The sequence below is a fragment of the Paracoccus sp. SM22M-07 genome, assembly GCF_001887735.1.
GTDB lineage: Bacteria > Pseudomonadota > Alphaproteobacteria > Rhodobacterales > Rhodobacteraceae > Paracoccus.
Genome location: NZ_JPKW01000010.1, coordinates 57672 through 113024, shown reverse-complemented (window position 1 = coordinate 113024; position 55353 = coordinate 57672). Strand labels below are relative to the sequence as shown.

Annotated in this window: 59 protein-coding genes (2 of these 59 running past the window's edge); 48 read left to right on the top strand and 11 right to left on the bottom strand. The window is 64.6% G+C overall.

Annotation, left to right across the window (positions count from 1 at the left end):
• From IE00_RS14380 to cysE, 29 genes are all read left to right on the top strand, one after another.
• Positions 1-262, top strand: the final stretch of a protein-coding gene (locus IE00_RS14380) for an NADH-quinone oxidoreductase subunit NuoF (protein ID WP_072297892.1). 1247 nt of this gene lie to the left of the window's left edge; only the last 262 of its 1509 coding nucleotides appear in the window; its start codon lies off the left edge, out of view; its stop codon occupies positions 260-262.
• Positions 259-3201 carry a formate dehydrogenase subunit alpha gene (gene fdhF / locus IE00_RS14375; protein ID WP_072297891.1) on the top strand — a complete coding sequence of 981 codons (2943 nt, stop codon included), beginning with the start codon at positions 259-261 and terminating at the stop codon, positions 3199-3201. Before IE00_RS14380 ends, fdhF begins: the two co-directional genes overlap by 4 nt.
• A 3-nt stretch (positions 3202-3204) precedes the next feature.
• Positions 3205-4029 carry a formate dehydrogenase accessory sulfurtransferase FdhD gene (fdhD, locus tag IE00_RS14370; RefSeq protein ID WP_072297890.1) on the top strand — a complete coding sequence of 275 codons (825 nt, stop codon included), beginning with the start codon at positions 3205-3207 and terminating at the stop codon, positions 4027-4029.
• Complete coding sequence (locus IE00_RS14365) at positions 4019-4219, top strand: formate dehydrogenase subunit delta (protein WP_072297889.1); 201 nt, start codon at positions 4019-4021, stop codon at positions 4217-4219. Before fdhD ends, IE00_RS14365 begins: the two co-directional genes overlap by 11 nt.
• Before the next feature lie 79 nt (positions 4220-4298).
• On the top strand, positions 4299-5261 hold the full coding sequence (locus IE00_RS14360) for a diacylglycerol kinase family protein (RefSeq protein ID WP_072297888.1): 963 nt from the start codon (positions 4299-4301) through the stop codon (positions 5259-5261).
• The gene (locus IE00_RS14355) at positions 5258-6049 is read left to right on the top strand and encodes a metallophosphoesterase (protein ID WP_072297887.1); all 792 of its coding nucleotides are present in this window, start codon (positions 5258-5260) and stop codon (positions 6047-6049) included. Before IE00_RS14360 ends, IE00_RS14355 begins: the two co-directional genes overlap by 4 nt.
• Before the next feature lie 189 nt (positions 6050-6238).
• Positions 6239-7918, top strand: coding sequence for a 30S ribosomal protein S1 (gene rpsA, locus IE00_RS14350; RefSeq protein ID WP_072297886.1), 1680 nt, complete (start codon positions 6239-6241; stop codon positions 7916-7918).
• Between the two features lie 231 nt (positions 7919-8149).
• Entirely contained in the window at positions 8150-8434 is a 285-nt protein-coding gene (gene ihfB, locus IE00_RS14345; RefSeq protein ID WP_072297885.1) for an integration host factor subunit beta, read from the top strand.
• A 61-nt stretch (positions 8435-8495) separates the two neighbouring features.
• Positions 8496-8894 (top strand): LapA family protein, encoded by a 399-nt coding sequence (locus tag IE00_RS14340; protein ID WP_072297884.1) that lies wholly within the window; start codon positions 8496-8498, stop codon positions 8892-8894.
• Between the two features lie 3 nt (positions 8895-8897).
• Positions 8898-9545: a phosphoribosylanthranilate isomerase gene (locus tag IE00_RS14335; protein WP_072297883.1), complete on the top strand. Its 648-nt coding sequence runs from the start codon at positions 8898-8900 to the stop codon at positions 9543-9545.
• Between the two features lie 135 nt (positions 9546-9680).
• Positions 9681-10184, top strand: coding sequence for a permease (locus IE00_RS14330; protein ID WP_240493912.1), 504 nt, complete (start codon positions 9681-9683; stop codon positions 10182-10184).
• Entirely contained in the window at positions 10135-11481 is a 1347-nt protein-coding gene (locus IE00_RS14325; protein ID WP_072297882.1) for a DNA-packaging protein, read from the top strand. The genes IE00_RS14330 and IE00_RS14325 overlap by 50 nt, the downstream gene beginning before the upstream one ends.
• Positions 11482-11579: 98 nt before the next feature.
• Positions 11580-12764 carry a phage portal protein gene (locus IE00_RS14320; RefSeq protein ID WP_072297953.1) on the top strand — a complete coding sequence of 395 codons (1185 nt, stop codon included), beginning with the start codon at positions 11580-11582 and terminating at the stop codon, positions 12762-12764.
• A 4-nt stretch (positions 12765-12768) separates the two neighbouring features.
• Positions 12769-12999 (top strand): hypothetical protein, encoded by a 231-nt coding sequence (locus tag IE00_RS14315; RefSeq protein WP_072297881.1) that lies wholly within the window; start codon positions 12769-12771, stop codon positions 12997-12999.
• Positions 13000-13002: 3 nt separating this feature from the next.
• Positions 13003-13530, top strand: a complete 528-nt coding sequence (locus tag IE00_RS14310) for an HK97 family phage prohead protease (RefSeq protein ID WP_072297880.1) — start codon at positions 13003-13005, stop codon at positions 13528-13530.
• Between the two features lie 117 nt (positions 13531-13647).
• Positions 13648-14811 (top strand): phage major capsid protein, encoded by a 1164-nt coding sequence (locus IE00_RS14305; RefSeq protein ID WP_072297879.1) that lies wholly within the window; start codon positions 13648-13650, stop codon positions 14809-14811.
• A 199-nt stretch (positions 14812-15010) separates the two neighbouring features.
• Positions 15011-15625 carry a hypothetical protein gene (locus tag IE00_RS14300; RefSeq protein WP_072297878.1) on the top strand — a complete coding sequence of 205 codons (615 nt, stop codon included), beginning with the start codon at positions 15011-15013 and terminating at the stop codon, positions 15623-15625.
• A complete protein-coding gene (locus tag IE00_RS14295) occupies positions 15625-15951 on the top strand; it encodes a head-tail adaptor protein (RefSeq protein ID WP_072297877.1) in 327 nt (108 codons plus the stop codon). The genes IE00_RS14300 and IE00_RS14295 overlap by 1 nt, the downstream gene beginning before the upstream one ends.
• Positions 15948-16364: a DUF3168 domain-containing protein gene (locus IE00_RS14290; RefSeq protein ID WP_072297876.1), complete on the top strand. Its 417-nt coding sequence runs from the start codon at positions 15948-15950 to the stop codon at positions 16362-16364. The genes IE00_RS14295 and IE00_RS14290 overlap by 4 nt, the downstream gene beginning before the upstream one ends.
• A gap of 12 nt (positions 16365-16376) precedes the next feature.
• On the top strand, positions 16377-16790 hold the full coding sequence (locus tag IE00_RS14285) for a phage major tail protein, TP901-1 family (RefSeq protein WP_072297875.1): 414 nt from the start codon (positions 16377-16379) through the stop codon (positions 16788-16790).
• On the top strand, positions 16790-17104 hold the full coding sequence (locus IE00_RS14280; RefSeq protein ID WP_072297874.1) for a gene transfer agent family protein: 315 nt from the start codon (positions 16790-16792) through the stop codon (positions 17102-17104). Before IE00_RS14285 ends, IE00_RS14280 begins: the two co-directional genes overlap by 1 nt.
• Positions 17101-17346 carry a rcc01693 family protein gene (locus tag IE00_RS14275; RefSeq protein WP_331498074.1) on the top strand — a complete coding sequence of 82 codons (246 nt, stop codon included), beginning with the start codon at positions 17101-17103 and terminating at the stop codon, positions 17344-17346. Before IE00_RS14280 ends, IE00_RS14275 begins: the two co-directional genes overlap by 4 nt.
• Positions 17333-17998: a phage tail tape measure protein gene (locus IE00_RS14270; protein ID WP_072297951.1), complete on the top strand. Its 666-nt coding sequence runs from the start codon at positions 17333-17335 to the stop codon at positions 17996-17998. The genes IE00_RS14275 and IE00_RS14270 overlap by 14 nt, the downstream gene beginning before the upstream one ends.
• A 14-nt stretch (positions 17999-18012) precedes the next feature.
• Positions 18013-18645: a DUF2460 domain-containing protein gene (locus tag IE00_RS14265; protein ID WP_072297873.1), complete on the top strand. Its 633-nt coding sequence runs from the start codon at positions 18013-18015 to the stop codon at positions 18643-18645.
• On the top strand, positions 18642-19475 hold the full coding sequence (locus IE00_RS14260) for a DUF2163 domain-containing protein (RefSeq protein ID WP_072297872.1): 834 nt from the start codon (positions 18642-18644) through the stop codon (positions 19473-19475). The genes IE00_RS14265 and IE00_RS14260 overlap by 4 nt, the downstream gene beginning before the upstream one ends.
• Positions 19468-19896, top strand: a complete 429-nt coding sequence (locus IE00_RS14255; RefSeq protein WP_072297871.1) for an NlpC/P60 family protein — start codon at positions 19468-19470, stop codon at positions 19894-19896. The genes IE00_RS14260 and IE00_RS14255 overlap by 8 nt, the downstream gene beginning before the upstream one ends.
• Positions 19897-19920: 24 nt before the next feature.
• The gene (locus tag IE00_RS14250; protein WP_072297870.1) at positions 19921-23799 is read left to right on the top strand and encodes a glycoside hydrolase/phage tail family protein; all 3879 of its coding nucleotides are present in this window, start codon (positions 19921-19923) and stop codon (positions 23797-23799) included.
• A complete protein-coding gene (locus IE00_RS14245) occupies positions 23789-24499 on the top strand; it encodes a DUF2793 domain-containing protein (RefSeq protein WP_072297869.1) in 711 nt (236 codons plus the stop codon). The genes IE00_RS14250 and IE00_RS14245 overlap by 11 nt, the downstream gene beginning before the upstream one ends.
• Before the next feature lie 114 nt (positions 24500-24613).
• Complete coding sequence (gene cysE, locus IE00_RS14240; RefSeq protein WP_205949683.1) at positions 24614-25405, top strand: serine O-acetyltransferase; 792 nt, start codon at positions 24614-24616, stop codon at positions 25403-25405.
• On the opposite strand, the gene IE00_RS14235 is transcribed toward cysE, so the two are convergent.
• Both IE00_RS14235 and IE00_RS14230 read right to left on the bottom strand, forming a co-directional pair.
• A complete protein-coding gene (locus tag IE00_RS14235) occupies positions 25406-26464 on the bottom strand; it encodes a quinone-dependent dihydroorotate dehydrogenase (protein WP_072297867.1) in 1059 nt (352 codons plus the stop codon).
• A complete protein-coding gene (locus IE00_RS14230; RefSeq protein WP_072297866.1) occupies positions 26461-26784 on the bottom strand; it encodes a DUF952 domain-containing protein in 324 nt (107 codons plus the stop codon). The genes IE00_RS14235 and IE00_RS14230 overlap by 4 nt, the downstream gene beginning before the upstream one ends.
• 138 nt (positions 26785-26922) lie before the next feature.
• Here IE00_RS14230 and IE00_RS14225 point away from each other — a divergent pair, with 138 nt between their 5' ends.
• The 3 genes from IE00_RS14225 to dacB all read left to right on the top strand — a co-directional run bounded on the left by IE00_RS14225 (position 26923) and on the right by dacB (position 30618).
• Entirely contained in the window at positions 26923-28524 is a 1602-nt protein-coding gene (locus IE00_RS14225) for a bifunctional UDP-sugar hydrolase/5'-nucleotidase (protein WP_072297865.1), read from the top strand.
• Positions 28525-28612: 88 nt separating this feature from the next.
• On the top strand, positions 28613-29209 hold the full coding sequence (locus tag IE00_RS14220; protein WP_072297864.1) for a nicotinate-nucleotide adenylyltransferase: 597 nt from the start codon (positions 28613-28615) through the stop codon (positions 29207-29209).
• Complete coding sequence (dacB, locus tag IE00_RS14215) at positions 29206-30618, top strand: D-alanyl-D-alanine carboxypeptidase/D-alanyl-D-alanine-endopeptidase (protein WP_072297863.1); 1413 nt, start codon at positions 29206-29208, stop codon at positions 30616-30618. The genes IE00_RS14220 and dacB overlap by 4 nt, the downstream gene beginning before the upstream one ends.
• On the opposite strand, the gene IE00_RS14210 is transcribed toward dacB, so the two are convergent.
• A complete protein-coding gene (locus tag IE00_RS14210) occupies positions 30603-31025 on the bottom strand; it encodes a tellurite resistance TerB family protein (protein WP_072297950.1) in 423 nt (140 codons plus the stop codon). The genes dacB and IE00_RS14210 overlap by 16 nt on opposite strands.
• Before the next feature lie 88 nt (positions 31026-31113).
• Here IE00_RS14210 and IE00_RS14205 point away from each other — a divergent pair, with 88 nt between their 5' ends.
• From IE00_RS14205 to IE00_RS14165, 9 genes are all read left to right on the top strand, one after another.
• Complete coding sequence (locus IE00_RS14205; RefSeq protein WP_072297862.1) at positions 31114-32700, top strand: lysine--tRNA ligase; 1587 nt, start codon at positions 31114-31116, stop codon at positions 32698-32700.
• A 164-nt stretch (positions 32701-32864) separates the two neighbouring features.
• The gene (locus IE00_RS14200) at positions 32865-35159 is read left to right on the top strand and encodes a glycosyl hydrolase family 28-related protein (protein WP_072297861.1); all 2295 of its coding nucleotides are present in this window, start codon (positions 32865-32867) and stop codon (positions 35157-35159) included.
• Between the two features lie 229 nt (positions 35160-35388).
• Entirely contained in the window at positions 35389-37344 is a 1956-nt protein-coding gene (acs, locus tag IE00_RS14195) for an acetate--CoA ligase (protein ID WP_072297860.1), read from the top strand.
• Between the two features lie 123 nt (positions 37345-37467).
• The gene (locus tag IE00_RS14190; protein ID WP_072297859.1) at positions 37468-37725 is read left to right on the top strand and encodes a DUF4212 domain-containing protein; all 258 of its coding nucleotides are present in this window, start codon (positions 37468-37470) and stop codon (positions 37723-37725) included.
• 10 nt (positions 37726-37735) lie between these two features.
• The gene (locus IE00_RS14185) at positions 37736-39544 is read left to right on the top strand and encodes a sodium:solute symporter family protein (protein ID WP_072297858.1); all 1809 of its coding nucleotides are present in this window, start codon (positions 37736-37738) and stop codon (positions 39542-39544) included.
• A 60-nt stretch (positions 39545-39604) separates the two neighbouring features.
• Positions 39605-41407: a DUF294 nucleotidyltransferase-like domain-containing protein gene (locus IE00_RS14180; RefSeq protein ID WP_072297857.1), complete on the top strand. Its 1803-nt coding sequence runs from the start codon at positions 39605-39607 to the stop codon at positions 41405-41407.
• The gene (locus IE00_RS14175; RefSeq protein ID WP_072297856.1) at positions 41404-41913 is read left to right on the top strand and encodes a hypothetical protein; all 510 of its coding nucleotides are present in this window, start codon (positions 41404-41406) and stop codon (positions 41911-41913) included. Before IE00_RS14180 ends, IE00_RS14175 begins: the two co-directional genes overlap by 4 nt.
• Positions 41906-42271, top strand: a complete 366-nt coding sequence (locus IE00_RS14170; RefSeq protein WP_072297855.1) for a response regulator transcription factor — start codon at positions 41906-41908, stop codon at positions 42269-42271. Before IE00_RS14175 ends, IE00_RS14170 begins: the two co-directional genes overlap by 8 nt.
• A complete protein-coding gene (locus tag IE00_RS14165; RefSeq protein ID WP_072297854.1) occupies positions 42268-44175 on the top strand; it encodes a 3'-5' exonuclease in 1908 nt (635 codons plus the stop codon). Before IE00_RS14170 ends, IE00_RS14165 begins: the two co-directional genes overlap by 4 nt.
• Here IE00_RS14165 and IE00_RS14160 read toward each other — a convergent pair.
• Genes IE00_RS14160 through trpA form a run of 4 tightly spaced genes read right to left on the bottom strand, consistent with a single transcriptional unit; the run spans position 44172 to position 46711 of the window.
• Positions 44172-44555 carry a hypothetical protein gene (locus IE00_RS14160; protein ID WP_205949682.1) on the bottom strand — a complete coding sequence of 128 codons (384 nt, stop codon included), beginning with the start codon at positions 44553-44555 and terminating at the stop codon, positions 44172-44174. The genes IE00_RS14165 and IE00_RS14160 overlap by 4 nt on opposite strands.
• A 44-nt stretch (positions 44556-44599) precedes the next feature.
• Positions 44600-45343, bottom strand: a complete 744-nt coding sequence (locus IE00_RS14155; protein ID WP_072297852.1) for a molecular chaperone DjiA — start codon at positions 45341-45343, stop codon at positions 44600-44602.
• Between the two features lie 46 nt (positions 45344-45389).
• Positions 45390-45917, bottom strand: a complete 528-nt coding sequence (locus IE00_RS14150; RefSeq protein WP_072297851.1) for a GNAT family N-acetyltransferase — start codon at positions 45915-45917, stop codon at positions 45390-45392.
• On the bottom strand, positions 45914-46711 hold the full coding sequence (gene trpA, locus IE00_RS14145; protein WP_072297850.1) for a tryptophan synthase subunit alpha: 798 nt from the start codon (positions 46709-46711) through the stop codon (positions 45914-45916). Before trpA ends, IE00_RS14150 begins: the two co-directional genes overlap by 4 nt.
• Before the next feature lie 128 nt (positions 46712-46839).
• On the opposite strand from trpA, the gene ychF reads away from it, so the two are divergent.
• Complete coding sequence (gene ychF, locus IE00_RS14140) at positions 46840-47937, top strand: redox-regulated ATPase YchF (protein WP_072297849.1); 1098 nt, start codon at positions 46840-46842, stop codon at positions 47935-47937.
• Positions 47938-48035: 98 nt separating this feature from the next.
• On the opposite strand, the gene IE00_RS14135 is transcribed toward ychF, so the two are convergent.
• Positions 48036-49697, bottom strand: coding sequence for a serine hydrolase (locus IE00_RS14135; RefSeq protein WP_072297848.1), 1662 nt, complete (start codon positions 49695-49697; stop codon positions 48036-48038).
• A 266-nt stretch (positions 49698-49963) separates the two neighbouring features.
• Here IE00_RS14135 and clpS point away from each other — a divergent pair, with 266 nt between their 5' ends.
• Genes clpS through IE00_RS14120 form a run of 3 tightly spaced genes read left to right on the top strand, consistent with a single transcriptional unit; the run spans position 49964 to position 52111 of the window.
• The gene (gene clpS, locus IE00_RS14130; protein WP_072297949.1) at positions 49964-50281 is read left to right on the top strand and encodes an ATP-dependent Clp protease adapter ClpS; all 318 of its coding nucleotides are present in this window, start codon (positions 49964-49966) and stop codon (positions 50279-50281) included.
• Positions 50282-50285: 4 nt separating this feature from the next.
• Positions 50286-51308, top strand: coding sequence for a class I SAM-dependent methyltransferase (locus tag IE00_RS14125; RefSeq protein WP_072297847.1), 1023 nt, complete (start codon positions 50286-50288; stop codon positions 51306-51308).
• Complete coding sequence (locus IE00_RS14120; RefSeq protein WP_072297846.1) at positions 51305-52111, top strand: SDR family NAD(P)-dependent oxidoreductase; 807 nt, start codon at positions 51305-51307, stop codon at positions 52109-52111. The genes IE00_RS14125 and IE00_RS14120 overlap by 4 nt, the downstream gene beginning before the upstream one ends.
• On the opposite strand, the gene IE00_RS14115 is transcribed toward IE00_RS14120, so the two are convergent.
• Entirely contained in the window at positions 52108-52524 is a 417-nt protein-coding gene (locus tag IE00_RS14115; protein ID WP_083554399.1) for a hypothetical protein, read from the bottom strand. The two genes, IE00_RS14120 and IE00_RS14115, sit on opposite strands and share 4 nt — an antisense overlap.
• 64 nt (positions 52525-52588) lie before the next feature.
• On the opposite strand from IE00_RS14115, the gene hemF reads away from it, so the two are divergent.
• The 3 genes from hemF to IE00_RS14100 all read left to right on the top strand — a co-directional run bounded on the left by hemF (position 52589) and on the right by IE00_RS14100 (position 54618).
• Positions 52589-53455 (top strand): oxygen-dependent coproporphyrinogen oxidase, encoded by an 867-nt coding sequence (hemF, locus tag IE00_RS14110; protein ID WP_072297844.1) that lies wholly within the window; start codon positions 52589-52591, stop codon positions 53453-53455.
• A gap of 75 nt (positions 53456-53530) precedes the next feature.
• Entirely contained in the window at positions 53531-53920 is a 390-nt protein-coding gene (locus IE00_RS14105; RefSeq protein ID WP_072297843.1) for an antitoxin Xre-like helix-turn-helix domain-containing protein, read from the top strand.
• On the top strand, positions 53917-54618 hold the full coding sequence (locus IE00_RS14100) for an RES family NAD+ phosphorylase (RefSeq protein ID WP_072297842.1): 702 nt from the start codon (positions 53917-53919) through the stop codon (positions 54616-54618). The genes IE00_RS14105 and IE00_RS14100 overlap by 4 nt, the downstream gene beginning before the upstream one ends.
• 73 nt (positions 54619-54691) lie before the next feature.
• Here IE00_RS14100 and IE00_RS14095 read toward each other — a convergent pair whose 3' ends face one another.
• Together IE00_RS14095 and IE00_RS14090 are read right to left on the bottom strand one after the other, a co-directional pair.
• A complete protein-coding gene (locus tag IE00_RS14095; protein ID WP_072297841.1) occupies positions 54692-55138 on the bottom strand; it encodes a DUF2383 domain-containing protein in 447 nt (148 codons plus the stop codon).
• Positions 55139-55181: 43 nt separating this feature from the next.
• Positions 55182-55353, bottom strand: the 3' portion of a protein-coding gene (locus tag IE00_RS14090; RefSeq protein WP_072297840.1) for a hypothetical protein. 14 nt of this gene lie beyond the right edge of the window; the window shows 172 of its 186 coding nt (coding positions 15-186); the start codon falls outside the window, past its right edge — the gene reads right to left on this strand; the stop codon is at positions 55182-55184.

Sequence of the window (55353 nt, the reverse complement as noted above, 5' to 3'; positions counted from 1 at the left end):
GGCGCGTTTCGCCATGGAGTTCTGCGCCGTCGAATCCTGCGGGAAATGCACGCCCTGTCGGATCGGCGCGGTGCGGGGCGTGGAAACCATCGACCGCATCGCCGCGGGTGACGCAGGCGCCGCCGACCTGTTGACCGATCTGTGCGAGACGATGAAGGACGGGTCGCTGTGCGCCTTGGGCGGCTTTACGCCCTATCCGGTCATGTCCGCGCTGACGCAATTTCCAGACGATTTCGCCACCCGGAGGGAGGCCGCCGAATGAAAGACTTCATCATCCCCCAATTCGCCCCCGGCGACGAACGCGACATGGGCACGCCCGCGCGCCACGGCCCGCCGGTCACCCTGACCATCGACGGGGCGCAGGTGACGGTCCCCGAGGGCACGTCGGTGATGCGCGCGGCCATGATGGTCGAGGTGCAGATCCCCAAGCTGTGCGCCAGCGACAACATGGAAGCCTTCGGGTCCTGCCGCCTGTGCGTGGTCGAGATCGAGGGTCGGCGCGGCACGCCCGCCAGCTGCACCACGCCGGTGACCGAAGGAATGGTCGTCCACACCCAGTCCGAAAAGGTTCGTCGCATCCGGCGCGGGGTGATGGAGCTGTATGTCAGCGACCACCCGCTGGATTGTCTGACCTGCGCGGCCAATGGCGACTGCGAATTGCAGGACGCGGCGGGGCAGGTGGGGCTGCGCGACGTGCGCTATACCCCCGGCCAGAACCATTTCGACGCCTCGGGCACGGGGGCGCGCAGCCAGGCCGAGGCGCGGGCGCGCGGCGGGCAGGACAACCCGCTGTTCATCCCCAAGGACGACAGCAACCCCTATTTCACCTATGATCCCAGCAAATGCATCGTCTGTTCGCGCTGCGTGCGGGCCTGCGACGAGGTGCAGGGGACCTTCGCGCTGACCATCGAAGGGCGGGGTTTCGACAGCCGCGTCAGCGCCGGGACCGCGGCGGACAGTTTCCTGACCAGCGATTGCGTCAGCTGTGGCGCCTGCGTGCAGGCCTGCCCGACGGCGACGTTGCAGGAAAAATCGGTGGCGGCGCTGGGAACGCCCACGCGCTCGGTCATCACCACCTGCGCCTATTGCGGCGTCGGTTGCAGCTTCAAGGCCGAGATGAACGGCGACACGCTGGTCCGCATGACGCCGTGGAAGAACGGCAAGGCGAACCGCGGCCACAGCTGCGTCAAGGGGCGCTTTGCCTATGGCTATGCCGCCCATAAGGACCGCATCCTGTCGCCGATGATCCGCGACAGCATCGACGAACCCTGGCGCGAGGTCGCCTGGGACGAGGCGCTGGCCTTTGCCGCGGGTCGCATGCGCGGCATCCAGCAACGCCACGGACGGCGGTCGGTCGGGGTCATCACCTCGAGCCGCTGCACGAACGAGGAGACCTATCTGGTCCAGAAGCTGACCCGCGCGGTCTTTGGCAACAACAATACCGATACCTGCGCGCGGGTGTGTCATTCCCCCACGGGATACGGGCTGGGCAAGACCTTCGGCACGTCGGCCGGGACGCAGGATTTCGATTCTGTCGAACACACGGACGTGGTGCTGATCATCGGCGCGAACCCCACCGACGGGCATCCGGTCTTTGCCAGCCGCCTGAAGAAGCGCCTGCGCCAGGGGGCCAAGCTGATCGTCGTCGATCCGCGCCGCACCGACATCGTGCGCAGCCCCCATGTCGAGGCCGCCTATCACCTGCCGCTGCGTCCCGGCACCAATGTCGCCGTGATCAGCGCCATGGCCCATGTGATCGTGACCGAAGGGCTGATGGACGAGGCCTATATCCGCGACCGCTGCGACTGGGACGAGTTCCAGCATTATGCCGAATTCATCACCGACCCCCGCCACGCCCCCGAGGCGACCGAGGCGCTGACCGGCGTTCCGGCCGCAGACCTTCGCGCCGCCGCACGGCTCTTTGCGACGGGCGGCAATGGCGCGATCTATTACGGGCTGGGCGTGACGGAACACAGCCAGGGGTCGACCACGGTCATGTCCATCGCCAACCTGGCGATGCTGACCGGCAATATCGGTCGGCCCGGCGTGGGCGTGAACCCGCTGCGCGGTCAGAACAATGTGCAGGGCGCCTGCGACATGGGGTCCTTCCCGCACGAGCTGCCGGGATATCGCCACGTCAAGCTGCCCGATGTGCGCGCGATCTTCGAGCAGGCCTGGGGGGTCGCGATCGACCCCGAGCCCGGCCTGCGCATCCCCAACATGCTGGATGCCGCGGTCGAGGGGACGTTCAAGGGGCTTTACTGTCAGGGTGAGGACATCCTGCAGTCGGACCCGGACACCCATCACGTCGCGGCAGGTCTCAAAGCGATGGAATGCGTGATCGTCCACGACCTGTTCCTGAACGAGACGGCAAATTATGCCCATGTCTTCCTGCCGGGATCGTCGTTTCTGGAAAAGGATGGCACCTTCACCAATGCCGAACGCCGCATCAACCGCGTGCGCCGCGTCATGGCCCCCCGCAACGGGTATGAGGATTGGCAGATCACCCAGATGCTGGCCAATGCCCTGACCGAGGGAACGGAGGGCGCCAAATGGCATTACACCCATCCCAGCCAGATCATGGACGAGATCGCCGCGACCACGCCCAGCTTTGCCGGCGTCAGCTATGAGCGGCTGGAGGAGCTGGGGTCGGTGCAATGGCCCTGCAACGAGGCGCATCCCGAAGGGACGCCCCTGATGCATGTCGACGGCTTCATGTCGGGCAAGGGGCATTTCATCATCACCGAATACGTGGCCACCGACGAACGCACCGGGCCGCGTTTCCCGCTGCTGCTGACCACCGGGCGCATCCTGTCGCAATACAATGTCGGCGCCCAGACCCGGCGGACCGAGAACAGCATCTGGCACGATCAGGACGTCCTGGAGATCCATCCCCATGACGCCGAACTTCGCGGCATCAATGACGGCGACTGGGTGCGGCTGGCCAGCCGGGCGGGGGAGACCACGCTGATGGTCACGCTGACCGACCGGGTGGCGCCGGGGGTGGTCTACACCACCTTCCATCATCCGGCGACGCAGGCTAACGTGGTGACCACCGATTTTTCGGACTGGGCGACCAATTGCCCGGAATACAAGGTCACCGCCGTGCAGGTCAGCGCCTCGAACGGTCCGTCGGACTGGCAGGAGCGTTATGCCGAACAGTCCGAACGGTCACGGCGGATCCTGTCAGCCGCGGAGTAAGCCATGCCCCTGCCATCCCCCGTCCATCCCGTGAACGCCACGCATCACCGTTCCGGCAGCGCCACGCCGGTGCGGCGGATGCTGGCCGAGGAGACGCCGGTGGCGATGGTCTATGGCGGCACGACCCAGGCCGTGATGATGGCATCGCCCGCCGACCTGGAGGATTTCGCGGTCGGGTTTTCCCTGACCGAGGGGATCGTGACGGAGGCCGCGCAGATCGCGTCGATCGAGGTCATGGATCATCCGCGCGGGGTCGAGGCGCAGATGTGGCTGAGCGAGGACCGGGCCGAGGCGCTGGCCGCGCGGCGGCGCTTCATGGCGGGGCCGGTCGGGTGCGGGCTGTGCGGGATCGACAGCCTGGATCAGGCCACGCGGGGCTTGCCCGACCTGTCGGGCGTCGGGCCGGTGCTGGATGCGGCCCAGGTGGCGCAGGCGACCGATCTGTTGCGCGACTGGCAGCCCCTGCATGACCAGACCCGCGCCGTTCACGCGGCGGGGTTCCTGGTGCCGGGGCAGGGCATCGTCCTGGCACGCGAGGATGTGGGCCGCCACAACGCGCTGGACAAGCTGATCGGTGCGATGGCGCGGCAGGGCATCGATGCGGGGCAGGGTGCCTTTGTCCTGACCAGTCGCGTCAGCGTCGAGATGGTGCAGAAATGCGCCATCGCGGGGGCGGGCCTGCTGATTGCCGTGTCGGCGCCCACGGCCCATGCGCTGCGACTGGCCCAAGACGCCGGCATCACCGTCGCCGCCTTTGCGCGCGGCGAGGGCTTTGACCTGTTTTCCCACCCCGAACGGCTGAATGCCAAGGTATCCGATGTCGCCTGAAAAGATGGTCATGATGGCCAACCAGATCGCAACCTTCTTTGACAGCCAGCCCGGGGATTCCGCCGACAGGATCGCCGCGCATCTGAAGGATTACTGGGAACCGCGGATGCGGGCGCAGCTGCTGACCTATCTGGAAACAGGCGGTGGCGGGTTGAAGCCGTCGGTGCTGGCGGCGGCCGAACGACTTTAGCGGCAGGATGCAACCCTTGCCCGCCATCCGGTGTTGCGCTGGAGAATGGTGAACCAACGGGCCCGGGGACAGGCATTACATGCAGCAGAATTCGGACGTTTTCGACCTTGCCTCGGCAAAGGTCTGCGTGGTCATGAACCGCAGTTCGGGCAAGAAGAAGCATCAGGCCCTGACCGACAAGCTGCAGTCGCAGCTGGCCCCGGCCTGCGGCAGTTTCCAGCTGCGCCAAAGCCGCAAGGGATCGCAATTGCCGGCGCTGGCGCGCCAGGTCGCGACCGAAGGGTTCGATCTGGTGATCGCGGCGGGCGGTGACGGCACGCAATCGGCGGTGGCAGGCGCATTGGCGGGAACCGACACGGTGATGGGCGTGCTGCCCGGCGGGACCTTCAACTATTTCGCCCGCGATCTGGGCGTGGGCGAGGAGATCGACGCTGCGCTTGAGACCTTGCTGGACGGGCGGGTCGATGCCACCGACGTGGGCGACATCAACGACCTGATCTTTCTGAACAATGTCAGTCTTGGCGCCTATCCGCAGATCCTGAAGACCCGCGAAGGGATCTACAAGCGCTGGGGGCGGTCGCGGATCGCGGCCTATTGGTCGGTGCTGGTGGCGCTGCGTCGTCTGCGCCGCCCGATGCAGCTGATCGCCGAGGTCGACGGGCAGGAGCGTGAATATACCAGCGCCTTGGTCTTTGTCGCCCGCAGCGCCTATCAACTGGACAGTTTCGGGCTGGAGGGGGCCGATGGCATCCGCGAGGGCAAGTTCGCCGTGCTGATCGCCAAGGCCCGCCAGCCCCTGCCGCTGATGCGGTCCGCCTTGCGTCTGGCCATGGGGCACAGCGCCAAGGACAGCGATTTCGACCTGATCGTGACGGACCGGTTGCAGATGCGCACCCCCAAGAAACGTCAGTTGGTGGCGCATGACGGGGAAAAGACCGTGTTGCACAGCCCCTTCGACATGAAGGTGCGACATGGCGCACTGAAGGTGCTGTTGCCTGCGGACGGAAGCAACAAGACCGACGATGCGCGGGGGCGTTCGTGACCCGCATCCTGCATCTGACCGACCTGCATTTCGGATTTCACCGCAGCGAACTGATCGGCCCCCTGCTGAGCCGGATCGAGGCGTTGCGGCCCGATCTGGTGGTGGTGTCGGGCGACATCACCCATCGCGGCCTGCCAGCGCAGATGCAGCTGGCGCAGGATTTCCTGGGGCGGATCACCGCGCCGGTGATGCTGATGCCGGGCAATCACGACGTTCCACTGCTGAACCCCATCGCGCGGCTGTTCTGGCCGTTTTCGGGGTTCCGCGACCATTTCGGGCCCGATCTGACGCCGACGGCGCGGGTGGGGCAGGCGCAGGTCTTTGCACTGAACAGTGCCGATCCCTATTCCTGGCAGCGGGGCAAGATCCGGCGCGGAGAGATCGGGCGGGTGATCGGCGGGCTGGACCCGTCGGCCACCAATATCGTGGCGCTGCACCATCCCATGGAGCAGCTGCCCGGCATCGACAAGCAGCCCGCGCGCCGTGCCGACGAGGCGATGGGTCGCCTGCAGGCGGCGGGCGTCCATGTCGTCCTCAGCGGGCATCTGCATCGCTGGGCGGTGGACAAGGTGCTGGCGACCGGTCGCTGGCCGCAGATCCTGCAGGTGCAGGGCGGCACCGCGCTTTGCGCGCGGCTGAGCGACATGAAGAACGAGTTCGCGTTGCTGACCGTCGACGGGACCGAACTGCATGTCGAACATCACGTCGCGCCGATGGGTGTGAATGCCTTCGAGGAGCCGGTGATCAGCACCTATAGCCGGGCAAACGGCTCCTGGCGGCGCGTTTAAGCGTTGAGTTTCCCGGCAAACGCGCTTATAGCGGGCGCAGTCAAACGGGCGACATGGTCAGAACAGGCCGCTTACAGACGGGTCGGGTGTCAAGCCTCGACCCTTTGTCGTTGTCCGGACCGACATCATAAAGACCGGCGGAGCCAACCGTCAGGCCAGTAAAACACACATAAAGGATACTGAACACGCATGTGCGCTAAAGCGACTATGGAGGAGTTCGAGGCCCTTCTGAACGAAAGCCTCGAGATCGACACCCCGGACGAAGGTTCGGTTGTCAAAGGCCGTGTGATCGCCATCGAGGCAGGTCAGGCCATCATCGACGTCGGCTACAAGATGGAAGGCCGCGTCGATCTGAAAGAATTCGCGAACCCCGGTGAAGACGCCAACCTGAGCGTCGGCGACGAAGTCGAGGTCTATCTGGACCGCGTCGAGAACGCCCGTGGCGAAGCCAGCATCAGCCGTGAGAAGGCCCGCCGCGAGGAAGCCTGGGATCGTCTGGAAAAAGCCTATGGCGACGAAGAGCGTGTCGAAGGCGCCATCTTCGGCCGCGTCAAGGGCGGCTTCACGGTCGATCTGGGCGGCGCCGTCGCCTTCCTTCCCGGTTCGCAGGTCGATGTCCGCCCCGTGCGCGACGCCGGTCCGCTGATGGGTCTGAAGCAGCCCTTCCAGATCCTGAAGATGGATCGCCGCCGCGGCAACATCGTCGTGTCGCGTCGTGCCATCCTGGAAGAATCGCGTGCCGAACAGCGCGCCGAAGTCATCGCCAACCTGACCGAAGGTCAGACGGTCGACGGCGTGGTCAAGAACATCACCGAATACGGCGCCTTCGTCGATCTGGGCGGTGTTGACGGCCTGCTGCACGTCACCGACATGGCATGGCGTCGCGTCAACCACCCGTCCGAGATCCTGGCGATCGGCGAGACCGTCAAGGTCCAGGTCATCAAGATCAACAAGGACAGCCACCGCATCAGCCTGGGCATGAAGCAGCTGCAGGCCGATCCGTGGGATACGGTTGCCGACAAGTTCCCGATCGAGTCGGTCCACCAGGGCCGCGTGACCAACATCACCGATTACGGCGCCTTCGTGGAGCTGGAAGCCGGTGTCGAAGGCCTGGTCCACGTTTCGGAAATGAGCTGGACCAAGAAGAACGTCCATCCGGGCAAGATCGTCTCGACCAGCCAAGAAGTCGAAGTGATGGTGCTGGAGATCGACGAAGCCAAGCGTCGCGTTTCGCTGGGTCTGAAGCAGACCATGCGCAACCCGTGGGAAGTCTTTGCCGAAACCCACCCGACCGGCACCGTCATCGAAGGCGAAGTCAAGAACATCACCGAATTCGGTCTGTTCGTGGGTCTGGACGGCGACATCGACGGCATGGTTCACCTGTCGGACATCAGCTGGGATGCACGCGGCGAGGACGCGATCCAGGACTTCCGCAAGGGCGACGTCGTCAAGGCCGTCGTTCAGGACGTGGACGTCGAGAAGGAGCGTATCTCGCTGTCGATCAAGTCGCTTGAGAACGAAGGCATGGCGGAAGCCGTGGACGGCGTGAAGCGCGGCTCGATCATCACCGCCGAGATCACCGCGATCGAAGAGGGTGGCATCGAGGTCGAGTATAACGGCGTCAAGTCGTTCATCCGCCGCAGCGATCTGGCCCGTGACCGCCAGGACCAGCGCCCCGAGCGCTTCCAGGTCGGTGACAAGGTCGACGCGCGCGTGACCAATGTCGACACCAAGACCCGCCGTCTGGGCCTGTCGATCAAGGCACGCGAGATCGCCGAAGAAAAAGAAGCGATCGACCAGTATGGCAGCTCGGATTCGGGCGCGTCGCTGGGCGACATTCTTGGCGCGGCGCTGGGCAGCAAGAACTGATCCAGCCCAAAGGCCAAGCCACTGCCCGTCCCGGTTCTGCCGGGGCGGGCTTTTTTTTGCCCGATACGCATGCGCCCCGTCCAAGCGCCTTGCGCGAAACGGATAAAGCTGACAACGCTATGAAACCAGTGACTTCTGTGTCGCGTTGAGCGGGCTGACGGGGGCGATTACCCCCATTGAGCTGTTCCCGTCGCCAAGCGGCGTGAAGAACGCATCTATTTGGGGGAAGGCATGATCCGTTCCGAGCTGATCCAGATGATCTCTGACGAGAATCCGCATTTGTTCCGTCGCGATGTCGAGCGCATCGTCAACACCGTGTTCGAGGAAGTCATCGACGCCATGGCGCGTGGCGACCGGGTGGAACTGCGCGGTTTCGGCGCGTTTTCGGTCAAGCAGCGCGACAGCCGCGTCGGGCGCAATCCCCGGACCGGCGAGGCCGTGGAGGTCGAGGAAAAGCACGTCCCCTTCTTCAAGACCGGCAAGCTGTTGCGTGACAGGTTGAACGGCGACGCGTGAGCGTCGTAAAAGGGATCAAGCCTGGTGAGACCGGGCGGGACATATTCAAGGGACACCGCCCATGCGCTTCATCCGTCTGATCTTCGTGGCCTTCCTGGCATTGGTTCTGGTGGCCGTTGCCTTGGCGAACAGGCAGGTCGTCACGCTGTCGCTGTTCCCTGCCAATCTGGGGCAGTTTCTTGGGGGGACATGGTCGGTGGCGGTGCCGCTGTTCCTGGTCATCTTTGTCGCCTTCGCGCTTGGCATGCTGGCCGGCCTGATCTGGGAATGGATGCGTGAAGCCAAGATCCGCAAGACCGCCCGTCAGCGGAGCCGGAAGGTCGAGCAGCTGGAGAACGAGGTCGGGCAGCTGCGCGAAAACCATGCCGCGCCGCGCGACGACGTGCTGGCGATCCTTGAGCAGCCTTCGGTCAAGAGCCGCCCTGCAACCGGGCATGCCCAATTGCCCGCGGCGCGCTGAGCGGTGGCCGATGTCAAGATCTGCGGGCTGAGCAAGCCCGCGCATGTCCATGCAGCCGCCGAGGCCGGGGCGCGTTTTGTGGGGTTCGTATTTTTTGCCAGATCGCCGCGCGCCGTGACGGCGGATGAAGCGGCGCAACTGTCGCAGCTGGTCCCGATGGGCGTCGCGCAGGTCGGGTTGTTCGTGAACCCGGACGATGCGCTGCTGCAGCAGGTTCTGGCAAAGGTGCCGTTGGACATCATTCAGCTGCACGGGTCCGAGACGCCGGATCGGGTCACCGAGGTCAAGGAGCTGACGGGTTTGCCGGTGATGAAGGCGGTCGGCATCAGTGGGCCGGAGGATCTTCAGGCGCTGACGGATTACGGGCTGGTGGCCGATATGCTGCTGGTCGATGCCAAGCCGCCGAAAGGGGCCGATCTGCCCGGTGGCAATGGTCTGGCCTTTGACTGGCGGTTGCTGGTCGGGCGGCATTGGCTGCGCCCCTGGATGCTGGCGGGTGGTCTGACGCCCGAGAATGTGGCCGAGGCGGTACGGCTGACCGGGGCGCCGGTGGTCGATGTCAGCTCGGGCGTTGAATCGTCGCCGGGCGCGAAGGAATCGGGATTGATTTCCGCGTTTGTTGCGGCCGCGGCGGGTGATGTTGCGGGTTGACATGCGTGATGTTGCGTGGCGTTCGCCGGGGGTGTTGCGTGGTCAGGGCGTTGGAAAGACAAGGAAATCCTTCGGCGTGATGTAACCCGTGGTTTAGCGATTGACTTTGCGAACGGCCCAGGGTAGAACATTTACATGCTGGGAGAGATGGGCAAGCGGCCAAGGGAAACCTTGGGCCGCTTTTTTCGTCTTTCGGCTCGTGCGGACAGGACACGAGGCGGGACAGTTTGCATGAACGATATGGAATGGCGCGGGGGCACGACCTCCGAAGGACCTTTCGTGGCCGGATCTGTGCCTGAGAAGGCGGAGCTGCGGTTTCCCGAAATTGCCCCCGACGAGGACGAGATCACCGTCCTGAGGTGGCTGTTCTGGGATTACGTCAAGGACCTTCGGGGGCATCAGGCCGAGCTTGTGTCGGCCAAGGCCGGGGATCTTGACCCGGCCAGGCTGAAGAAGGCCATGGACACCGCAAAGACCGCCCGTGAGGCGGTCCAGCTGCTGATGGCGGAAAGGAACAAGGTTGACAAACTTCGCAGAGAGATCGCGGGCGGGGTCGCCGAAGGCTGCCTTGACCTTGACGCGGCACGAGATGAGATCGGGCGCCGCCTGGCTTGCCTCCGCCGGGCCGGAGGAGGTTGAGGCCTTCCTGGGCGGGCTGTCGGAAAACGCCTTGGGCAGCCTGCCGTGGCTGTTCGAATTCTGGGCCCTGCCGCACCAGTTGCCCCCCGAGGGCGACTGGAAAAGCTGGGTCATCATGGGGGGACGCGGCGCGGGCAAGACCCGCGCCGGGTCGGAATGGGTGCGCCAGATGGTCGAGGGACCGACCGTCGATGCGCCGGGGCAATGTCATCGGGCGGCGCTGGTCGGGGAAACCTTCGACCAGGTCCGCGAGGTGATGGTCTTTGGCGAAAGCGGCATCCTGGCCTGTTCGCCCCCCGATCGCCGTCCGGTCTGGGAGGCCGGGCGGCGCAGGTTGGTCTGGGCCAACGGGGCGACGGCGACGGTCTATTCGGCGCATGAACCCGAAGCGTTGCGCGGCCCCCAGTTCGACGCGGCCTGGGTCGATGAGCTGGCCAAGTGGAAGAAGGCCGAGGATGTCTGGGACATGCTGCAATTCGCGCTGCGGCTTGGGGCGCATCCGCAGCAGGTGATCACGACGACGCCGCGCAATGTCGGGGTGTTGAAGCGGATCCTGGGCAATGCCTCGACGGTGGTGACCCATGCGCCGACAGATGCGAACCGCGCCTATCTGGCCGAGAGCTTCCTGGCCGAGGTTCAGAGCCGTTATGGCGGGACGCGGTTGGGGCGGCAGGAGCTGGACGGGGTGCTGCTGGACGATATCGAAGGCGCGCTGTGGACGACGGCGGTGCTGGAAAGCGCGCGGGTGGATCAGCTGCCCAAGCTGGACCGCGTTGTCGTGGCGGTCGATCCGTCCGTGACGAATGGCCGGGCCAGCGACGAATGCGGGATCGTCGTCGCCGGCGTTGTCATGGAGGGCGAGCCGCGCGACTGGCGGGCCTATGTGCTGGAGGATGCCAGCGTGCGGGGCGGGCCGTCGGACTGGGCGCGGGCCGCGATTGCTGCGATGGACCGGCACGGGGCCGAGCGTCTGGTCGCCGAAGTCAACCAGGGTGGCGACATGGTCGAGAGCGTGATCCGGCAGATCGATCCGCTGGTGCCCTTCAAGGCGTTGCGGGCGTCACGCGGGAAGGGTTTGCGGGCCGAGCCTGTCGCCGCGCTTTATGAGCAGGGGCGGATCAGGCATGCGCGGCAGGGCGGTCTGGGACGGCTGGAGGACCAGATGTGCCAGATGACCGTGCGCGGCTTTGAGGGGCGTGGCAGCCCCGACAGGCTGGATGCCATGGTCTGGGCCATGCACGAGCTGATGATCGAGCCGGCCGCGAATTGGCGACGTCCGCAGATGCGGCGGCTTTAGCGGGCAGGGCGGGGGCATGGCCCCCAGGGAAATTGGACAACGAAGAAGGGGCTGACCTGCGGGTCGGCCCTTTTTCATGTCAGATGACGGAGGCGAAGATGGCGTTTCGGATGTTTTCACGGGAGGGCAAGCCCCAATCCGTGCCTGAGAGGAAGGCGAGTGCCACGGGCCGGGTCGTGGCCTTTGCCAGCGGCGGCGGGCGGACGGTCTGGTCGGCGCGCGACACGGGCAGCCTGACACGCGGCGGCTTTGTCGGAAATCCGGTGGGGTTCCGTTCGGTCAAGCTGATTGCCGAAGCGGCGGCGGCGGTGCCGTTGATCTGCGCCAACCGAGATCAGCGTTTCGAGATGCATCCGGTGATCGATCTGCTGCGCCGTCCCAATCCGGGGCAGGGTCGGGCCGAGCTGTTGGAGGCCTTGTTCGGGCAGATGCTGTTGTCGGGCAACGGATATCTGGAGGCGGTGGGTCTGACCGAGGCGGGCCTGCCCGAGGAGCTGCACGTGCTGCGCGCGGACCGGATGACCATCGTGCCGGGGGCGGATGGCTGGCCCGTCGCCTATGAATATGCGGTGGGGGGGCGCAAGCACCGGTTCGACATGACGGGCAGCCCCGATCCGATCTGCCACATCAAGAGCTTCCATCCCGTCGACGACCATTACGGATTGTCGCCCATGCAAGCGGCGGCGGTGGCCTTTGACGTGCATAACAGCGCCTCGGCCTGGTCGAAGGCATTGCTGGACAATGCGGCGCGGCCAAGCGGGGCGATCATCTACAAGGGGATGGACGGGCAGGGCACGCTGAGCGCCGATCAATATGATCGCCTGGTGGGCGAGATCGAGATGAACCACCAGGGCGCACGCAATGCGGGCCGGCCCATGTTGCTGGAGGGGGGCTTGGATTGGCGCCCGATGGGTTTCAGCCCCAGTGACATGGAGTTCCACGAGACGAAGCTGTCGGCGGCGCGGGAAATCGCCCTGGCCTTCGGCGTGCCGCCGATGCTGTTGGGGATTCCGGGCGATGCGACCTATGCCAATTATGCCGAGGCGCATCGGGCGTTCTATCGCCTGACGGTGCTGCCGCTGGCGACGCGGGTGACCGCCTCGGTCGCGTGGTGGCTGTCCGAGCATCTGGGCGAGGAGATCGAGCTGCGACCCGACCCCGACCAGATCCCGGCCCTGGCCGAGGATCGCAACCAGCAATGGGCGCGGATCGCGGCGGCGGATTTCCTGACGGATGCGGAAAAGCGCGCGCTGTTGGGCCTGCCCCCGATGGATGGGGGCTGAGAGGATGGAGGGCTCGCGTTTCGTCAAGGACGGTCTGTGGCAGGACCAGCGGATCGACGCGCAGGAACGGATCATGGCGCTGCAATTCGGGCAGGTCGAACGTCGGCTGGAGCGGATCGAGGCCATGATCGAAGGGCTGGAACGGCGCCTGTGGATGACCGTCTATGGCGTCGTTGCCGTGATCCTGACGCAGGCCGTCCAGGGGATACTGGATTATGCACCAAGAGGAGGCTGAAGGATGGTTCCGGGACTGGAAGTGAAATTCGCGGGCGGCGCGCCCGTGCTGTCCGACGGACAGGTGATCGAAGGCTATGCCAGCCTGTTCGGCCTGACCGACCAGGGCGGCGACGCGGTCGCGAAGGGGGCTTTCACGGCGTCCCTGGCGCGGCTGGCGGGCAAGGGGGACAAGGTGCGGATGCTGTGGCAGCACGATCCGACCCGCCCCATCGGTGTCTGGGACGAGATCCGCGAGGATGACGCGGGCCTGTGGGTCAAGGGCCGGCTGCTGCCCGAGGTGGCGCAGGCCCGCGAGGCGGCGGCGCTGATCCAGGCGGGGGCGATCGACGGGCTGTCGATCGGCTATCGCACCATCCGCGCCGAGCGCAGCCAGAAGGGCGCGCGCATCCTGACCGAGGTCGAGCTGTGGGAGGTGTCGCTGGTGACTTTCCCGATGCTGCCCGAGGCCAAGGTGGGGCGCAAGGACGCCGACGATCTGCGCGAGGTCGCAGCATTGTTCACGGCCGCGACGCAGGCGCTGCGCGGCTGACAGGTTTCAGGGATGCGCCCATGTCGCGCGTCCCGTTCAGGTTCGGACCAAGACCCCGATGCGGGTGGGTCCAGCAACAGGGGCGGTCGCCCCGATCATCGTGACGAGGAGAAGACCATGACCGAGGTGAAAGCCGCGGGCGGCGGCGACATGCCTGCCGATCTGCGCGGGGCCATGATGGGGTTCGTCAACGAACTCAAGGGCTTTCGCGAAGACATTCAGACCAAACTCAATGCACAGGAACACCGTATGACCATGATCGATCGCAAGACTGCACTGCGTGGCCGCGCCCCCCTTTCCGCAACCGCCGAGGTCGAAGTGCCGCATCAGAAGGCGTTCAACGCCTATCTGCGCAGCGGTGACGATGACGGCCTGCGCGGCCTGGTCATCGAGGAGAAGGGCCTGACCGTCGCCAGCGATGGCGGGTTCCTGGCGGCGCCGACCGTTGCCGCGTCTGTTCAGCAGGTGCTGCAGGGCGGTGCATCGCTGCGTCGTCTGGCCAATGTCGTGACCATCGAGAGCGCGGCCTATGAGGTGCTGGTCGACAAGGGCGACATGGGTGCGGGCTGGGCCACGGAAGCGGCGGCGGTCGAAGGCGCCGCGGGCGGGATCGAGCGGATCTCGATCCCGGTCCACGAGCTGTCCGCCATGCCCAAGGCCAGCCAGCGTCTGCTGGATGACGCGGCGTTCGATGTCGAGGGTTGGCTGGCGGAACGTATTGCCGACAAGTTTGCCCGTTCGGAAGCCGCGGCCTTTGTCGCCGGCGATGGCGTCGACAAGCCGCGCGGCTTTCTGGCCTATCCCACGGCGCTGAATGCGGCCGCGACGGACGGCCAGATCGGGACGGTGCTGACCGGAAAGTCGGCCGATTTCGCGCTGACCAACCAGGCCGATTGCCTGATCGACCTGATCTATGCGCTTGGTGCGAAATACCGTGCGAATGCGTCCTTCGTGATGAATTCGAAGACGGCCGCGCGCATCCGCAAGATGAAGGATGCCGATGGCCGCTTCCTGTGGAGCGATGCGCTGAGCGTCGGCCAGGTGCCGCAGCTGCTGGGCTATCCGGTGCTGATCAGCGAGGACATGCCCGACATCGCCGCCAACTCGAAGTCGGTGGCCTTCGGTGATTTCCACGCTGCCTATACCATCGTGGAGCGTCCCGACCTGCGCGTCCTGCGCGACCCCTTCAGCGCCAAGCCGCATGTCCTGTTCTATGCCACCAAGCGCGTCGGCGGCGGCGTGACCGATTTCCGCGCCGTCAAGCTGCTGCAGTTCACCTGATCCCCTTGCGGGACAGGTGAGGGGAAGGGGGCGCGCGCGTCGCCGGTCATACCGGTGAAGCAACTGTCCGCGCGTGCTGATGGCTGGCGTGCGGGCGCGTCCCCTTTCTTTCGTGAACCTGGACAAGACGGATCATCCCCCGGCCTGGGGGATGTGTCCTGGTGGATATGTGCGGACGGCAGGACGGGAGGTTCGCAAGATGATGCTGATAGAGGAAACGGCGCCAGCGGCGGAGGCGCTGCCGGTGGCGGCGCTGCGCGGGCATTTGAGGCTTGCCTCGGGCTTTGACGGGCCGGACGATGCCGCCGAGACGGCGGCGCTGACCGGATTTCTGCGCGCCGCGATCGCCACGATCGAGGCGCGGACGGGCAAGGTGCTGCTGAAGCGGCGCTTTCGGATGCAGCTGGACGATTGGCGCGACAGGCTGGGCCAGTCTCTGCCCTTGGCGCCGGTGCATTCGGTCGACAAGATCGAGATCGACGATGGGAACGGCACGATCACCGCGCTGTCTCCGGAAGGGTGGCGGCTGGTGCCGGACGGGCAGAGGCCGGTCATCCTGCCCACGGGGGTCGTGCTGCCGCATGTGCCGCGCCGGGGCAGCGTCACCGTCAGCTTCATCGCGGGCTTTGGCGATGCCTGGTCGCAGGTGCCTGCCGATCTGGCACAGGCGGTGATCCTGCTGGCGGCGCGGTATTATGACGACCGCAGTCAGGACGGCCTTCGCCAGGCACTGCCGTTCGGGGTCAGCGCGCTGATCGAGAAATGGCGGGCGGTGCGCACATTGGCCGGGCGCGGCCATCAGGGGTGGCGCTGATGGCGGTGCCGGATCTGAGAACGCAACTGACGCTTGAGCAGCCCGACCGGGTTGCGGACGGTCTTGGCGGGCATGTTGCGACGTGGCGGCAGCTTGGGGTGATTTGGGCGCAGATGGATGCCGGTTCCGGCCGCGAGGACGGCGCCATCAGCGCGGTGCGCTGGCGCATCACGGTGCGGGCGGCCCCCGTCGGCAACCCTCGGCGGCCCAAGGCGGGGCAGCGGTTTCGCCAAGGCGAACGGTTGTTCCTGATCGAAGCAGTCGCCGAGCGCGATCCGCAAGGCGCCTTCCTGACCTGCCACGCTCGAGAGGAGAATCCAACATGAGTTATGGTGCGGGCGTCGCCCTTCAGGCGGCGGTCTATCAGCAGCTTCGCAGCCACCCGGCCCTGGCCGACCTGATCGGCGATGCGATCTTCGATGCAATGCCCGTCGAGGCGCCGAGCGGCGTCCATGTGTCGCTGGGGACCGAGGATGCGCGCGACGCCAGCGATACCTCGGCGCGCGGATCGCGGCATGATTTCGTCATCTCGGTGATGTCGGGCAGCGATGGTGCGGGCTTTGGTGCCGTCAAGGCGGCGGCGGTGGCCGTGGCCGATGCGCTTGAGGATGTTCCCCTGCAGCTGTCGCGGGGGCGGCTTGCAGGTTTGTGGTTTTTGCGCGCTTCGGCGCGTCGAGTGAAAAATGGTGCCGCCCGGCGGGTCGATCTGACCTTTCGCGCGCGCATCGATCTGATCTGAGGAGACAGGATCATGGCAGTACAGAATGGACGCGATCTTCTGATCAAGATGGACATGTTGGGTGACGGATCGTTCGAGACTGTGGCGGGCCTGCGTGCCACGCGCCTGTCCTTCAACGCCGAAACCATCGACGTGACCAGCATGGAGAGCGAGGGAGGCTGGCGCGAGTTGCTGGGGGGTGCGGGCGTGCGCAGCGCCTCGGTTTCCGGTTCGGGCGTGTTTCGCGACGAGGCCAGCGACGGTCGGGCGCGGCAGGTCTTCTTCGACGGCGAACTGCCGCAGTTCCAGATCATCATTCCGGATTTCGGCCAGGTGTCCGGCCCGTTCCAGATCACATCGCTGGAATATGCAGGAACCCATGACGGCGAGGCCACCTATGAGATCTCGATGGCGTCGGCGGGCGTGTTGCAGTTCGAGGCGATGTGATGGCCAATCCGATGCGAGGCGAGGTGGAGATCGTGCTGGATGGCCAGCCCCACATCGCACGTCTGACCCTTGGCGCGCTGGCCCAGCTTGAAGCCAGGCTGGCGGAGGGCAGCCTGGCCGACCTGGTCAGACGTCTTGAGGAAGGGCGCTTTTCAAGTGGTGACATCGTGGCGGTGCTGGTGGCAGGGCTGCGCGGCGGCGGATGGGGCGGCAGTGCCGAGGATCTGCTGGAACAGCAGATCGAGGGCGGACCGCTGGCCGGAGCCCGCGCCGCCGCCCAATTGATCGCCCTAGCGTTTCGGGACGTCACATGATGGCCGGTTCGACGCTGGATTGGCCGGGGCTGATGCGCGCCGGAATGCGCGATCTGAGGCTGATGCCGGACCAGTTCTGGCAGCTGACGCCGGCCGAGTTGGCCCTGATGCTGGGCGTCGAACCCGCTCCTGCCCGCATGACGCGCGATCGCCTGGCGGATCTGCTGATGAAATTTCCCGACACGCCCGGCAAGGCGGGCGTGTCGGCGCAACCGGATGGGGTGGCTGATGGCGCTGAATGACGATGTCGGGTCTTCGTTGGACCTGCTGGAGGAGGATCTGGGCCGCAACGCCCAGATGACCAGCGAATTTGAAAAGGAACTGGGCCGCCTGCGCCAGTCGATGCTGTTCACCTCGCGCGAGGTGACGACATTGTCTTCGGGACTTGAACGCGGGCTGGGACGGGCCATCGATGGATTGGTGCTGGACGGTGGCAAGCTGTCGGACGCGCTGAAAACGGTGGGCCAGTCTTTGGCAGACACCGTCTATTCCATTGCGATGAAACCGGTCGAAACCGCGCTGGCGGGTTCGCTGGCTGGTGGCGTGGCGTCGATCATGGGGAATGGCAGCTTTGGCCAGGCCATCACGCCCTTTGCCAAGGGGGGAGCCTTTTCCCAAGGCCGAGCCACGGCGGTCGGTGGGATAGCCAGCGCGCCCACCGCGTTTCCCATGCGGGGCGGCACCGGCCTGATGGGCGAGGCTGGTCCCGAGGCGATCATGCCCCTGCAGCGCGGCGCCGATGGCAAACTGGGGGTCGCCGCAGCGGGCAGAGGAGGTGGAGTCAACGTGACGTTCAACATCCAGACGCCCGACGTCGCGGGCTTCAAGCGGAGCCAGTCGCAGATCGCCGCCCAGATGTCGCGCGTCCTTGCACGCGGCGACCGCAACAGCTGAAACGAGGTAGCATCATGGCATTTCATGAGGTGAGATTTCCTGCGGGCCTGTCCTTCGGCGCCATCGGCGGCCCGGAAAGGCGGACCGAGATCGTGTCCATGGCCAATGGTTTCGAGCAGCGCAATACGCCCTGGGTCCATGCCCGCCGTCGCTTCGACGCGGGCATGGGCCTGCGGTCCCTGGACGATCTGAGTGCCGTCATCGCGTTCTTTGAAGCGCGCGCAGGTCAGTTGCACGGGTTTCGCTGGAAGGATTGGACGGATCACAAAAGCTGCCTTCCCTCGGTTGCGCCCGTGTTCAGTGATCAGGTCATTGCCACGGGTGATGGGCAGACCCGCAGGTTCCAGCTGACGAAAGAGTATCGATCGGGCGACACGGTCTATCGAAGGCTGATCACCAAGCCGGTGCTGAACACGGTCCGTGCAGGCATCGGTGGCGTCGAGGTCTTCATCGGGACCAATTATGAGGTTGATCATGCCTCTGGCATCATCACCTTCGGTGCGGCACCCGAGACCGGAGCGGAAATTACGGCTGGGTATGAATTTGACCTGCCGGTGCGGTTCGATACGGACCGGATCGCGGTTTCGGTCGCGTCGTTCCAGGCGGGACAGGTCCCCGACATTCCGGTGATCGAGGTGCGGCTATGACCACGACGACAATCGCGCGGGCCTGGTCCGTCCGACGCAGCGACGGCATGACCCTTGGGTTTACGGACCATGACGCGCCATTGGCCTTTGGCGGCATAACCTATCGCCCGGATATGGGGTTGACCGCGCAGGCCATCGCGCAGGCCACCGGACTTGGGGTGGACAACACCGAGGTTTCGGGCGCGCTGGACGATGATGCGATCACCGAACGTGATCTGATGGCGGGTCGTTGGGACGACGCGCAATTGCAGATGTGGAATGTGGACTGGTCCGATCTGACGCAACGGACCTTGGTCTTCAAGGGGACCCTGGGCGAAGTGACGCGCGTCAACGGTGCATTCCGGGCCGAACTGCGCGGCTTGGCCGACCGGTTGAACGCTCCTCAGGGCCGGGTCTTCCACCCCCGCTGCGCGGCGCGTCTTGGCGACGGTGCCTGCAAGGTAGATCTGAACAGCGAGGTGATGGCTGTGCAGTTGACGGTGGCCGAGGTCAAGGATGCGCGGATCTTCACGTTCAAGGATTTCCCGCGCTTTGCCGGAGACTGGTTCGAACATGGCCGGCTGTTGATCCTGGACGGATCAGCCGAGGGACTGCACGGCATCGTCAAAAACGATACCGCGCATGAGGACGGCAGCCGGACGATCGAATTGTGGTCGGCTCTTTCTGTTCCTCCCGGGCCGGGTGATGGGCTTAGGCTGATTGCGGGATGCAACAAGGCCGCTGCGACCTGCAGGCTGAAGTTCAACAATTTCCTGAACTTTCGCGGATTTCCGCATCTGCCTCCCGAGGATTGGCTGATGGCGCCGCAGGCGGGTGCGCGCCATGGATGAGGCGATCGTCGCGGCGGCGCGCGAATGGCTGGGCACGCCCTATGTCCATCAGGCCAGCGTCAAGGGATGCGGCGCGGACTGCCTGGGCTTGATCCGGGGTGTGTGGCGTCAGCTTCATGGGACCGAGCCCGAAGCGACCCCAGCCTACACCGCAGATTGGGCCGAATGCGGACAGACCGAGGTATTGCACGACGCGGCGATGCGTCATCTGGTGCCAGTCGCACCCCGGGATGACTGGCGGATCGGTCAGGTCCTGCTTTTTCGCATGCGTCAGGGTGCCATCGCGAAGCATCTGGGCATCCTGTCCGTCGCAGGAGCCGAGGCGCGCTTTCTGCACGCCTATACTTATCACGGGGTGATCGAAAGCCCGCTGACACGGCCCTGGCAGTCTAGGGTCGCCGCGCGCTTCCGCTTTCCCTGAGCATTTCCATCAAAGGAGGCCCTTATGGCCACGATTGTCCTGTCAGCGGTCGGTGCATCGCTTGGCGCGGGTTTTGGCGGTGCCGTTCTTGGGCTGTCGGGTGCAGTTCTGGGCCGCGCGGCCGGTGCCTTGGCCGGTCGCGTCATCGATCAACGTTTGTTGGGCGGAGGGTCCAAGGCCGTCGAGACCGGGCGCATCGACCGTCTGCGCATACAGACCGCAGGAGAGGGCATTGCGATCCCGCGGGTCTGGGGCCAGATGCGTCTTCCCGGTCATGTCATCTGGGCCTCGCCGTTGGAGGAGGTCACGCGTTCGGAGGGCGGTGGCGGCAAGGGCGCACCCAAGCCGCAGGTCACGCAGATCAGCTATCGACTATCGCTGGCATTGGCGTTGTGCGAGGGACCCATCCTCAGCGTCGGGCGGGTCTGGGCCGATGGCGAAGAGATTGCCGCCGACGATCTGAACATGCGTGTCTATGGCGGTGACGAAGGCCAGATGCCCGACCCGGTCATCGCCGCCCATGAAGGCGATGAGGCACCTGCCTATCGCGGCGTCGCCTATGTGGTGCTGGAGAACCTGTCCCTGGAACGCTGGGGCAACCGCATGCCACAGCTGAGCTTTGAGGTGACATGTCCGGCGCGTGACGGATCGGGCCTGTGCCGGGACGTGCGGGCTGTCGCGCTGATTCCCGGGACGGGGGAATACTCGCTGGCGACGACGCCTGTTTCAACCGGCGAAGATCTGGGAGAGAGCCGCAGCTTCAACGTGAATACGCCGATGGGGGGGACCGATTTCTCGGCTTCACTGGATGTCTTGGGTCGTGAACTTCCGAATGTGGGTTCGGTGTCCATGGTCGTATCCTGGTTTGGCAGCGATCTGCGGATCGGACATTGCACGGTCCAGCCAAAGGTCGAGTTCAGGGAAGTCGATGGCGACGAGATGCCGTGGCACGCAGGCGGCATTGGTCGCGCGGCCGCGCAGGAGGTCGCGCGCAAGGAAGGACGCCCCATCTATGGCGGGACGCCCGCCGACCGGGCCGTGATCGAAGGACTGCGGGCGCTGTCTGCGACGGGACGAAAGGCGATCTTTTATCCTTTCATTCTGATGGAGCAACTTGCCGGCAACAACTTGCCGGATCCCTATGGCGATGGCGAACAGCCGGTCATGCCATGGCGTGGCCGCGTGACCACCAGCGTTGCCCCGGGCCTGCCGGGTACTTCGGACATGACCCAGGCTGCTGTCGACGAAGTGGCGCAATTCTTTGGCCAGGCAAAGAGCGACGATTTTCACCGCCTTGGTGACAGCGTCATCTATGTCGGCCCCGAGGAATGGTCCTATCGCCGTTTCATCCTGCATTATGCGCATCTGTGCGCGGTTGCCGGAACTACCGACGCCTTCCTGATCGGGTCCGAGATGGTTGCCATGACCCGCATCCGGGGACCCCAGAACAGCTACCCAGCCGTCGAGGCGCTGCGTCGGTTGGCGGCCGATGTTCGGGTAGTCCTGGGCCCGGGTGTCAAGATTGGCTATGCGTCGGACTGGTCCGAATATTTCGGACATCATCCGGGCGATGGCGAGCTGTTCTTTCATCTGGACCCGCTTTGGGCCGACCCGAATATCGACTTCATCGGCATCGACAATTACATGCCGTTGTCGGATTGGCGCGATGGCGACGATCACCTGGATGCGCATTGGGGGCGGATCGACAATATCGACTATCTCAAGGCGAATGTCGCGGGTGGCGAGGGCTATGATTGGTTCTATGCGAGCGATGCAGACCGTGATGCGCAGATCAGGACGCCGATCACCGATGGCACTTATGACGAGCCTTGGGTTTGGCGTTACAAGGATCTGGCGGGATGGTGGCAGAACCTGCACTATGACCGTCCGCAGGGTGTGCGACAGCGGCAGGCCACGGCATGGGTGCCGGGGTCCAAACCGATCTGGTTCACCGAACTGGGCTGCGCAGCGCTGAACAAGGCGACAAATCAGCCCAACAAGTTCCTAGATGCCATGAGCTCGGAGAGCATGCTGCCGCATTATTCGAACGGGGTGCGCGACGATGCGATACAGGCGGCCTATGTCGAAGCATCGATGGGGTTCTGGAATGATCCAGCCAACAATCCGCGCAATTCCGACGGCATGGCGATGCTGGATACCAACAGGGCGCATGTCTGGTGCTGGGATGCGCGACCTTATCCGGCATTCCCGGGGCGGGACGATCTGTGGTCCGACGGCCCGGCCTGGGATCGGGGGCACTGGCTGAATGGTCGTGCAGGCGCTGTCACCCTGCGGGCGGTGGTTCGCGACCTGTGTCGCCTTGCTGGTGTTCAGGATGTCGACGTCAGCGAGATTTCGGGCGTGGTCCGGGGTTATGTCCTGCAAGGCAGCGAATCCGCCCGCGCCGCGCTGCAGCCCCTGATGCTGGCCCATGGCTTCGATGTGATCGAGCGGGATGGCAAACTGAAATTCATCGCGCGCGACGGACTTGCGAAGGCACGGGTCGGTGCCGATGAACTTGCCATTGCGGATGACATTTCGGGATTTGAGACGACGCGCCTGGCCGATAGCGCCATGACGGGCCGGATCAGGCTGAGCCACGTTGCGGCTGGCGGAGACTATTCGGTGGCGACTGCGGAATCCACCTTGGCGGATGATGCCCGGCAAGCTGTTTCCGATAGCGAATTCGCCATGTCCCTGACCCGACCCGAAGGTCAGGCCATAGCAGATCGCTGGATCGCCGAGGCCGAGGTGGCGCGGGATACCGCGCGCTTTGCCCTGCCGCCGTCAATGGCGGATTTGGGTCCGGGCGACGTGATCCTGTCCAGCATACCCGGCCAAGAGGTCCTGCGCTGGCGCATCGACCGCGTTGAACGGGCAGGGGCGATGACTGTCGATGCGGTGCGGGTCGACCTTGGGATCTACTCCCCGCGTCTGCGCTATCAGGAGCAGGGGGGGATTGGTCGCTACTCGCCACCGACACCGGTGCATCCCATCTTTCTGGATCTGCCGCTGTTGCGCGGAGACGAGGTCCCGCATGCACCCCATCTGGCGGTTGCGGCTTATCCTTGGCCCGGGACGGTCGCAGCCTATGCCTCGGTCGATGACGAAGGCGGGTTCGATACCAACCTGCTGCTTGATCGCCGTTCGCTGATCGGGCGGACATTGACACCCTTGGCGCGGGCGCGTCCGGGCGTCATCGACAGGGGGGCGCCGCTGCAGCTTCGGTTGACCAACGATCCGCTTTGGTCCGTGACCGAACGCGCGCTGCTGTCGGGGGCGAATGCGCTGGCGATCGGTGACGGCACGATCGACGGATGGGAGGTCATGCAATTCGCCAAGGCAGAGCTGATTGCCCCCAATATCTGGCAGATCAGCAAGCGGCTCCGGGGGCAGGCGGGTACCGACGCGATCATGCCCGATATCTGGCCCGCGGGAAGCCTGGTGGTTCTTTTGGACGGTTCGCCCAAACAGGTCGATCTGCCCCCTTCTACGCGTGGACAAGAGCGTTTCTGGCGGATCGGGCCGGCGCTTCGCAGTCCGGATGATGCCAGCTATCGCAGTCTTGCAACGGTCGCGCCGGGTGTCGGCCTGCGCCCCTATTCGCCATGCCATCTTCGGATGGAGGGGCGGCACCTGTCATGGATCAGGCGTGGCCGGGTTGAGAGTGATGGATGGGATGGTTCGGACATCCCTCTGGGCGAGGAAACCGAGAGCTATCTTCTGCAACTTGAGCAGGAGGGGCGTCTTTTCTTCGAGACGCAGACATCCAGCCCGCATCTGACATTGCCGGATCTGGCATGGGTCCAGATCAAGCCTGGACGGCTCACCGTCCGGGTCTGCCAGTTGTCGCGCACCTTCGGTCGCGGCCCTTTTGCAAGGAGAGATTTCGATGTCCAATGAAACCGCGCGTCTTCAGATGCCGCTGCTGCAACCGGCCCAGGCCCAGAAACACGTGACCGTCAACGAGGCGCTGATGCGGCTCGACGGTCTGGTGAACATGGTTCTGCAAAGCACGTCGGTCGCCATCCCGCCCGAGGTCTCGGTGGACGGCCAGTGCTGGGGCGTGCCGCAGAGCCCATTGGGGGACTGGGCGGGGCATGCGGGGCAGGTGGCGGTCGCGACGAACGGGGGATGGGTCTTCGTGCCTGCCGCGCGGGGTATGCAGGCCTTCGTCGCCGATCGGGGCGTGACGGCCATCTGCGATGGCAGCCATTGGGTCGCGGGCGCGCAAAGCCTTGGCACGTTCGGGTCTGGATTGGTGTCCGGCATGGCCGAGGCCGAGTTTGACGTGACAACTGGGGCGTCGATGATCACCGATGTGTTCATCCCGGCGGGTGCCATGGTCATTGGTGCCGTCGCGCGTGTCGTGGAGCCGATCACGGGGACCTTGACCAGCTGGCGGATCGGGACGAATGGCGCAGCCAATCGATTTGGCCAGAACCTTGGCAAGGATGCAGGGTCTTGGGCAAGGGGGATGCTGGGAAGCCCCATGACATATTACCAACCCGAGCCTTTGACGATCTCGGCCGAGGGCGGCAACTTTGCCGGCGGGCGCATCAGGCTGGCCGTGCATTGGTGGGAGCTGCGTCTGCCTCTCTGACGAGCTTGGGTCCGCCCGGCTTTTCCCTGTCGCAAATCTGGTTTATGACGTGAAGACGAGCGACCTGGCGGACCCGATATGAATATGCTGCATGCAGAAAAAATTCCCGTGTCGATGGACCGCGATGCCATCTGGGCGCAGTTGCGCGATGAGGCGCGCGAAGCCGTGGCGAACGAACCTTTGCTGGGGTCGCTGATCCATGCCGGACTGCTGCACCATGCCAATCTGGAAGCCGCGCTTGCATTTCGGTTTTCGCTGAAGCTGGCATCGGGTGAAATGAGCGAGCAGATCCTTCGTGAAATAGCCGATCAGGCTTATTCCGAGGCCCCTGAACTGGGGGATGCGGCCCGCGCGGATCTGATGGCAGTCTATGACCGGGACCCCGCAACCCATCGCCTGCTGCAGCCTGTGCTGTTTTTCAAGGGCTTCCAAGCATTGCAGGCCTATCGAATGGCCCATTGGCTTTATACCAATGGCCGTGCCGACATGGCCTATTTCGTGCAGATGCGCTGTTCGGAATGCTTCGGTGTGGATATTCATCCGGCCGCGACGATCGGAACTGGGGTGATGATCGACCACGCCCATTCCATCGTTATCGGCGAAACGGCAACCGTGGGCAACGATGTGTCGATGCTGCATTCCGTTACGCTTGGAGGAACCGGCAAGGAGGATGGCGATCGCCATCCCAAGATCGGCGACGGGGTGCTGATCGGTGCCGGAGCCAAGGTGCTCGGTAATATTCGTATCGGCCACCATTCGCGGATCGCGGCGGGGTCGGTTGTCCTGCACGAGGTTCCTCCGTGCAAGACAGTGGCCGGTGTGCCGGCGCGGGTCATCGGCGATGCCGGCTGTCCCGAACCCTCGCACAGCATGAACCAGTTATTGGGCCTTCAGGAGTTCGGCTGATCAGAGCCAATCCTTCGTGCCGCTGCCGCAAAGTTCGGGCAAAGTGATCGCCCGCTGACCCAACCGGTCGTCGAGACCCTGAATCAGGCGCGGTGCAATCGACAATCCCTGGTAAATCATCGCGGAATAGATCTGCACCGCCGACGCCCCCACGCGCAGCTTTTCCCACAGGTCGTCGAGGCTGGAGATGCCCCCGACCCCGATGAGCGGGATCTGGCCGTCTGTCGCCTTGTGCAGCAATGCCAGGACGCGCGTTGATTTTTCAAAGAGCGGGCGACCCGACAAGCCACCCGCCTGGCCAGCATGGGGGCCGTGGATTCCATCACGTCCAAGCGTGGTGTTCGTGGCGATAATGCCATCCAAGCCTGCATTTCTTGCGACCGAGGCCACCTGCGATATTTCCGCATCCGACAGGTCGGGCGCAATCTTGACGAAGACCGGCGGCTGAGAGTTCAGGGCGTCGCGTGCTGTCAGAACGCGGTCCAGAAGCGCCGCCAAAGCATCGGCACCTTGAAGGTCGCGAAGCCGTTCCGTGTTCGGGGACGAGACGTTTACCGTCACGAAGTCGGCTTTGGCACCAGCGATCGAGACGACCTTGGCGAAATCCTCGGCTCGGTCGTCGCTATCCTTGTTCGCACCCAAATTGAGCCCAACGGGAATGCCTGTGGAACGCGCGGCAAGGCGCTGGCCGATCACCTCGGCGCCTTCGTTGTTGAACCCGAAGCGGTTGATGATGGCCTGTTGATCCGTCAGACGGAAAAGGCGGGGTTTGGGGTTGCCGGGCTGGGGCCGCGGAGTGGCTGCGCCGATTTCAATGAAGCCGAAGCCGGACTTCATCAAAGCGTTGATGGCCCGTCCATTCTTGTCATATCCCGCCGCCAGACCGACAGGGTTCGCAAGATCCATGCCCGCCAGATTGATGCGCAGTCGGTCCGAGGTGACAGGCTTGCCGTGCAACGGTGCCACACCCGCGGCAAGGGCGCGGATCGACAGGTCATGCGCCCTTTCGGGGTCCAGACGGTGCAGAGCTGTCAGACCAAGCTTTTCGATGAGGTTCATTCCAGATCCCCAGCCTCGTGGCCATCGATGTCGCGGGACCACAGGACATCCGATTGGCGCAAGACGCGATAGAGATGCGGGAACAGATCACCCCCCCGCGAAGGCTCCCATCGCAGATCATCCTTCATCGCCTGCAGATCGCAGGCCAGAAGAACCAGTTCGCTTTCCCCTGCAAAATGCTTTGACAACGTCACGGGCAGCTGCGCCGCCGTGGAGAAATGAATATAACCGTCGGATAGATCGACAGGTGCGCCTGCCGTTTGGCCGTCGCGTTGCATCTGGGCCCATTCAGGGGCGCGGAGAACCTTGTATATCAACATGCGCGTATTTGCCGTTCAGACGGGCACCGGGTCAAGATCTGATCTTGGCGTGCCATATGGCATGGGAATGTTTGACCTGCATGATCCACCGCGCCAATCTGGCGGGGCCGCCATTTCGGGCCACAAAGGGAATCATGCATGACACGTCGCCTTCTTGCCGCTGCATCGGCGCTTGCGCTGTTCGCTGGAACTGCCAATGCCGAGATGGTGCTGGACATCCTTCATACCAATGACGTCCACAGCCGGATCGAACCGGTCAACGAATATGACAGCACCTGCGATGCTGAGACCTTGGAAGCGGGCGAATGCTTTGGCGGCGTGGCCCGTATCGCAAGCAAGATCAGCGAGTTGCGTGATCAGATCGCGGCCCAGGGCGGCAACGTGATCGTCCTGGATGCCGGTGACCAGTATCAGGGTTCGCTGTTCTATTCGACCTACAAGGGCGAAGACGTCGTCGAGTTCATGACGGCAATCGGTTACGATGCGATGGCCGTGGGCAACCATGAGTTCGACGATGGGCCCGAAGGACTGGCCTTGCTGACCAATGGTGTGGAATTCCCTGTCATCTCCAGCAATCTGGATGTTTCTCGGTCCAAGATTCTTTCGGATCAGGTCGGTAAGCACACCATCCTTGAGGTCGGTGACCAGAAGGTCGGCATCATCTCGGCATTGGCAACCGATACGGTCGAAACATCGTCGCCCGGCGCGGATGTCATCTTTCAGGATGAGGTCGAGGGGCTTAAGGCGGCCGTGCAGGATTTGAACGACCAGGGTGTCGACAAGATCATCGCGCTGACCCATGTCGGATATCTGCGCGACAAGGAGATTGCCGCCGCCGTTCCGGGGATTGATGCGATTGTTGGCGGCCATTCCCACACCCTGCTGGGCGATATGGAAGGTGCCGCCGGCGCCTATCCGACGATGATCGATGGCGCCGAAGGTGTCCAGGTGCCGGTGGTGCAGGCCTATGCATACAGCAAATACCTGGGGCATCTGAAGCTGACCTTCGATGACGCTGGCACCCTGACCAAGGCCGAAGGTGCGCCTATCCTGCTGGACAGCTCGGTCCCGGAGGACGAGGCGATCGCTGCGCGCGTGGCGGAAATGGCCCAGCCCATCGCCGAATTGCGCGCCGAGGTCGTGGCCTCCAGCACTGCTGCCATCAATGGAGACCGCGAGGTTTGTCGCGTCCGCGAATGCGAAATGGGCAACCTTGTTGCCGACGCCATGCTGGACCGGGTCAAGGATCAGGGCATCACGATCGCGATTCAGAACGGTGGCGGGCTTCGCGCGTCCATTGATGAGGGAGATGTGACCATGGGCGAGGTCTATACCGTGTTGCCCTTCCAGAACACATTGGCGACCTTCCAGCTGACGGGCGCCGATATCGTCGAGGCGTTGGAGAACGGTGCCAGCCAGTATGAGGAGATGGCTGGCCGCTTTGCACAGGTTGCGGGGCTGAAATACACCGTCGATCCCGCGGCCGATGCGGGCGAACGCATCAGCGATGTCATGGTGCAGGCCGATGGCGAATGGGGCCCCATCGACCCTGCCGCGACCTATGGCGTGACGACGAACAATTACATGCGGGGCGGTGGTGACGGCTATGCCACCTTCGCGCAAAACGGTCAGAATGCCTATGATTTCGGGCCCGACCTGGCTGAGGTTGTGGCCGATTACCTTGGTGCGCAGCAGGGCGGCTATGAGCCCTATACCGACGGCCGCATCGTCGTGAAGTGACGCATAGGCGGATGCCGGCCGCTTGGTGCGGCATCCGTCCCCCAATCTGGGCGTTGGCTTGGCCGTATCTATCGGCTAAGCGGGCCTGATGAAAACCGGTTTCCCTCTTGCATTTCCCGGCCAGACGATCGGCCTTCTGGGCGGGTCATTCGATCCGGCCCATGACGGGCATGTCCTGATCAGCAAGGTTGCCCTGCGGCGTCTTCGACTGGATCGGGTTTGGTGGCTGGCAAGCCCCGGAAACCCGCTGAAGGCCCATGGTCCCGCCCCGCTTGAAACGCGCATGCAGAGGGCCAAAGGGTTGATCCGCGATCCCCGCATCCTCGTGACCGATATCGAATCCCGCCTTGGCCTGCGCAAGACCGCCGATACCCTGCAGGCGGTCGTGGCGCTTTATCCCGGAACGCGCTTTGTCTGGCTGATGGGGTCGGACAACCTGGTGCAGTTTCATCATTGGGATCGCTGGCGCCAGATCGCAGAGACCGTGCCCATGGCCGTCATGGCCCGGCCGGGCAGCCGTCTTGCGGCGCGACGGTCCGTTGCGGCGCAGGTGCTGCGTCCCTTTCAGTTCCCTGAATACCGTGCCGCCCTGATCACACAGGCGTCTGCGCCAGCCTGGGCCTTTCTGAACCTGCCGATGTCGGGCTTGTCCTCGACCGCGCTCCGCCAAAAGGGTGCAGCATGAGCCTCTCTCGTCGCGGGTTTCTTGTTTCGGGACTGGCTGCCGGGCTGATCCCGGGGGGTGCTTTCGCCCAAGGCCTGGAACAACGTCCACCAGTGCGCCCCGCGCCGGATCCGCGCGATCTGATCGCAGGCTCCGGCCTGCCGGGGCAAGTGGGTTTCGCCCTGAGCGACGCGCGGGGGAATGCCATGTCCCTTGGGCATGCCGCCTTGCCGATCGCCCCCGCCAGCACGATCAAGGTCCTTACCGCGCTTTTCGCGTTGGACCGCCTTGGCACGTCCCATCGTTTTCGCACGCGGATCATCAGGTCCGGCGACATGCTGATCCTTGCCGGTGGCGGCGATCCGGTCCTGACCACCGATGATCTGGCCACGCTCGCGGCGCAACTTGGCGCGTCCGGGCAAACGCGCCCGACGCGTTTCGCCGTCTGGGGCGGTGCGCTGCCTCGGATGCGTCAGATCACCCAGCAGCAGGCGGATTACCTGTCCTACAATCCTGCGATCTCGGGAGTGATGCTGAACTTCAACCGCGTCCACCTAGGGTGGCGCCGGGTCGGGGTCGACTACCAGCTTTCGCTGGAGGCGCGTGCTGCCCGTCATTCCCCCCGTGCCTATACCGTGACGGCGACCCCGGCGTCGCAGTCCAGCCTGTTCACCTATCGCGCCGATGAGGATCGCGAATACTGGACCGTGTCACGCGCCGCGATGGGGCGGAACGGCAGCCGCTGGTTGCCTGTGCGCCTGCCGGAACTCTATGCGGGGGACGTTTTCCAGACGCTGTGCCGCGCGCAGGGCGTGGTGCTGCCTTCCCCCGAAGTCATCGATGATTTGCCCAAGGGCATGACCGTCGCGTTCCACGACAGCCCGCCCCTTGAAACCATCATCCGCGACATGCTGAAATATTCCACCAATCTGACCGCCGAGACGCTTGGGCTGCATGCCAGTGGCGCACAGGATCTGGAAGGCTCGGCGCAAGGAATGCGTGGATGGTTGGGGGATATCGGCCGGGGGATGCGGCTGGCCGATCATTCGGGCTTGTCTGCCGACAGCCTGATCTCGGCCTTCGGGATGGTGCGCGTTCTGAACGGTCCGGGGCGGGATCTGAACCTGCGCCCATTGCTGAAAGCGGAACCGCTTGACGCGGATCTGGGCCACGACGCGAGCATCCCTCACAAAGTCGCCGCCAAGACCGGGACGTTGAATTTCGTGTCCAACCTGGCGGGCTATGTGACCACCCCCCATGGCCGAGAGGGCAGTTTCGCGATCTTCTGCACCGATCCGCCGCGCCGGAATGCCAGCACGGGACTGGAGCTGCCCGCCGGGGTCAGCACGTGGACGCACGCGGCCAAGACCCTTCAGCGGGACATGATCGGCGCTTTCGCCAACCGCCTTCGGGATCAAAGCGTGATGTGACGAACCCGCGCCGACAGCTCGATCGCGGCGGCGTGCAGACGAGAGATGTTCAGCTGGTCGCGGATCTCGGCCAGCATGACGATTTCGCCGTCGTAAAGGCGCCCGTCTGCGGCACCCACGTCGCAGGCCAATGCATAGGCGGTCTCGTACAGCTTTTCCGGCAGGGCGTCGCGGATCAGGCCGAACAGGGCGTCAAGGCCGTCTTCCTCGTCAAACAAGGTCATCACGGTCTGGCTGACGGCGCGGATGCGGTCATCGTCATAGGAGGCGAAGACGGGCGCGTGGTCCACCATGCGCTGGATCGCCACCAGCTCGGACGTGCGGATCGTGCTGTCCGATGCCGAGACGGCCACCATCACCGCGACAAGCGCGTCACAGGGCGACAGGGAAGGCAGGTCGATGGTCATGGTGATCTCCGGTTGGGTCGGGCGCAGATTATTGACGATGGCGCGCGCTTTCAATAAGCGTTCCGGACCCCTAGCAGGAGAAGACACCATGACCACCTTGCGCGAAGCCGCAATGCAATCGAAGGCCTGGCCGTTCGAAGAGGCGCGCCGGGTGCTGAAACGTTACGAAAAGAAGGCCCCTGAAAAGGGCTATGTTCTTTTCGAGACGGGATATGGACCATCGGGTCTTCCCCATATCGGAACCTTCGGCGAAGTCGCGCGCACCACGATGATCCGCCGCGCCTTCGAACTGATCAGCGATATTCCGACGCGACTGATCTGCTTTTCGGACGACATGGACGGGATGCGCAAGGTTCCCGAAAACGTGCCCGATCAGGACAAGCTGCGTGAAAGCCTGCAGATGCCGCTGACCTCGGTGCCCGATCCGTTCGGCAAGTTCGACAGTTTCGGCGACCACAACAACGCGATGCTGCGTCGTTTCCTGGATACGTTCGGGTTCGAATACGAATTCGTCAGTGCGACCGACTATTACAAATCCGGGAAGTTCGACGAAACGCTGCTGCGGGCCGCCGAGAAATACGACGAGATCATGGAGGTCATGCTGGCGAGCCTGCGCGAGGAGCGTCAGCAGAGCTATAGCTGCTTTCTGCCGATCAGCCCCAAGACGGGGCGTGTCCTCTATGTGCCGATCAAGCATGTCGATGCCAAGGCCGGCACCATCACCTTCGACGACGAAGACGGCGAAGAGATGACGCTGCCCGTGACCGGCGGCCAGGTCAAGCTGCAATGGAAGCCCGATTTCGGCGCCCGTTGGGCCGCGCTGGATGTCGATTTCGAGATGTACGGCAAGGATCACAGCACCAACACCCCGATCTATGACCGCATCTGTGAAATCCTTGGCGGACGCAAACCCGAGCATTTCACCTATGAGCTGTTCCTGGACCAGGACGGTCAGAAGATCAGCAAGTCCAAGGGCAACGGCCTGTCGATCGACGAATGGCTGACCTATGCCTCGACCGAGAGCCTCTCCTATTTCATGTATCTGAAGCCGAAGACGGCCAAGCGGATGTATTTCGACGTCATCCCGAAGGCAGTCGACGAATATCATCAGCAGCTGCGCGCCTATCCCGACCAGACGCCGGAACAGCAGCTGGCCAACCCCGTGTGGCACATCCACGGCGGCGATGTGCCTGCCTCGGACATGGTGGTGCCGTTCCAGATGCTGCTGAACCTGGCATCGGTCGCGGGTCAGACCGGCAAGGAAGGGCTGTGGGGCTTCATCCAGCGCTATGCGCCGGAGGCGACGCCCGAAACCCATCCGGGACTGGATGCAGCTGCGGGCTTTGCGCTGCGTTATTTCAACGACTTCGTGGCGCCCACGCGAACCTTCCGCGATCCGACCGAGGTCGAGCGTCGCGCGATGGAAGATCTGGCCGGTCGTCTGGCCGCATGGAACCAGCCCGCTGACCCCGAAGCGCTGCAATCCATGGTCTTTGCCATCGGCAAGGAACACGGGTTCGAGCCGCTGCGCACGTGGTTCTCGGCGCTGTACCAGGTTCTGCTGGGTGCCGATCAGGGGCCGCGCTTCGGTGGCTTCATCGCGCTTTACGGCATTGATGAGACACGCAAGCTGATCGAAGCGGCGCTTGCGGGCGAACTGACGAAAAAGGCATAGGGAACAGGGGGCTTCGGCCCCCTTTTTCATTGGGCCCGTTGCGTGATCCGCTGTTGCGGCGGTCGCCCCGTTCAATGTACGTTAACCATTCATCAACTATTTCCTATTGCATCACGCCGGGACTTTTTCCGCCCGGCCGTCATGCCGATGAAAAGGGATAGCCGATGAACATTGCCATCACGAACGGGCTCTTGTTGACACCTCCGGACTTTCGCGCAGGGCTTGGGGTCTGGTCGCGCACGGATGGCACATCGGGCAGTCCGACATGGGATCAGGCTGGCAATGCATCCGTCGTGCCAGCGGACCAGGATTTCGGCGCCTGCTTTGAAGTGATCAAGCAGCAGACGACGACCAGCCTGCGCTTCATGGGCGAAACGCCGATGATCCCCGGCGTCTACCTGCGGGTTTCGGCGCGGGTCAAGGCTGTGGCCGGGGCGCTGGCCAGCGCCCGCATCGCCGGATGGGCGGGTGACGGGCAGCGCAACCATGTCAACGGGGTGGTCGAGGTCGGCCCCACCACGGCGATGCGCAGCTATGGCGAAGTCATCGAAGTCAGCGCGATCGTCGGGATCGGGTCGCGCAAGGGGGTCGATATGGCCTGGGGCACCAAGCCCGTTTTCGGACATTTCGGGCTGGATCTGGTCGGATCGAACGGGGGCGTCTTCCGCGTCGAATCGCTGCGGATCGACGACATCACCGCCGCCTTCGTGCCGTCCCTGCTGGATTGGGTCGATGTGCGCGATTTCGGCGCGGTGGGCGACGGCGTTACCAATGACCGCGATGCCTTCATCGCCGCCGACCGGGCCAGCAATGGGGGTTGGGTGGTGGTGCCGGAGGGCAATTTCTTCATCGCCGGTGATCTTTCCCTCGACAGTCCGGTCCGGTTCAAGGGGCGGATCAGCACGCCGGTATCGACGCGCGTCGCCTTCCTGAAAAGCTTTGATTTCCCCACCTATGCCAGTGCCTTCGGTGACGAAACGCTCGGCATCAAGAAGGCCATTCAGGCCTTGCTGGGTTACACCGATCACCTGTCGTTGGATCTGTGCGGGCGTCGCGTGGACCTGGATGAACCGCTGATGCTGGATCAGTTCGCCCCGGATCTGGACGGCTTTTCCAACCGACGGCTGATCCGCAACGGCGGCATCCAGGCCAAGGCCGGTCCCGCCTGGAATACCGGGCGCTGGAGCAGCGTGGCAACCTACAAGCCGACGAACCCGATGATGCTGACCGGCGTGGCCAACGTGGCGCAGATCGAGGTCGGCAGCCGGGTCATCGGCAGCGGTGTCGGCCGCGAGGTCTATGTCAATGCACGAAATATCAGCGCGGGCACCCTGACCCTGTCGCAACCGCTTTATGGAGGGGCAGCGACCCGGACCTACAGCTTTGAGCGGTATCGGTATCTGTTCGACTTCTCTGGCGTCCGGCAACTGGACCGGCTGCATTTCGTCGATATCGATTTCGGCTGCGAAGGCATCGCCAGCGGCATCATGCTGTCCGAGAAGGGTGAGATGATTCAGGTCAAGGATTGCTATTTCACCCGCCCCAGGGATCGCGGCATCACGTCGATCGGGCGCGGCTGTCAGGACCTGCTGGTGGACAATTGCCAGTTCCTGTCGAATGACATGGAACTGCCTGCGCAGGAACGCACAACCGTCGCCATCAACGTGAATGCCAATGACATCAAGATCCGCAACAACCGCTTCGTGCGCTTTGCCCATTTCATGGTGGCCAATGGCGGGGGGCACATCATCTCGGGCAACCACTGGTTTCAGGGCGACGGGTCGGGGCAGGGGCTGCGCTATGCGGGGCTGGTGCTGACCCAGCCGAACGTCCAGACCACGGTCAGCGGCAACTATATCGACAACGCATCGATCGAATGGACGAACGAACACAGCGCCTATCCGGTCTTCAACAACAACGAGTTCAGCTTTGGCGGCCTGACGCTGACCGGAAACACCTTCCTGTGCTCCAACACCGCGTCGTGGTTCACCTGGATCACGGTCAAACCCTATGGCGGCGGGCATTTCATCCAGGGTCTGAACGTGGTCGGAAACGTGTTCAAGGCACTTTACGGCAATGTCGAACGGATTGACCGGGTCGATACCTCGATCGCGGATCTGAACTACAACAACATGCGCAACCTGCAGTTTCAGGCCAACACCTTCAATGGCGTGAATACCTATGTGGCCAACCCGCTGATGATCCAGGTGTCGCAGAACAATCCCGGTGCGAACTGGACGACCGGAAACATCACCGGCCTGCCCTTCCAGGGATGGGCGAAATCGGTGCAATCGGTGGTGGCCGAAACGGCACTGCTGGCCGCGGACAATTCGCGCGTCGATGCCAGCCCCAATGTCCAGTTCGAAGTCGGCAGCGCGCGGCGCCAGATCCGGCTCAGTTGGGCGCAGCCGCTGAAGGGGCGGGTCTGTGTCTATGTCCGGATGGATCGTCCGCAATAGGGCGACAGGAATACGGGAATATGGGGGCGTCGGTCGCAGGACCGGCGCCCCTTTTGGTGAATTCTTCACAAATTGATACTCCCGGTTGTCAAAAAATTAACAAAAAAATCCTTATAAAAAAAAGAGTTAACTTTTGCGCCGTTTCGTGATTAACATCCTTGGAGACATGGCAGGGCATCAGGGGAAGGATGCGCAACCTGTCGTGACATGGCCGAGAGGAGGGGATGTCATGAGCGCTGAAAACATTCAGAAACACGCGGTTCCGGCAGGGTTGGAAAACGCGCATGTCGGACCTGACGATTACGCGCGTCTCTATGCCGAATCGATCGACGATCCCGAAGCCTTCTGGGGTCGTGAAGGCAAGCGGCTGGACTGGATCAAGCCCTATGCCAAGGTGAAGAATACCGACTTCACCTTCGGGCAGGTCGACATCAAGTGGTACGAGGATGGCGTGCTGAACGCCTGCGTGAACTGCGTGGACCGCCACCTGCCCACCCGCGCCGATCAGACTGCCATCATCTTTGAACCCGACGATCCGCAGACCCCCGCGCAGCACATCACCTATGCGCAGCTGTCCGACAGCGTGAACCGCTTTGCCAACGTCCTGCTGAGCCAGGGTGTCATGCGCGGCGATCGCGTCGTGATCTATATGCCGATGATCCCCGAGGCCGCCTATGCCATGCTGGCCTGCGCGCGCATCGGTGCGATCCATTCCATCGTCTTCGCGGGGTTCTCACCCGATGCGCTGGCCAACCGGATCAACGATTCCGGCGCCAAGGTGGTGATCACCGCCGATACCGCGCCGCGCGGCGGGCGCCGCACGAACCTGAAGGCCAATGCCGATGCCGCATTGTTGCATTGTTCGGACAAGGTGCGTTGCCTTGTGGTCAAGCATACGGGCGACCAGACGACCTGGATCCAGGACCGCGATGTGGACGTCAAGGCGCAGATGCAGCAGGTCGGCCCCGACTGCCCCCCGCGCCCGATGAATGCCGAAGACCCGCTGTTCGTGCTTTATACATCGGGTTCGACCGGCAAGCCCAAGGGCGTGGTGCATACGACCGGCGGCTATCTGGTCTATGCCGCGATGACCCATCAATACACCTTCGACTATCACGACGGCGATGTCTTCTGGTGCACGGCCGATGTGGGCTGGGTGACGGGGCACAGCTATATCGTCTATGGTCCGCTGGCCAACGGCGCCACGACGCTGATGTTCGAAGGCGTGCCCACCTGGCCCGATGCCAGCCGCTTCTGGCAGGTCTGCGAAAAGCACAAGGTGACGCAGTTCTACACCGCGCCCACCGCGATCCGCGCGCTGATGGGCAAGGGTCCGGAATTCGTCGACGGCCATGACCTGTCCAGCCTGCGCATCCTGGGGACGGTGGGCGAACCCATCAACCCCGAAGCCTGGAACTGGTACAACGACCATGTCGGCAAGGGACGTTGCCCCATCGTCGACACCTGGTGGCAGACCGAAACCGGGGGGCACCTGATCACGCCGCTGCCCGGTGCGACGGAAACCAAGCCCGGCTCGGCGACCGTTCCCTTCTTCGGCATCCGGCCCGAGATCCTGGACCCGTCCAGCGCCGAACGCATCGACGGAAACCCGGCCGAGGGGGTGCTGTGCATCGCCGACAGCTGGCCCGGCCAGATGCGCACCGTCTGGGGCGATCACCAGCGCTTCATGGAGACCTATTTCCAGCAATATCCCGGGTATTACTTCACCGGCGACGGCTGCCGCAGGGATGAGGACGGCTATTACTGGATCACCGGTCGCGTCGATGACGTCATCAATGTCAGCGGCCACCGCATGGGCACCGCCGAGGTGGAATCCGCCCTTGTCGCCCATGAAAAGGTCGCCGAGGCCGCGGTGGTCGGTTACCCGCATCAGGTCAAGGGCCAGGGCATCTATGCCTATGTCACGCTGATGAACGGGATCGAGCCATCGGACGAATTGCGCGCCGACCTGGAGCGGTGGGTCCGCACCGAGATCGGCCCCATCGCCAAGCCCGACCTGATCCAGTGGGCGCCCGGTCTGCCCAAGACGCGGTCGGGCAAGATCATGCGCCGCATCCTGCGCAAGATCGCGGAAAACGACTATGGGGCCCTGGGCGACATCTCGACCCTGGCCGAACCCGAGGTCGTCGACGAATTGATCGAAAACCGCATGAATCGCGGCTGAGATCGGCAGGGGTGACGCGCAGGCGCCACCCCGCGACACCGCCCCGGCTGTCCCGCCAGGCACAGGGCGTCTTCAAAAGGCCAAGGCGGATCGACATGTCTGAACAGGGAGGACCTAAGGGACATGAGTGACAGACAATCTTCGAATGCCTATTGGCAGGCCAATCTTCGCATCATCTATGGCTGCCTGATCGTATGGGCGCTGGTGTCCTATGGCGCCGCGATCATCTTTCGGCCGCTGCTGCAATCCATCCCGGTCGGAGGAACGGACTTGGGGTTCTGGTTCGCGCAGCAGGGCTCGATCCTGTTCTTCATCGTGCTGATCTTCTTCTATGCGGCGCGCATGAACAAGCTGGATGCCGAATACGGCGTGGACGAGTGAGGATGCGGACATGAGCCAGTTTACACTCAACCTGCTGGTCATCGGCGCATCCTTTGCGCTGTATATCGGCATCGCCATCTGGGCCCGGGCAGGGTCCACGGCGGAATTCTACGCCGCGAACCGCGGTGTCAGCCCGGTCATGAACGGCATGGCGACCGCTGCCGACTGGATGTCGGCCGCGTCCTTCATCTCGATGGCGGGCCTGATCGCCTTCACGGGCTATGACAACTCGACCTACCTGATGGGCTGGACGGGTGGCTATGTGCTGCTGGCGCTGCTGCTGGCGCCTTACCTGCGGAAATTCGGCAAGTTCACCGTGCCGGAATTCATCGGCGACCGCTTCTATTCGCCGACTGCGCGCATCATCGGCGTGATCTGCCTGCTGATCGTGTCGATCACCTATGTGATCGGCCAGATGACCGGCGTGGGCGTCACCTTCTCTCGCTATCTCGAGGTGTCGAACTCGACCGGTCTGTGGATCGGCGCGGCGCTGGTCTTCTGCTATGCCGTTCTTGGCGGCATGAAGGGCATCACCTACACGCAGGTGGCGCAATATGTCGTGCTGATCATCGCCTATACGATCCCGGCGATCTTCATCTCGCTGCAGCTGACCGGCAACTTCCTGCCGCAGCTGGGCCTGTTCGGCACGCATGAAGCCTCGGGTATGGCCTTCCTGGCCAAGCTGGACATGCTGGTGACCGACCTGGGCTTCCGCCAGTACACGGCGCACCACAACTCGACCTTGGACATGGTGCTGTTCACCATGGCGCTGATGATCGGCACCGCGGGCCTGCCGCATGTCATCATCCGCTTCTTCACCGTTCCCAAGGTGTCGGATGCGCGCAAATCGGCGGGCTGGGCGCTGGTCTTCATCGCGCTGCTCTATACCGTCGCTCCGGCGGTGGGGTCGATGGCGCGCTTCAACCTGACCACCACCATGTGGCCGGGCGCGCAGACCGGCGACACCTACAGTCAGCCGGCCGTGTCGCTGGACAGCATCCAGAACGATGCCGACAAGGCGTGGATGCGCAACTGGCAGGTCACCGGCCTGCTGAACTGGGAAGACAAGAACGGCGACGGCCTGATTCAGTACTATAACGACACGGCCACCACCGGCCCCGTGGCCGAGATGGCCGCCGCCCAGGGCCTGGCCGGGAACGAGCTGACCACCGTGAACAACGACATCATGGTTCTGGCCAACCCCGAAATCGCCAACCTGCCGGGTTGGGTCATCGCCATCGTCGCCGCCGGCGGCCTGGCGGCGGCGCTGTCCACCGCGGCGGGGCTTCTGCTGGCGATATCGGGGGCCGTGTCCCACGACCTGATCAAGGGCACCCTGCGTCCAGACATCAGCGAAAAGGGCGAATTGATGGCCGCCCGCGTGTCGATGGCCATCTCGATCCTGGTGGCGACGATCCTGGGTCTGAACCCGCCGGGCTTTGCGGCGCAGACGGTTGCCCTGGCCTTCGGCCTGGCGGCCAGCTCGATCTTCCCGGTGCTGATGATGGGGATCTTCTCCAAGCGCATCACCAAGGAAGGCGCCATCGCGGGGATGCTGGCAGGGATCGTCTCGACCCTGGTCTACATCTTCACCTACAAGGGATGGCTGTTCATCGGCGGCACCAACATGCTGGAGGATACCGCCGCGAACTGGCTGTTCGGCATTTCGCCCGCATCCTTCGGGACGGTCGGCGCGCTGATCAACTTCGTGGTCGCCTATCTGGTGTCGCAAGCCACCGAAAAGCCTCCGGTCCACGTGCAGGAACTGGTCGAATCGATCCGCGTCCCGCGCGGTTCGGGTTCCGCGGTCAGCCACTGACGAAAACGCCGCGCCCCTGTCACGGGGGCGCGGCACCCCAGTTCGGAAGGTCGCAGGGTGATGGCACAGAGCATCGTCGATTTCATCGCCACCGTTCACCCCTATGACAGCCTGGGTCAGGATGAGCTGACGCGCGTCGCCAGCTTTTTCAGCCGCAGGATATATCCCGCCGGTGACCAGATCTATCGCCTTGGCGAACGTCTGCCCGGCCTTTACCTGATCGAGGAGGGCGCCGTCACCGTCACCGATCGCAACGGCGACACGGTGTCCCGGCTTGGGCCGCGCAATTCCTTCGGGGAACGCGGATTGCTGCGTGATGGGGTCGCCGTGACCTCGGCCCACGCGACCGACATGGCGCAGGTGCTGCTGCTGCCGGCCGAGCCGCTGCGCGCGCTGATCGCCCGCCATCCCGTCGTGGCGCGCTTCTTCGACCGATCCGGGGTGCGGGGCAGCGACGTCGCGACCCTGAGGGTGGCGGATTTGCTGTCGGCCAATCCCCAGAGCTGCCCACCCGAAACCCCCATCATCGAGGCCGCCCGCATGATGCGCGATGCCCGTATCAGCAGCCTTGGCATCACCCAAGGCGCGCGGCTGATCGGGTTGGTCACCATCCGCGACATGTCCAACCGCGTCGTGGCCGAAGGGCGTGACATGCGCCAGCCGGTGTCGTCCATCATGACGCCCGACCCCGTGACGCTGGCACCGACCGCCCTTGGGCATGATGTCCTGAACATCATGGTCGAACGCCGCGTCAGCCATCTGCCCGTGGTGCGGAATGGGGAATTCGTGGGCATGATCAGCCAGACGGACCTGACCCGGGCGCAATCGATCTCGGCATCGGGGTTGATCCGGGAAATTACCCTGGCCGAAAGTGCCGATCAGATGGCCAGGGTCACGGCGCGCATCCCGCAGCTGCTGGTCCAGCTTGTCCAGGCCCGCCAGCGCCACGAGGTGATCACCCGGATGATCACCGACATCGCCGATGCCGTGACGCGTCGCCTGCTGGATCTGGCGCAGGCGCGGCTTGGTCCGCCGCCCGCGCCTTTTTTGTGGGCCGCCTGCGGGTCGCAGGGGCGCCAGGAACAGACCGGCGTCAGCGATCAGGACAATTGCCTGATCATGGCCCGGGACGCCGATCCGAACCACCCCTGGTTCCGCGACCTGGCCCGCCAGGTCTGCGACGGGCTGAACACCTGCGGCTATGTCCATTGCCCCGGCGACATGATGGCCACCAACCCGCGCTGGCGGCAGCCCCTGCAGGTCTGGCAGGGCTATTTCCGCGACTGGATCAGCCATCCCTCGCCCGAGGCGCAGATGCTGGCTTCGGTCATGTTCGACCTGCGCGCCATCGGCGGCGATGCGCGCCTGCTGGAGGGGTTGCAGACCGAAACCCTGGGACAGGCGTCGCAGAATTCGATCTTCGTCGCCCATATGGTGGCCAATTCCCTGAAGCATCGCCCGCCTTTGGGAATGATCGGGCGCTTTGCCACCATCCGGACAGGCGAACATCGCGATCATATCGACATGAAGCATAACGGCGTCGTGCCTGTCGCCGATCTGGCCCGCGTCTATGCCCTGCAGGGCCGGTTGGGGTCGGTGAACACCCGCGCCCGGCTGGAGGATGCCGAGGCGCGCGGTGTCATCTCGGGCAGCGGCGGGCGCGACCTGATTGCCGCCTATGACATGATCCAGACGACGCGCCTGGAAAACCAGGCGCATCTGATCAAGGCCGGTCGCAAGCCGGACAATTACCTGTCGCCTGCGGATCTGCCGGATCTGGAACGCAGCCATCTGCGCGATGCCTTCGTCGTGGTACGCTGGATGCAATCGGCGGCGGGACACGGAAAGGGAATGCTGGGATGAACGGGATCGGAACTGACCTCTTGGGCGTCATCGCCGTGGGCATCGGGGCGGCGGCGGTGCTTTATGCCGGCATGCATGCGGTCCGGCGGTTCGGGCTGTCGCCCGCCGCGTGGCTGCTGCCGGCGGGGATCGGGCTGTCGATGGTCGCCTATTCGGTCTGGAGCGATTACGGCTGGTACGGTCGCGCGGTCGATCAGCTGCCGCAGGATGCACAGGTCCTGCTGGTCGGGCGCGAGAAGCTGCCCTGGGCGCCCTGGACCTATCTGGCGCCCGTCGCGATGCGCTTTGCCGTGCTTGATCCTGCAACCGTCAGCGACGGGGATGACGGCACGCGTCATGCCCAGATCATGCTGGTGGAACGTCGCGGGCGGACGGTGATCGTGCCCCAGGATTTCGACTGCAAGGGCCAGCGCATCCGCCCGGCGCGCGGTGACTGGACGCCTGCGCAGACCGACGACCCGGCCTATGCGGCGGTCTGTTCGGGGCAGGGTGCCATCCATGGCTGACATCCTGGTCATCGAGGACGAGGATAACATCGCCGTCGCGCTGGATTTTCTGCTGACGCGCGACGGGCACCGCCATGCGCGGCTGGCGACGGGCGGCGGTGCGCTGGACCGCATCCGCGACAGCCGCCCCGATCTGGTTCTGCTGGACGTGATGCTGCCCGATGTGTCCGGATACCAGATCGTGCAGGAGATCCGCGCCGATCCGGCCCTGCAGGGCGTCCGCGTCCTGATGATGACCGCGCGGGGATCGGTGGTCGAACGCCGCAAGGGGCTGGCCCTGGGGGCCGACGGTTTCATCGCCAAACCGTTCGAGCTGGCCGAGCTGCGCGGCGAGATCGCCCGGCTGCTGGGGCGATGATCCGCGCGCTGTCACTGCGGCTGCGCATTCTGGCGCTGTTCGCGGGGCTGGCGCTGTGCCTTCTGATCATCGCGGGGCTGGCGCTTGCGGTGCTGGCCCGCGCAGACGACCCCACCGACCCCGATCCCTTGATCCAGGCGGCGATGATCGCGGGTTTTGGCATCACGGCGGCGGTGACGGGGCTGTGGCTGTTGTTCGATCTGCATCTGGCGCGACCGCTGGAACGCCTGGCGGGTGCCTTGCGCACCGGTTCGGTCCCTGATGCGACGGCGCGCCATCTGGGCGATCTGGGTCCTGCCGCGCACGACGCGGCGGCGGCCCGCGCCAGTGCCGATCAGGCCCTGCAGCAGGCCATCGCGGATCACGCCGCCGAACAGCAATCCGAAAAATCAAGCCTCGAGGCGATCCTGGCCGATTTCGGGGCCGGTGCCGTGATGACCGATGCCGCCGGGCGGGTGGTCTTTTACAATGCCAGCGCCGCGGGATTTCTGCCAGGCTTGGCGCTGGACAGGCCGCTGGCCGGCCACCTGCAGACGGGCGCGCTGGACGCGGCGCAGATGCGGCTGCGGGCCGGGGCGCCCGCGACCGATCTGACCTGCCTGACGACGCAGGGCCAGCGGCTGTCCTGCCGATTGCGCCGCATGCCCGACGGCCTGCTGCTGATCCTGCGCGACCGCCATGTCGACCGGCCCGCGCCGCGCGACACGCTGGAGGCGCTGCGCCGTCACGCGGCCACGCTGGTGCCGATGCTGGACGCGCTGGACGGTCCGATCCCGCCCGCCCTGGCGCAGGCCATCCGGTCCGAAGGGCAGGGACTTGCCCGCACCACCCGCGCCCTGTCGCAGATTCTGGCCAGCGATGCGCCCCCATCCACCGCCACCCTGACCGAGATCGCGGCCGGGCTGCCCCTTGCCCCAAACCTGCCGCCCGCGCTGTTTCAGGCGGATGCGGCGCAGATGAACGCGCTGTTGTGCATGTTGCATGCGCGGTTGCTGGACCGCGGGCTGACGCCGCAGCTGGACCTGCATCCCGACCATGACGGGCAGGCGCGCCTTGTCCTGCGGTGGGCGGGCGACCCGCTTGCCATGGACATGCTGGAGGCGTGGCTGGCCATCCCCCCCGATCCCAGCCATCCGGATCTGACCGGGCACGAGATCCTGGCCCGCCATGGCACCGGCATCTGGTCGGATCCGGCCGGTGACCAAGGGCGACTGATCATGCCGCTGACCATCCTGGACCGGACCGCGCAGGACAGCGGCGTCACCTATGATTTTGCGCTGGCGGCGCGTGGCGCGGCTTCGGGGCGGTTGGTGGACCTGACCTGCGTGGTCTTCGACACGGAAACGACGGGGCTTTCGGACAGCGACGCCATCGTCCAGATCGCGGGGCTGCGCCTGGCACGCGGCCGCCTGACCGGCGAACGGTTCGAGACGCTGGTCAACCCGGGCAGGCCCATTCCCCCGTCATCTACCGCCATCCACGGGATCACCGACGCGATGGTCGCCCAGGCCCCCGACCTGACGGCGGCGCTAAGGGCATTCCGGCATTTCTGCGGCGATGACGTGCTGGTCGCGCATAACGCGCCCTTCGACATGGGTTTCCTGCGTCGCGCCGCGCGTCAGACGGGCGCGCATTTCGACAACCGCGTTCTGGATACGGTCCTGCTGTCGGCCATGGTCTGGGGTCAGTCCGAGGATCACAGCCTTGATGCGCTGACGGCCCGCCTTGGCATCACGATCCCACCGCAGGACCGCCATACGGCGATGGGCGACACGGCCGCCACGGCCAAGGCCTTTCTGAAGCTGGTGCAGGCCCTGCAGGCAAAGGGCATCGTCACCTTTCAGGACGCCCAGCAGCAGGCCCGCCGCCACCGCCGCCTGATCGCGGATGCCAACAGCGCCTAAAGCGGGATCTGCGGGGCGTCGGGGTCGATGGGGAATGGCCGTGCGGGCGGGTCTTCCGTCAGCCCGTCCAGCCCTTCGCCCAAGGGCGGAGGCGGCGGGGCATCGTCGCGCCGCCGGATCACGATATCGCCGTTTTCCTGCCGTTTGGGGGGATGATAATGCCTCAGGTCGTCGACCATGACCGCCAGATCCTGCAGCACCGGCGCCATGCGATCCAGCGCCGTTGACAGGTCGTCGATCTGGGGACCGCCATCCTGCATGAAATTGCGCAGCATCATGTCGAAACCGCGTTGGAACAGGCTGCCCGCATCCTCATCCTGCGCGGATGCGGGGGCGGCAGCCATGATGGCGGCAAGTGCCAGGGCCGGTAAGCGTGTCATGGGATCAAGATGGGGCAGGCAGGGGGCGGGGGCAAGCCCCAGCGTCACGCAGCGCCCTGCTGCTGGGTCCGGTCATGCATGGCGCGGAACTTGTCCCAGGCCTCGTTCAGGCGGCGGGTGCGGGCTTCGGCCAGGCGGATCGCCTCGGGGGGCAGGCCGCGTCCGATGGCGTGATCGGGATGGGATTCCCGGATCAGCTGGCGCCATTTCTTGCGCGCCTCGGGCAGGGGGGTGTCGGGGCTGACGCCCAGCAGGTCGCAGGGCGGGCAGCTGGATTTCGGGTCGTGCCGACGCCGGATCTCGGCCATCTGCGCGGCGGTCAGTCCGAAGATGCGGGCGACCTCGTCCAGGAAGATCACTTCGGCCTCGTGCAGGTCGCCATCCGCCAAGGCGATGATCAGCAAGCCCTCCATCACGTCGAACAGCACCGGATCGCCGGGGCTGAACATCGACGCGATGCGCCTTGCCCAGGCATCGAACCCGGCAACATCCTGACGGGCCAGATCGAACACGCGCGCGGCGTTCTTTTCCTCGGACCGGGGGATGACGAAGACGCGGCGGAAGGCGGCCACTTCGGACCGTTCGACACGGCCGTCGACCTTGGCCAGCTTGGCCCCAAGCGCGATCACCGCAATGGTGAAGGCGACCGATCGTTCAGGGGGCACCGCGGCGCGCGGGCTGCCCAGAAAGACCGCCAGACGATCGCCGATCCGCTGCCAGAAGCTGCGGGGCTTCGGCAGTTCGGGGCAGGGCCCATGGCACAGTTCGGGTGTGGCGCAGCAATCCATGAACCAAGTCTAGCGGCTTATCCGGTGGGGCGATAGGGGCGCGATGTCACGCGTTCGTGGCCTGGGTCGTGGCGGGGGCGGTCAGATCGAAAGACATCAGCACAAGGTCGTGGAACCGCCCGAATTTCCACCCGGCATCCGGGATCGTCCCGTTCTGGACATAGCCGACACGGCGATGGAACGCGACCGAGCCCTTGTTTGACCCGGTGATGGCCGCGACCATGATCCTGTGCCCGCGTCCGCGCGCATGATCGTGGAGGGCATCGATCAGCCGCCGCCCCAGCCCCGCGCCATGCAGGTCGGGCGCGATGCTGATGCTGTGCTCCATGCTGTGGGCATAGCCCGCGCCTGCGCGAAACTGGGCATAGGTGGCAAAACCCGCGACCCGCCCGTCCAGTTCGGCCACCAGGAAGGCGTGACCCGCAGCCTGGCGGTCGCGGATCAGGTCGCGGATTTCGAGCAGGCCGCGTTCGGTCGGCCAGAAGGTGATGACCGTGTCGCGGATGATCGGGTTCCAGATCGCGGCAATCCCTGGTGCATCACCGGGGGTCGCGTCACGCAGGATCGCGGTCATCCCCGGTGGCAGCCTTCCGCAAGACTGCGGATGAAATCCAGGATCTCGGGGACGGGGCGGCCTTCGCCGATCTGCTTGACGATGGCGCTGCCCACGACGCAGCCATCCGCGACGCTGGCGATCTCCTGCGCGGCCTCGGGGGTGGAGATGCCAAAGCCCACCACGACGGGCAGGCCGGCGGCGGCGCGGATGCGGGCAACCTCGGGGGCGACATCGGCGGCATTGGCCGCCGCACCGCCGGTGATGCCCGTGACGCTGACGTAGTAGACAAAGCCCGACGTGTTCGCCACGACCGCCGGCAGGCGCTTGTCGTCGGTCGTCGGTGTGGCCAGCCGGATGAAGTTCAGCCCGGCATCGGCGGCGGGGATGCACAGTTCGGCATCCTCCTCGGGGGGCAGGTCGACGATGATCAGCCCGTCCACGCCCGCCTCGGTCGCGTCCTTCAGGAACTGGGTGACGCCGCCCTTGCGCGCATAGATCGGGTTGTAATAGCCCATCAGCACCACCGGCGTGGTGTCGTCCTGTTCACGAAAGCGGCGCAGGATGTTCAGCGTGCGGGTGACGCTGCCGCCCTGGGCCAGCGCGCGTTGGCCCGCCGCCTGGATCGTGCCACCGTCGGCCATAGGATCGGTGAAGGGCATGCCCAGTTCGATGACGTCGACGCCGGCACCCGGCATGCCGCGCATGATGTCCAGCGCGGTGTCGTCATCGGGGTCCGATGCCATCATGTAGGCCACGAAGGCTTTCTTGCCCTCGGCCTTCAGCGCTGCAAATCTGTCGTCGATTCTGGTCATGTCTGCCCCCGCACGTCTTTCCACCAGACCTAGCCGCCCTGACGCGCGGGCGCAATGCGCCGCGGGCTGGACTTGCAGGGCCGGGACGCGTAACAGACGCCGGAATTCAAAAGCAGAAGGGTGCTGTCATGGGCTTTCGCATGGGGATTGTCGGGCTGCCGAATGTCGGCAAGTCCACGCTGTTCAACGCTTTGACGCGCACTGCCGCCGCGCAGGCCGCGAATTTCCCGTTCTGCACGATCGAACCGAACGTGGGCGAGGTCGCCGTGCCCGACCGCCGGTTGGACATCCTGGCCGAAATCGCGGGCAGCAAGCAGATCATCCCGACGCGGATGACCTTCGTGGATATCGCGGGCTTGGTGAAGGGCGCCAGCAAGGGCGAAGGTCTGGGCAACCAGTTCCTGGCCAACATCCGTGAAACCGACGCCATCGCCCATGTCCTGCGCTGTTTCGAGGATGGCGACGTGACCCATGTCGAGGATCGCGTCGATCCCGTCGCCGATGCCGAGATCATCGAGACCGAGTTGATGATTTCGGACATGGAGTCGATCGAACGGCGGCTGGCCAACATCGCGCGCAAGCTGAAGGGCGGCGACAAGGAGGCGGCAGCCCAGGAACGCCTTCTGAAGCAGGCGCTGGCAGTTCTGGAGGACGGAAAGCCCGCCCGCACCGTTTCGGTCGACGAAGACGACCGCAAGGCGTGGAACATGCTGCAGCTGCTGACCGCCAAGCCGGTGCTTTACGTCTGCAACGTGTCCGAAAGCGAAGCCGCCGAAGGCAACGCCCTGTCCGAACAGGTCCGCAAGATGGCCGAAGCGCAGGGCGCGGGCCATGTCGTGATTTCGGCCAAGATCGAGGAAGAGATCAGCCAGCTGGACGCCGAGGAAGCGCAGATGTTCCTGGGCGAAATGGGCCTTGAGGAAGCAGGTCTGGATCGCCTGATCCGCGCAGGTTATCACCTGCTGGGTCTGCAGACTTATTTCACCGTTGGTCCCAAGGAAGCGCGCGCCTGGACCATCACCAAGGGAACCCTGGCGCCCCAGGCAGCCGGCGTGATCCATGGCGATTTCGAAAAAGGCTTCATCCGCAGTGAAACCATCGCCTATGACGACTATGTCGCGGGCAAGGGCGAAGCCGGCGCCAAGGAGGCCGGCAAGCTGCGCGTCGAAGGCAAGACCTATGAGGTCAAGGACGGCGACGTCCTGCATTTCCTGTTCAGTTCCTGAGGCCAGGGTGCCGGTCGGCGCCGATCCGGAATGTCAAAGAAAACGGCCCCGGCATTCATGCCGGGGCCGTCGTCGTTTGGGGAAGCGCTTGGACGCGATCAGTTCGCGATGACGGTGCAATCCTGCGAGCGGCTGTGCAGGCGGTCGCAGGCCAGTTGCGCGACGCCCTTGGTCAGGTTGCCGAAGCGCGGTTCGAACCCGCGATTGGTGTTCGCGACCTCGCGGCGGGCGCCACCGAAGATGCTGCCATCCTGCAGGGCCATGCTGACCAGCTGATGCTCTGCCTCGACCTTGGAGGTGTACATGCCAAGCGCGATGCCCCAGTTGCGTCCGCTGTCGGCGGGACGGCGCACCACTTCAAGTTCCTCGACGGGGCTGCGGTCGCCCTCACCCATGGCGGCCAGGATCACGGTTTCCGAACGCGGCTTGGGGGCGCGCGAACTGTCCAGCTGCATGTCCTCGGCCGACGCCTGCTGCACGGGTGCTGCTGCGACGGGCGTGGGCGCCTCGCTGATCACATCGGCGGTGCTGGCGCTGCGGCGCGGCGACCGAACGGGGCGCTTGGAGGCGGCCAGCACGGGCTTGGCCAGGCTGGCCGAAGGAGCCTCGTCCATCGCGACGGCGCTGGCGACGGCCTGCTCGATCGCGCGGTTGCTGCTGCCGGGACGGGCTTTGGGGCGGTTGCTGCTGGCCAGAACGGTGGTTGCCGTGCCGGGTTCGACGGCGGTGGCCTTGCGCAGGGCCTCGGTCAGGTTCATCGCGGGCCGTGCGGCGACCAGCGTCGAAGCGGCAGCGGCAGGACGGGTCGATGGCGGTGGCGAGGCCTGCAGCACAAGCCGCTGCGGTTCGGGGCTGGTCGCTGCGGGGGTGGGCTCCACCTGGGCACGACGCGTCGGTGCGGCCTGGGCGACCAGACGCGGACGGGCAGGGCGAACCTCACGGACGCGGTCGGGGATGCGGGTGAAGCTGCTGTCCAGCAGTTCGGCCATCACCTGGTTGCGATGGGCGGTCGACGTGCCGCCGAAGACGCTGGCGATCAGGCGCTTGTTGCCGCGCTGCGCCGAGGCCGTCAGGTTGAAGCCGGCCGCGCGGGTATAGCCCGTCTTGATGCCGTCGGCGCCCTGATAGGCGTCCAGGAAGCGGCGATTGGTCGAGGCGACCTTCGCGATCCCCGCATCCGCCGAGCGGCGCGAGAAGAGGTTGTAATATTGGGGGAAATCGTAAAACAGGTGGCGGCCAAGCTGGCTCATGTCATGAGCGGTCGAAAAATGGCCGTCCTGCGTCAGGCCGTTGGCATTGCGGAACTGGGTGTTGTTCATGCCAAGGGCGCGGGCCATCTGGGTCATGCGTTGGGCAAAGGCATCCTCGGAGCCCGCGATGCCTTCGCCGATGGCGGTCGCGGCATCGTTGGCCGACTTGATCGCCGCGGCGCGGATCAGATACCGCAATTCGATCTGCTGCCCGGCGCGCAGTCCCAGCTTGGACGGGGGTTCGGCTGCCGCGTTGGACGAGATGGTGAATTTCGAATCCAACCGCACCTGACCGCTTTCGATGGCGGCGAAGGCCATATACAGCGTCATCATCTTGGTCAGGGAGGCCGGATGAAGCCGCGTGTCGGAATTCTGCCTGTAGATGGGCTGGCCCGTGCGGGCATCCATCACATAGGCGGCGAACGGGGCTGCGGCTGCCGGAAGGCCAAGCACCAGAACGGCAAGCAGGGCATGGCTCCACAGCCGGAATGCGGTAAGGATTCGGGTCACTGTCGCTGTCTTTCTGCCTCAAGCGGACATGTCGTTCATCGCATGCCCGTCGTTAATTCTTTGATAATAGCACGACGATTTTATTCCGGAAACCGTGCATTCGTTTAATTTTGCCGTGCCATATTCAAGGGCGTCTTCATTGATGCCGGCGGGGGGCTTTCATCCTTGGGACTTTGCGCTATATTTTGCGGATGCACCGCCCGGCCCGCCGGGCAACCTTTCGTTGCAGCACCCAAGGGATGACCTGAGCCACGATGACGCATTGGATGACCGATCCCGACAAGCCCGACGATCAGTCCGATCTGGCGGTCAAGCCGCGCACGCGGTCACAGCGTCCGCCGATGTACAAGGTGCTGCTTCTGAACGACGACTTTACGCCGATGGAATTTGTGGTCCATGTGCTGGAACGACTGTTCCACCTGACCCATGCCCAAGCCATCGAGATCATGCTGACCGTGCATCGCAAGGGCGTCGCGGTTGTCGGCGTGTTTTCCCACGAGGTGGCCGAAACCAAGGTCGCCCAGGTGATGGAACTGGCGCGCCGCCAGCAGCACCCGCTGCAATGCACCATGGAAAAAGAGTAATCACGTGACCCATTCACGACTGGAACTGGCCTTTCCGGACGGCCCGCCGGAGGGCCGGGTGCTGTTCGTCGGCGCCGCCGCTGCCGATGACCTGGAGCCGCTGGACCCCGCCCGTCTGCAGATCCTGCAGGGCAATTTTCCCGACCACCAGGGCCTTGCCTCGCGCGGCTATGACGTGGCGACGGAAACGAAGGACCAGTTCGACACGGCCATCGTCCGGCTGCCGCGGGCCAAGGCCGCGTCGCGGGCACGCATTGCGGATGCCGCCGACCGGCTGACCCCCGGCGCCGATCTGTGGATCGACGGGCAGAAGACCGACGGGGTCGATTCCCTGCTGCGCGAATTGCGCAAGTTGGCCCCCGTTTCGGATGTGCACAGCAAGGCACATGGCAAGATCTTCCGGCTGACTTTGCCCGAGGCCGGTTGGCTGCCCGAGGATTGGGAAAGCCGCGCGACCGAGGTCGCCCCCGGTTTCACCACGCTGCCCGGCGTCTTTTCCGCGGACGGCATCGATGCCGGATCGCAGATGCTGGCCGATCACCTGCCCGACAAGCTGCCGACCCGCATGGTCGATCTGGGCGCGGGCTGGGGCTGGCTTTCGGCGCAGGTTCTGAAACGCAAGGGCGTCGATGTACTGCACCTGGTCGAATCCGATCACGCCGCGCTGGAATCGGCACGCCGCAATGTCACCGATCCGCGCGCCGTCTTTCATTGGGCCGATGCCCGCGAATTCCGTCTGCCCGACCCGGTCAACGGCATCGTCATGAACCCGCCCTTCCACGAAGGTCGCCAGGCCGACCCCAAGCTGGGCGCAGCCTTCATCGTCTCGGCCGCGCGTCTCTTGACCGGCGCGGGCAAGCTGTGGATGGTCGCGAACCGCCATCTGCCCTATGAATCCGTGCTGGCCCAGTATTTCGGCCAGGTCCATGAGATCGGTGGCGACACCCGTTTCAAGATCATCGAGGCGACCGCTGCCGGCAAGGGCAGCGCCACCAAGGGTGCCACATCAAAGGGACGGCGCAAATGAGCATGTCCGTCCAAGGCAAGGTCGCCATCGTGACCGGTGCCGCACGCGGCGTCGGGCTGGCCATCGCGCGCCATCTGGCCGAACGCGGTGCTTCGGTCATGTTCGCCGACAATGACGAAGCGGCACTGAATTCGGTCATCTCGGATTATGACGGCGAACAGACGCAGGTGCGCCGGTTCGCTGGAAGCATGTCCGAAAAACTGTGCATGGCCAACCTGTTGTCAGCGACACTTGATGCGTTCGATCGGGTCGATATCCTGGTCAACGGGCACCGTTTCGTGCGCGACAGCGATCCCTTGGACACCGACATGGATCAGCTGGAGGAGATGCTGCGCCAGAACATGCTGTCGGGCCTGCGCCTGTCGCAGCTGGTCGCCAAGCGCATGATCAAGCAGGCCGAAGGCGAAGGGCCGACGGCGCAGACCGGCGCCATCGTCAATATCTCGACCCTGGCGGCGCGGCGCCCGATACCGACCATGCTGGGCTATTCCATCGCCTGCGCCGCGCAGGAACAGGCGACCCGCGGTCTGGCGTTGGCGCTGGCCCCGCACCGCATCCGCGTGAACGGCGTCAGCTTCAGCAGCGTCATGTCGCATGAGTTGCAATGCGCGCTGAAGGACGATCCCGAAAAGCGCGCCCAGATCATCGCGGGGACGCCGATGGGGCGCATCGCCCCCGCCGACGAACTGGCCGAGGCGGTGCATTACCTGGTCAGCGACGGCGCGCGTTTCGTTACCGGTCAGATCCTGACCGTGGACGGGGGCCGCAGCCTGGCCGACCCGGTGACGGCGCAGATCCTCTAGGCTTCGTCGGGATAGGCGGTGCGACAGGCGTCCACCGCCGCCTTGGCGCGGCTGGCCAAGGCCTGCTGGCGTTCGACCAGACCGTCGCGCTTGCGCAGTTCGGTGGCGGGGTCGATCGGCACGCGATAGCGTTCCTGATCCACGTAATCGCGCCAGCAGGTATAGGTGGTCACGTGGTCCTGGCCGTTCCGGTCGCGATAGACCCGCTGACATTGCGTCGGGCGGGTGCGGACGACCTGCCGTTCCTGCCAGGCGTAACCGCGCGACAGATTGCCCTCGACCTCGGCCAGCAGGCGGCTGACGACGCGATATTCGTCCGTATTGCGCGAAATGCAGCGTTCCTGCGGGGTGGCGCAGGCGGACAGTGCCAGGGGCAGGGCGATCATCAGGGCAAGGGTGGTGTTGCGGGGCATCGGCGCTCTCATTACAGCAGGTGGGGCATGCTAGCCGCCCCACGCACGGCTTGGCAAATCACATATGAGGCCCGACATGGACGAACAGCGCCGCCAAGCCGCAGGCTGGTTCAAGGAACTTCGCGACCGGATCGTGACCGCATTCGAGACGCTGGAAAACGAAGGTCAGGGCACAACCGCCCCCGGCCGCTTCGAGGTCACGCCCACGACCCGCGACAATGATGGCGGCGGCGGCCTGATGTCGGTCATGCGCGGTGGCCGAGTCTTTGAAAAGGTCGGCGTCAACTGGTCCGAGGTTCACGGCACCCTGGCCCCCCGTGCCCAGGCCGCGATGACCGCGCGCGGCGTGCCGGGCATGGACACCGACCCACGCTTCTGGGCCAGCGGCATCAGCCTTGTGGCGCATATGCAGAACCCCCACGCGCCCGCCGTCCACATGAACACCCGCATGTTCTGGACCCCCGGCGCGATGTGGTTCGGGGGCGGCGCCGACCTGAACCCCTGCATCGAATATGCCGAAGACACGGGCCATTTCCACGACACCCTGCGCGGTGCCTGCGATGCCCATGGCGCCGATTACTATGACCGCTTCAAGGCCTGGGCGGATGAATATTTCTTCATCCCGCATCGCGGGCGGGCGCGGGGTGTCGGCGGCATCTTCTATGATGATCTGAACACCGGTGACTGGCAGGCCGATTTCGATTTCACCCGTGCCGTGGGCGAGGCGTTCCTGCCCGCCTTCCTGCCGCTGGTGCGATCCCGCATGACCACCGATTTCACCGATGCCGACAAGGATACCCAGCTGATCCATCGCGGTCTCTATGCGGAATACAACCTGGTCTATGACCGCGGGACCAAGTTCGGTCTGGAAACCGGCCACAACCCCGATGCGGTGCTGATGAGCCTGCCGCCTTTGGCCAAATGGGTCTGACGCCACGCGGCAATTGGGCCATATGACCTTTACTATTCGGTCATATGGCCTATATTGAGGCAAGCGGAGGATGTCATGCAGCTTGCCGAACACAAACGCCAGCCAGTCCAGGTCAATGCCGTCGCGCTGAAGGCTTATGCACGCATCGCGGCGGCCTGGGGGTTGGGACAAAGGGAGGCCGCGCGCCTTGCCGACATGTCCGAAAGCACCTGGAAGCGCGCTCGCAGGCCCGACTTCACCGGAGAGTTGACGCAGGATCAACTGCTGCGCCTCAGTGCGTTGATCGGCATCTACAAATCGCTGGAGCTTTATTTCTCGGAACCGCTGGCGCGCCGCTGGTTCACGCGTGCCAATACCGGGCCCTTGTTTGCGGGCAGCCGCCCCATCGATACCGCGATCGATGGCGGCCTGCCGCAGATCATGGCGATCAGGACCTATCTTGACGCCCTGCGTGGCGGCGCATGAAACAGACCGAGATTTCGGATCGCGGACTGGTCCGGCTGCTGCCTGCGACCTATCACAAACCTCCGGCGCTGCGGGGTCTCTACGATACCGAGGAAGAGCTGGAGATCCTGACCCAGATCGAGGCGATGACCAGCGGACGGTTGCTGGCCGAGAGCGGCCGCAACCCGCATCTGGACCCGCGCGAGCTGGCGTGGCGGCGCCGTGACCGCGACCTGCGGATCTATGGCGACACGCATGTCAACGCGGCCTTTACCTATACCCGCAAGGGCGGCAACCGCTTCAATTCCGGTGAACGCGGTGCGTGGTATTGCGCTTGGAACGTCATGGTCAGTCTGGCCGAAGTGGCTTGGCACCGGACCAGAGAGCTGGGCTTTGCCGGCTGTTATCAGGACAACGCCCGCTATGTCGAATTGTTGGCCGATTTCATCGGCATTTTCGACGACATGACCGATGAACCCGACCATCCCGCCCTGCATCCCGACCCCGCAATGGGATACCCCGCGGGCCAGGGATTGGCCGAAACGCTGCGCCGCAAGGGATCGCGCGGCCTGATCTATCCGTCGGTGCGCGCCCTGGCCAAGGGCGGAAACTGCCTTGTCTGCTTTGAGCCGCGCGCCATTCAGAACGTCCGGCCGGGGGCGTCCTGGGACCTGGTCTGGGACGGATCGCCGGATTACTCGGTCGTCGCCGTCGCCTGATCGACAGGGCCATCGGTTCGGTCATAGGTGGGCGACGCGTGGCGCATATGGGGGCGCCACGCGGATCAGCGGCTCAGGCCTGCGCGGCTTTTTCCATCCAGGCGCGGTGGCGTTTTTCATCCATCAGCGCATGTTCGAAAAACTCGCGCGATTCCTGGATCGCATCGTCATGGTTGCGGGCACGGTCATAGGCGGCGACGGTGTCGTCCTCGTTGCTGCGCATCGCTTTCAGGATGGCCGTGTCGCCCATCAGATCGGCCAGGGCGATCTTTCCCGTGGTCAGCCACTGCTTCATGTCGCCACCCTCGGGGATTTCTGCATTCACGGAGATGGCGATTTTCTGCAACGTGTTCAGATGCTGGATGTGATCCTGCCGGAATTCGGCGACCCGCGTCGCCAGTTCGGGGTCCGACAGACGTTCGATCGTGCTGTCATAGGCGGCGATGGCGTCATGTTCCAGAGAGATGAGGTTCGTCACCAGGTCGCTGAATGCGGTTTCGGTTCCTACGGTCGTGACCATGTCGGTTATCCTTGCCATTATGATTAAAAGGTTGCGGTGGCGGTCAGAGAAAGACCCAGAGCGCCACCAGGATCATCGCCGCGACGGCAATGACGGGCGCGGCGATGGCGATGCCGACCAGCTGCCCCTGTTCCTTGCCTTGCGTGCGATAGTAATCGGTATCTGCGGGCAGCCCCCCTTCGGCCGCCGATCGATCCAGCGTGTCGCCCTTGTCT

What these genes read in the sequence shown, in the direction of transcription:
- fdhF (WP_072297891.1), top strand. Translation starts at nt 259, where the DNA reads ATGAAAGACTTCATCATCCCCCAATTCGCCCCCGGCGACGAACGCGAC.
- fdhD (WP_072297890.1), top strand. Translation starts at nt 3,205, where the DNA reads ATGCCCCTGCCATCCCCCGTCCATCCCGTGAACGCCACGCATCACCGT.
- IE00_RS14365 (WP_072297889.1), top strand. Translation starts at nt 4,019, where the DNA reads ATGTCGCCTGAAAAGATGGTCATGATGGCCAACCAGATCGCAACCTTC.
- IE00_RS14360 (WP_072297888.1), top strand. Translation starts at nt 4,299, where the DNA reads ATGCAGCAGAATTCGGACGTTTTCGACCTTGCCTCGGCAAAGGTCTGC.
- rpsA (WP_072297886.1), top strand. Translation starts at nt 6,239, where the DNA reads ATGTGCGCTAAAGCGACTATGGAGGAGTTCGAGGCCCTTCTGAACGAA.
- ihfB (WP_072297885.1), top strand. Translation starts at nt 8,150, where the DNA reads ATGATCCGTTCCGAGCTGATCCAGATGATCTCTGACGAGAATCCGCAT.
- IE00_RS14340 (WP_072297884.1), top strand. Translation starts at nt 8,496, where the DNA reads ATGCGCTTCATCCGTCTGATCTTCGTGGCCTTCCTGGCATTGGTTCTG.
- IE00_RS14330 (WP_240493912.1), top strand. Translation starts at nt 9,681, where the DNA reads ATGCTGGGAGAGATGGGCAAGCGGCCAAGGGAAACCTTGGGCCGCTTT.
- IE00_RS14325 (WP_072297882.1), top strand. Translation starts at nt 10,135, where the DNA reads ATGAGATCGGGCGCCGCCTGGCTTGCCTCCGCCGGGCCGGAGGAGGTT.
- IE00_RS14320 (WP_072297953.1), top strand. Translation starts at nt 11,580, where the DNA reads ATGGCGTTTCGGATGTTTTCACGGGAGGGCAAGCCCCAATCCGTGCCT.
- IE00_RS14315 (WP_072297881.1), top strand. Translation starts at nt 12,769, where the DNA reads ATGGAGGGCTCGCGTTTCGTCAAGGACGGTCTGTGGCAGGACCAGCGG.
- IE00_RS14310 (WP_072297880.1), top strand. Translation starts at nt 13,003, where the DNA reads ATGGTTCCGGGACTGGAAGTGAAATTCGCGGGCGGCGCGCCCGTGCTG.
- IE00_RS14305 (WP_072297879.1), top strand. Translation starts at nt 13,648, where the DNA reads ATGACCGAGGTGAAAGCCGCGGGCGGCGGCGACATGCCTGCCGATCTG.
- IE00_RS14300 (WP_072297878.1), top strand. Translation starts at nt 15,011, where the DNA reads ATGATGCTGATAGAGGAAACGGCGCCAGCGGCGGAGGCGCTGCCGGTG.
- IE00_RS14295 (WP_072297877.1), top strand. Translation starts at nt 15,625, where the DNA reads ATGGCGGTGCCGGATCTGAGAACGCAACTGACGCTTGAGCAGCCCGAC.
- IE00_RS14290 (WP_072297876.1), top strand. Translation starts at nt 15,948, where the DNA reads ATGAGTTATGGTGCGGGCGTCGCCCTTCAGGCGGCGGTCTATCAGCAG.
- IE00_RS14285 (WP_072297875.1), top strand. Translation starts at nt 16,377, where the DNA reads ATGGCAGTACAGAATGGACGCGATCTTCTGATCAAGATGGACATGTTG.
- IE00_RS14280 (WP_072297874.1), top strand. Translation starts at nt 16,790, where the DNA reads ATGGCCAATCCGATGCGAGGCGAGGTGGAGATCGTGCTGGATGGCCAG.
- IE00_RS14275 (WP_331498074.1), top strand. Translation starts at nt 17,101, where the DNA reads ATGATGGCCGGTTCGACGCTGGATTGGCCGGGGCTGATGCGCGCCGGA.
- IE00_RS14270 (WP_072297951.1), top strand. Translation starts at nt 17,333, where the DNA reads ATGGCGCTGAATGACGATGTCGGGTCTTCGTTGGACCTGCTGGAGGAG.
- IE00_RS14265 (WP_072297873.1), top strand. Translation starts at nt 18,013, where the DNA reads ATGGCATTTCATGAGGTGAGATTTCCTGCGGGCCTGTCCTTCGGCGCC.
- IE00_RS14260 (WP_072297872.1), top strand. Translation starts at nt 18,642, where the DNA reads ATGACCACGACGACAATCGCGCGGGCCTGGTCCGTCCGACGCAGCGAC.
- IE00_RS14255 (WP_072297871.1), top strand. Translation starts at nt 19,468, where the DNA reads ATGGATGAGGCGATCGTCGCGGCGGCGCGCGAATGGCTGGGCACGCCC.
- IE00_RS14250 (WP_072297870.1), top strand. Translation starts at nt 19,921, where the DNA reads ATGGCCACGATTGTCCTGTCAGCGGTCGGTGCATCGCTTGGCGCGGGT.
- IE00_RS14245 (WP_072297869.1), top strand. Translation starts at nt 23,789, where the DNA reads ATGTCCAATGAAACCGCGCGTCTTCAGATGCCGCTGCTGCAACCGGCC.
- cysE (WP_205949683.1), top strand. Translation starts at nt 24,614, where the DNA reads ATGGACCGCGATGCCATCTGGGCGCAGTTGCGCGATGAGGCGCGCGAA.
- IE00_RS14235 (WP_072297867.1), bottom strand. Translation starts at nt 26,464, where the DNA reads ATGAACCTCATCGAAAAGCTTGGTCTGACAGCTCTGCACCGTCTGGAC.
- IE00_RS14230 (WP_072297866.1), bottom strand. Translation starts at nt 26,784, where the DNA reads ATGTTGATATACAAGGTTCTCCGCGCCCCTGAATGGGCCCAGATGCAA.
- IE00_RS14225 (WP_072297865.1), top strand. Translation starts at nt 26,923, where the DNA reads ATGACACGTCGCCTTCTTGCCGCTGCATCGGCGCTTGCGCTGTTCGCT.
- IE00_RS14220 (WP_072297864.1), top strand. Translation starts at nt 28,613, where the DNA reads ATGAAAACCGGTTTCCCTCTTGCATTTCCCGGCCAGACGATCGGCCTT.
- dacB (WP_072297863.1), top strand. Translation starts at nt 29,206, where the DNA reads ATGAGCCTCTCTCGTCGCGGGTTTCTTGTTTCGGGACTGGCTGCCGGG.
- IE00_RS14210 (WP_072297950.1), bottom strand. Translation starts at nt 31,025, where the DNA reads ATGACCATCGACCTGCCTTCCCTGTCGCCCTGTGACGCGCTTGTCGCG.
- IE00_RS14205 (WP_072297862.1), top strand. Translation starts at nt 31,114, where the DNA reads ATGACCACCTTGCGCGAAGCCGCAATGCAATCGAAGGCCTGGCCGTTC.
- IE00_RS14200 (WP_072297861.1), top strand. Translation starts at nt 32,865, where the DNA reads ATGAACATTGCCATCACGAACGGGCTCTTGTTGACACCTCCGGACTTT.
- acs (WP_072297860.1), top strand. Translation starts at nt 35,389, where the DNA reads ATGAGCGCTGAAAACATTCAGAAACACGCGGTTCCGGCAGGGTTGGAA.
- IE00_RS14190 (WP_072297859.1), top strand. Translation starts at nt 37,468, where the DNA reads ATGAGTGACAGACAATCTTCGAATGCCTATTGGCAGGCCAATCTTCGC.
- IE00_RS14185 (WP_072297858.1), top strand. Translation starts at nt 37,736, where the DNA reads ATGAGCCAGTTTACACTCAACCTGCTGGTCATCGGCGCATCCTTTGCG.
- IE00_RS14180 (WP_072297857.1), top strand. Translation starts at nt 39,605, where the DNA reads ATGGCACAGAGCATCGTCGATTTCATCGCCACCGTTCACCCCTATGAC.
- IE00_RS14175 (WP_072297856.1), top strand. Translation starts at nt 41,404, where the DNA reads ATGAACGGGATCGGAACTGACCTCTTGGGCGTCATCGCCGTGGGCATC.
- IE00_RS14170 (WP_072297855.1), top strand. Translation starts at nt 41,906, where the DNA reads ATGGCTGACATCCTGGTCATCGAGGACGAGGATAACATCGCCGTCGCG.
- IE00_RS14165 (WP_072297854.1), top strand. Translation starts at nt 42,268, where the DNA reads ATGATCCGCGCGCTGTCACTGCGGCTGCGCATTCTGGCGCTGTTCGCG.
- IE00_RS14160 (WP_205949682.1), bottom strand. Translation starts at nt 44,555, where the DNA reads ATGACACGCTTACCGGCCCTGGCACTTGCCGCCATCATGGCTGCCGCC.
- IE00_RS14155 (WP_072297852.1), bottom strand. Translation starts at nt 45,343, where the DNA reads ATGGATTGCTGCGCCACACCCGAACTGTGCCATGGGCCCTGCCCCGAA.
- IE00_RS14150 (WP_072297851.1), bottom strand. Translation starts at nt 45,917, where the DNA reads ATGACCGCGATCCTGCGTGACGCGACCCCCGGTGATGCACCAGGGATT.
- trpA (WP_072297850.1), bottom strand. Translation starts at nt 46,711, where the DNA reads ATGACCAGAATCGACGACAGATTTGCAGCGCTGAAGGCCGAGGGCAAG.
- ychF (WP_072297849.1), top strand. Translation starts at nt 46,840, where the DNA reads ATGGGCTTTCGCATGGGGATTGTCGGGCTGCCGAATGTCGGCAAGTCC.
- clpS (WP_072297949.1), top strand. Translation starts at nt 49,964, where the DNA reads ATGACCGATCCCGACAAGCCCGACGATCAGTCCGATCTGGCGGTCAAG.
- IE00_RS14120 (WP_072297846.1), top strand. Translation starts at nt 51,305, where the DNA reads ATGAGCATGTCCGTCCAAGGCAAGGTCGCCATCGTGACCGGTGCCGCA.
- IE00_RS14115 (WP_083554399.1), bottom strand. Translation starts at nt 52,524, where the DNA reads ATGCCCCGCAACACCACCCTTGCCCTGATGATCGCCCTGCCCCTGGCA.
- hemF (WP_072297844.1), top strand. Translation starts at nt 52,589, where the DNA reads ATGAGGCCCGACATGGACGAACAGCGCCGCCAAGCCGCAGGCTGGTTC.
- IE00_RS14105 (WP_072297843.1), top strand. Translation starts at nt 53,531, where the DNA reads ATGCAGCTTGCCGAACACAAACGCCAGCCAGTCCAGGTCAATGCCGTC.
- IE00_RS14100 (WP_072297842.1), top strand. Translation starts at nt 53,917, where the DNA reads ATGAAACAGACCGAGATTTCGGATCGCGGACTGGTCCGGCTGCTGCCT.
- IE00_RS14095 (WP_072297841.1), bottom strand. Translation starts at nt 55,138, where the DNA reads ATGGTCACGACCGTAGGAACCGAAACCGCATTCAGCGACCTGGTGACG.